General features: G+C 71.6%; 43 protein-coding genes (1 of these 43 only partly in view). 20 read left to right on the top strand and 23 right to left on the bottom strand.

Annotated features, from left to right (window positions below; translation table 11 throughout):
• Positions 1-107: 107 nt before the first annotated feature.
• Positions 108-1,145, bottom strand: a complete 1,038-nt coding sequence (locus ACFVJQ_RS11280) for a LacI family DNA-binding transcriptional regulator (protein ID WP_385510035.1) — start codon at positions 1,143-1,145, stop codon at positions 108-110.
• Between the two features lie 77 nt (positions 1,146-1,222).
• On the bottom strand, positions 1,223-2,182 hold the full coding sequence (locus tag ACFVJQ_RS11275) for a multicopper oxidase domain-containing protein (RefSeq protein WP_385510034.1): 960 nt from the start codon (positions 2,180-2,182) through the stop codon (positions 1,223-1,225).
• A 198-nt stretch (positions 2,183-2,380) separates the two neighbouring features.
• On the opposite strand from ACFVJQ_RS11275, the gene ACFVJQ_RS11270 reads away from it, so the two are divergent.
• Together ACFVJQ_RS11270 and ACFVJQ_RS11265 are read left to right on the top strand one after the other, a co-directional pair.
• Positions 2,381-4,870: a ThuA domain-containing protein gene (locus ACFVJQ_RS11270; protein ID WP_385782808.1), complete on the top strand. Its 2,490-nt coding sequence runs from the start codon at positions 2,381-2,383 to the stop codon at positions 4,868-4,870.
• Between the two features lie 44 nt (positions 4,871-4,914).
• The gene (locus ACFVJQ_RS11265; protein WP_385782843.1) at positions 4,915-7,065 is read left to right on the top strand and encodes an OmpL47-type beta-barrel domain-containing protein; all 2,151 of its coding nucleotides are present in this window, start codon (positions 4,915-4,917) and stop codon (positions 7,063-7,065) included.
• Here the strand turns inward: ACFVJQ_RS11265 and ligD are convergent.
• Positions 7,052-8,077, bottom strand: a complete 1,026-nt coding sequence (gene ligD / locus ACFVJQ_RS11260) for a non-homologous end-joining DNA ligase (RefSeq protein WP_385782805.1) — start codon at positions 8,075-8,077, stop codon at positions 7,052-7,054. The two genes, ACFVJQ_RS11265 and ligD, sit on opposite strands and share 14 nt — an antisense overlap.
• Before the next feature lie 74 nt (positions 8,078-8,151).
• On the opposite strand from ligD, the gene ACFVJQ_RS11255 reads away from it, so the two are divergent.
• Positions 8,152-9,222 (top strand): ATP-dependent DNA ligase, encoded by a 1,071-nt coding sequence (locus ACFVJQ_RS11255; RefSeq protein ID WP_385782840.1) that lies wholly within the window; start codon positions 8,152-8,154, stop codon positions 9,220-9,222.
• A gap of 30 nt (positions 9,223-9,252) precedes the next feature.
• Here the strand turns inward: ACFVJQ_RS11255 and ACFVJQ_RS11250 are convergent, their stop codons facing one another.
• Complete coding sequence (locus ACFVJQ_RS11250) at positions 9,253-10,443, bottom strand: zinc-dependent alcohol dehydrogenase (protein WP_385510029.1); 1,191 nt, start codon at positions 10,441-10,443, stop codon at positions 9,253-9,255.
• Between the two features lie 219 nt (positions 10,444-10,662).
• Here ACFVJQ_RS11250 and ACFVJQ_RS11245 point away from each other — a divergent pair, with 219 nt between their 5' ends.
• A complete protein-coding gene (locus ACFVJQ_RS11245; RefSeq protein WP_385510028.1) occupies positions 10,663-11,670 on the top strand; it encodes a DUF3048 domain-containing protein in 1,008 nt (335 codons plus the stop codon).
• Here ACFVJQ_RS11245 and ACFVJQ_RS11240 read toward each other — a convergent pair whose 3' ends face one another.
• Positions 11,671-12,135 carry a MarR family winged helix-turn-helix transcriptional regulator gene (locus tag ACFVJQ_RS11240; protein WP_385782800.1) on the bottom strand — a complete coding sequence of 155 codons (465 nt, stop codon included), beginning with the start codon at positions 12,133-12,135 and terminating at the stop codon, positions 11,671-11,673.
• A 240-nt stretch (positions 12,136-12,375) separates the two neighbouring features.
• Between ACFVJQ_RS11240 and pcaH the strand changes: the two genes are divergently transcribed.
• Genes pcaH through pcaD form a run of 4 tightly spaced genes read left to right on the top strand, consistent with a single transcriptional unit; the run spans position 12,376 to position 16,240 of the window.
• Positions 12,376-13,149 carry a protocatechuate 3,4-dioxygenase subunit beta gene (pcaH, locus tag ACFVJQ_RS11235; protein WP_385510026.1) on the top strand — a complete coding sequence of 258 codons (774 nt, stop codon included), beginning with the start codon at positions 12,376-12,378 and terminating at the stop codon, positions 13,147-13,149.
• A gap of 6 nt (positions 13,150-13,155) precedes the next feature.
• Positions 13,156-13,761, top strand: coding sequence for a protocatechuate 3,4-dioxygenase subunit alpha (pcaG, locus tag ACFVJQ_RS11230; RefSeq protein ID WP_385510025.1), 606 nt, complete (start codon positions 13,156-13,158; stop codon positions 13,759-13,761).
• Positions 13,758-15,116, top strand: a complete 1,359-nt coding sequence (gene pcaB / locus ACFVJQ_RS11225; RefSeq protein ID WP_385510024.1) for a 3-carboxy-cis,cis-muconate cycloisomerase — start codon at positions 13,758-13,760, stop codon at positions 15,114-15,116. The genes pcaG and pcaB overlap by 4 nt, the downstream gene beginning before the upstream one ends.
• On the top strand, positions 15,113-16,240 hold the full coding sequence (gene pcaD / locus ACFVJQ_RS11220) for a 3-oxoadipate enol-lactonase (protein WP_385510023.1): 1,128 nt from the start codon (positions 15,113-15,115) through the stop codon (positions 16,238-16,240). Before pcaB ends, pcaD begins: the two co-directional genes overlap by 4 nt.
• A 40-nt stretch (positions 16,241-16,280) precedes the next feature.
• On the opposite strand, the gene ACFVJQ_RS11215 is transcribed toward pcaD, so the two are convergent.
• Positions 16,281-18,959, bottom strand: a complete 2,679-nt coding sequence (locus tag ACFVJQ_RS11215; RefSeq protein WP_385510022.1) for an ATP-binding protein — start codon at positions 18,957-18,959, stop codon at positions 16,281-16,283.
• Positions 18,960-19,148: 189 nt separating this feature from the next.
• Here ACFVJQ_RS11215 and ACFVJQ_RS11210 point away from each other — a divergent pair, with 189 nt between their 5' ends.
• The 3 genes from ACFVJQ_RS11210 to ACFVJQ_RS11200 all read left to right on the top strand — a co-directional run bounded on the left by ACFVJQ_RS11210 (position 19,149) and on the right by ACFVJQ_RS11200 (position 22,657).
• Positions 19,149-20,438, top strand: coding sequence for an MFS transporter (locus ACFVJQ_RS11210; RefSeq protein WP_385782795.1), 1,290 nt, complete (start codon positions 19,149-19,151; stop codon positions 20,436-20,438).
• 4 nt (positions 20,439-20,442) lie between these two features.
• Complete coding sequence (locus ACFVJQ_RS11205; protein WP_385782792.1) at positions 20,443-21,600, top strand: anhydro-N-acetylmuramic acid kinase; 1,158 nt, start codon at positions 20,443-20,445, stop codon at positions 21,598-21,600.
• Positions 21,601-21,676: 76 nt separating this feature from the next.
• Positions 21,677-22,657 (top strand): DUF2510 domain-containing protein, encoded by a 981-nt coding sequence (locus tag ACFVJQ_RS11200; RefSeq protein ID WP_385782789.1) that lies wholly within the window; start codon positions 21,677-21,679, stop codon positions 22,655-22,657.
• A gap of 159 nt (positions 22,658-22,816) precedes the next feature.
• Here ACFVJQ_RS11200 and ACFVJQ_RS11195 read toward each other — a convergent pair whose 3' ends face one another.
• Positions 22,817-23,431 (bottom strand): TetR/AcrR family transcriptional regulator, encoded by a 615-nt coding sequence (locus ACFVJQ_RS11195; RefSeq protein WP_385510018.1) that lies wholly within the window; start codon positions 23,429-23,431, stop codon positions 22,817-22,819.
• 191 nt (positions 23,432-23,622) lie between these two features.
• Here ACFVJQ_RS11195 and ACFVJQ_RS11190 point away from each other — a divergent pair, with 191 nt between their 5' ends.
• Both ACFVJQ_RS11190 and ACFVJQ_RS11185 read left to right on the top strand, forming a co-directional pair.
• On the top strand, positions 23,623-24,420 hold the full coding sequence (locus tag ACFVJQ_RS11190; RefSeq protein WP_385510017.1) for a phosphatase PAP2 family protein: 798 nt from the start codon (positions 23,623-23,625) through the stop codon (positions 24,418-24,420).
• Positions 24,417-25,454: a hypothetical protein gene (locus ACFVJQ_RS11185; RefSeq protein ID WP_385782784.1), complete on the top strand. Its 1,038-nt coding sequence runs from the start codon at positions 24,417-24,419 to the stop codon at positions 25,452-25,454. Before ACFVJQ_RS11190 ends, ACFVJQ_RS11185 begins: the two co-directional genes overlap by 4 nt.
• Before the next feature lie 92 nt (positions 25,455-25,546).
• On the opposite strand, the gene ACFVJQ_RS11180 is transcribed toward ACFVJQ_RS11185, so the two are convergent.
• The gene (locus tag ACFVJQ_RS11180) at positions 25,547-27,598 is read right to left on the bottom strand and encodes a phosphocholine-specific phospholipase C (protein WP_385510015.1); all 2,052 of its coding nucleotides are present in this window, start codon (positions 27,596-27,598) and stop codon (positions 25,547-25,549) included.
• Positions 27,599-27,741: 143 nt separating this feature from the next.
• Complete coding sequence (locus tag ACFVJQ_RS11175; RefSeq protein WP_385782781.1) at positions 27,742-28,557, bottom strand: IclR family transcriptional regulator C-terminal domain-containing protein; 816 nt, start codon at positions 28,555-28,557, stop codon at positions 27,742-27,744.
• Between the two features lie 154 nt (positions 28,558-28,711).
• On the opposite strand from ACFVJQ_RS11175, the gene ACFVJQ_RS11170 reads away from it, so the two are divergent.
• The 4 genes from ACFVJQ_RS11170 to ACFVJQ_RS11155 are packed head-to-tail and all read left to right on the top strand — an operon-like array spanning position 28,712 to position 32,053.
• Complete coding sequence (locus tag ACFVJQ_RS11170; protein WP_385510013.1) at positions 28,712-29,683, top strand: ABC transporter substrate-binding protein; 972 nt, start codon at positions 28,712-28,714, stop codon at positions 29,681-29,683.
• Positions 29,680-30,453, top strand: a complete 774-nt coding sequence (locus tag ACFVJQ_RS11165; protein ID WP_385782777.1) for an ABC transporter permease — start codon at positions 29,680-29,682, stop codon at positions 30,451-30,453. The genes ACFVJQ_RS11170 and ACFVJQ_RS11165 overlap by 4 nt, the downstream gene beginning before the upstream one ends.
• On the top strand, positions 30,450-31,229 hold the full coding sequence (locus ACFVJQ_RS11160) for an ABC transporter permease (RefSeq protein WP_385510011.1): 780 nt from the start codon (positions 30,450-30,452) through the stop codon (positions 31,227-31,229). Before ACFVJQ_RS11165 ends, ACFVJQ_RS11160 begins: the two co-directional genes overlap by 4 nt.
• A 20-nt stretch (positions 31,230-31,249) precedes the next feature.
• A complete protein-coding gene (locus ACFVJQ_RS11155) occupies positions 31,250-32,053 on the top strand; it encodes an ABC transporter ATP-binding protein (RefSeq protein ID WP_385782774.1) in 804 nt (267 codons plus the stop codon).
• Here the strand turns inward: ACFVJQ_RS11155 and ACFVJQ_RS11150 are convergent.
• The 13 genes from ACFVJQ_RS11150 to ACFVJQ_RS11090 form a co-directional block, all read right to left on the bottom strand.
• The gene (locus ACFVJQ_RS11150) at positions 32,022-34,190 is read right to left on the bottom strand and encodes a discoidin domain-containing protein (RefSeq protein WP_385510009.1); all 2,169 of its coding nucleotides are present in this window, start codon (positions 34,188-34,190) and stop codon (positions 32,022-32,024) included. The genes ACFVJQ_RS11155 and ACFVJQ_RS11150 overlap by 32 nt on opposite strands.
• A 48-nt stretch (positions 34,191-34,238) precedes the next feature.
• Complete coding sequence (locus ACFVJQ_RS11145) at positions 34,239-35,813, bottom strand: glycoside hydrolase family 13 protein (RefSeq protein ID WP_385510008.1); 1,575 nt, start codon at positions 35,811-35,813, stop codon at positions 34,239-34,241.
• Between the two features lie 32 nt (positions 35,814-35,845).
• Positions 35,846-36,709 carry a carbohydrate ABC transporter permease gene (locus ACFVJQ_RS11140; RefSeq protein ID WP_385510006.1) on the bottom strand — a complete coding sequence of 288 codons (864 nt, stop codon included), beginning with the start codon at positions 36,707-36,709 and terminating at the stop codon, positions 35,846-35,848.
• Positions 36,706-37,662 carry a carbohydrate ABC transporter permease gene (locus tag ACFVJQ_RS11135; protein ID WP_385510005.1) on the bottom strand — a complete coding sequence of 319 codons (957 nt, stop codon included), beginning with the start codon at positions 37,660-37,662 and terminating at the stop codon, positions 36,706-36,708. The genes ACFVJQ_RS11140 and ACFVJQ_RS11135 overlap by 4 nt, the downstream gene beginning before the upstream one ends.
• Before the next feature lie 6 nt (positions 37,663-37,668).
• The gene (locus ACFVJQ_RS11130) at positions 37,669-39,018 is read right to left on the bottom strand and encodes an ABC transporter substrate-binding protein (RefSeq protein WP_385782769.1); all 1,350 of its coding nucleotides are present in this window, start codon (positions 39,016-39,018) and stop codon (positions 37,669-37,671) included.
• Positions 39,019-39,140: 122 nt separating this feature from the next.
• Positions 39,141-40,139 (bottom strand): LacI family DNA-binding transcriptional regulator, encoded by a 999-nt coding sequence (locus ACFVJQ_RS11125; RefSeq protein WP_385510002.1) that lies wholly within the window; start codon positions 40,137-40,139, stop codon positions 39,141-39,143.
• 63 nt (positions 40,140-40,202) lie between these two features.
• Positions 40,203-40,901: a GntR family transcriptional regulator gene (locus tag ACFVJQ_RS11120; RefSeq protein ID WP_385510001.1), complete on the bottom strand. Its 699-nt coding sequence runs from the start codon at positions 40,899-40,901 to the stop codon at positions 40,203-40,205.
• A 52-nt stretch (positions 40,902-40,953) separates the two neighbouring features.
• Positions 40,954-41,955: a proline racemase family protein gene (locus ACFVJQ_RS11115; RefSeq protein WP_385510000.1), complete on the bottom strand. Its 1,002-nt coding sequence runs from the start codon at positions 41,953-41,955 to the stop codon at positions 40,954-40,956.
• Between the two features lie 13 nt (positions 41,956-41,968).
• The gene (locus ACFVJQ_RS11110) at positions 41,969-42,865 is read right to left on the bottom strand and encodes a dihydrodipicolinate synthase family protein (RefSeq protein ID WP_385782764.1); all 897 of its coding nucleotides are present in this window, start codon (positions 42,863-42,865) and stop codon (positions 41,969-41,971) included.
• Positions 42,866-42,926: 61 nt separating this feature from the next.
• Complete coding sequence (locus ACFVJQ_RS11105; RefSeq protein WP_385782761.1) at positions 42,927-44,327, bottom strand: NAD(P)/FAD-dependent oxidoreductase; 1,401 nt, start codon at positions 44,325-44,327, stop codon at positions 42,927-42,929.
• A complete protein-coding gene (locus tag ACFVJQ_RS11100) occupies positions 44,320-44,619 on the bottom strand; it encodes a (2Fe-2S)-binding protein (RefSeq protein WP_385509997.1) in 300 nt (99 codons plus the stop codon). The genes ACFVJQ_RS11105 and ACFVJQ_RS11100 overlap by 8 nt, the downstream gene beginning before the upstream one ends.
• Entirely contained in the window at positions 44,616-45,773 is a 1,158-nt protein-coding gene (locus tag ACFVJQ_RS11095) for an NAD(P)/FAD-dependent oxidoreductase (RefSeq protein ID WP_385509996.1), read from the bottom strand. The genes ACFVJQ_RS11100 and ACFVJQ_RS11095 overlap by 4 nt, the downstream gene beginning before the upstream one ends.
• A 109-nt stretch (positions 45,774-45,882) precedes the next feature.
• A complete protein-coding gene (locus tag ACFVJQ_RS11090; protein ID WP_385782757.1) occupies positions 45,883-46,554 on the bottom strand; it encodes a hypothetical protein in 672 nt (223 codons plus the stop codon).
• Positions 46,555-46,777: 223 nt separating this feature from the next.
• On the opposite strand from ACFVJQ_RS11090, the gene ACFVJQ_RS11085 reads away from it, so the two are divergent.
• The 3 genes from ACFVJQ_RS11085 (at position 46,778) to ACFVJQ_RS11075 (ending at position 48,405) form a co-directional block, all read left to right on the top strand.
• Positions 46,778-47,434 carry a helix-turn-helix domain-containing protein gene (locus ACFVJQ_RS11085; RefSeq protein ID WP_385509994.1) on the top strand — a complete coding sequence of 219 codons (657 nt, stop codon included), beginning with the start codon at positions 46,778-46,780 and terminating at the stop codon, positions 47,432-47,434.
• Between the two features lie 32 nt (positions 47,435-47,466).
• A complete protein-coding gene (locus ACFVJQ_RS11080; protein ID WP_385509993.1) occupies positions 47,467-47,997 on the top strand; it encodes a toxin-antitoxin system, toxin component in 531 nt (176 codons plus the stop codon).
• A gap of 171 nt (positions 47,998-48,168) precedes the next feature.
• Entirely contained in the window at positions 48,169-48,405 is a 237-nt protein-coding gene (locus ACFVJQ_RS11075; RefSeq protein WP_385509992.1) for a hypothetical protein, read from the top strand.
• Between the two features lie 15 nt (positions 48,406-48,420).
• On the opposite strand, the gene ACFVJQ_RS11070 is transcribed toward ACFVJQ_RS11075, so the two are convergent.
• On the bottom strand, positions 48,421-48,950 hold the 3' portion of the coding sequence (locus ACFVJQ_RS11070; RefSeq protein WP_385509991.1) for a 4'-phosphopantetheinyl transferase. 148 nt of this gene lie beyond the right edge of the window; 530 of the gene's 678 nt are visible here — the last part of the coding sequence; its start codon lies off the right edge, out of view — the gene reads right to left on this strand; it ends in the stop codon at positions 48,421-48,423.

Here is a 48,950-nt window from a genome sequence, read left to right as displayed (position 1 = left end):
GAGCAACGCCCAGCGCCTGCCCGGGAGCGTCAGTGCTCACTCATGCACGTCAGAACACACTCCCGCGCAGTCAAACCCGAGCAGTTCCCAACCCCCGGGCAAGCCGGCTACGCGGAGGCCCGGCGTACCAGAGTGGTCGGCAGGACCACGCCGGGCGAGGGGGCTGCGTCGGTGTCGTCGGCGTTGCGGGGGTCCAGGCGGCGCAGCAGGAGGCGGGCCATCAGGCGGCCCATCTCCTCGATGTCCTGACGGATCGTGGTGAGCGGCGGGTCGGTCTGCTCGGCGACGGGCAGCATGTCGTCGAAGCCGATCACGGCGACGTCGTCCGGCACGCGTCGGCCGCGCTCGCGCAGCACCCGCAGGGCGCCCGCGGCGGTGAGATCGTTGGCGGCGAACACGGCGTCCAGGTCGGGGCAGCGGTCGAGGAGTTCGCGCATCGCCCGCTCGCCCCCGGCCGGGGTGAAGTCGCCCTCGACGACGAGCCGCGGGTCGGCCTCGGCCATGACGTCCCGGAACCCGTCGAGCCGGTCCACCGCGGAGGTCTGGTCGAGGGCGCCGGTGATGTGCGCGATGCGCGTACGGCCCAGGCCGACGAGATGGCGTACGGCCGCGCGGGCACCGCCCCGGTTGTCGCTGTCGACGTACACGGCCCGGGGCGTGCCGTCGCTCCAGCCGGGCCGCCCGCCGAACACGGTCGGGACCCCGGCGCCCCGGATCAGGCCGGGCAGCACGTCGTCGAGGTGCAGGGAGAACACCAGCGCCCCGTCGACGTGCCCGCCGGCGAGATAGCGGCCGACGCGTGCATGGTCGTCGCGGCCCTCCGTGAGCAGCAGCACGAGCTGGTTGTCGTGGGCCGTCAGCTCCTTGCTGATTCCGCGGAGTTGCAGCGCGAAGAAAGGGTCGGCGAAGACGCGCGTCTCCGGTTCCGCGATGACGACGGCGACGGCGTCATGGCGTCTGGTCACGAGGCTGCGGGCCGCCTGGTTGGGGACGTACCCGAGTTCCTCGACCGCCCGCCGGACGCGTTCGACGAGGGGTTCGCGGACCCCGTCCCCGCCGTTGACCACCCGCGAGACGGTGGCCCGGGACACCCCGGCGCGTGCGGCCACGGCCTCCAGCGTGGGGCGCGTCACTGCCTCGGTCACTTCGGGACTCCTCACCGGCGACTGCGGATCAGGATAACCGCAGGCCGACGGGGAGGTGAGAGCGCTCTCGGCAACCGTCAGTGCTCGTGCGAGGAGTGGTCCGGTGCGTGTGCCGTATGGCCCGGAATGGTGCCGTCCGGCTTCTTCACCAGGAAGAGGCCGACCATCCCCATGTCGGAGTGGCTCTGCACATGGCAGTGGTACATCCACGCGCCGGCGCCCACCCCTTCCCCCGCGATCACCTGGAAGCCGAAGGAGTCCGCAGGGCCCACGATCTTGTTGTCGATCACCTGGCTCGGGTCGTCGGGGCCGGTCAGCATGCCGGTGCGGTTGTCGGCCCAGCGGTGACCGTGCATGTGGAAGGTGTGGTAGTACTCGCCGTGCGTGATCATCACGAACTCGATGCGGTCTCCCACCGTGGCCTCGAAGTCGGGACCGGTGGGCAGGTTGTTGATCGTCATGTCGTTGAAGACGATCGTGTAGGTGCGGTCCGGAAGGATGTCGCCCTTCCTGCGGACGATCACCGGTCCGTACAGCCCCTTCCGGATGCCGCCCGTCCCGTGCTCCGTGCCCACCACGTGGTCGTGGTAGTGCCAGTAGCCCGCACTGCCCGCCCGCCAGGTGCCGTCCGGCCGACGGCCGGGGGCATGGGTGCGCCAGGTGTAGGTGCGGGTGCCGCCCGGCTCGACGTGACTCCGGCTCAGTTTCGTGCCGTCGCTGGATATCTCGTAGTCCAGGCCGTGTACGTGCAGGCTCGCCGTCACATCCGTCGTGTTCTCGAACTCGATGTGCACCGTGTCGCCCTCGTTGAGCTCGATCAACGGCCCCGGGATCGTTGCCTTGCCCTTTTCGAAGCCGTAACCCAGCTGTCCGTCGGCGAGCTTCTCGGCGTAGATCTTGAGGTGTCTCACCTCGCCGCCCGCCGAGGCCTTTCTGGCCGGTTCGGTGGCCGGTGTCGCCTCCGAGGCCACGGACAACGATGTCGCGACGGCCGCGCCGCCCAGGAGGACCCGCCGGTTGAAGCTACGTCTGTCCATGCCGAACTCCCCAATTCCGGTACGGAGTTCGAGACGGTAGCGGGACCCACGGCGTTTATCCACACCCAGGACAAAGTTCGTTCCGTTGCGGTCATACCTATTGGCGAACCGCGCAAAGAGGTCTAGCTTCCTAGGCGCTGTTGCTGTGACCGACGAGGGGTGGGTGACCACATGCGGTCCACATCGCACCACAGACCCATGGGTTTACGAGAGTTGAGCAGAAAAAGGGCTGGAAGGCGTGCCTGGACGGCCGCCCTGACGGCCGGATTCGTCACTGCGGGCCTGCTCTCCGGCTCCGCAGCGGGCGCACTCCCGGCACCGGATCCGTCCCTGACAACGATGTCCGTCAAGTCGCCGCCCGGCGGCGCGAATGTGCGTGTGCTGATCTTCTACGGGTCCGCGGCACCCGGCGACGAGTCTCCGGTCGTGAACGCCGGTATCGAGGCGATCGAGCGGATCGGTCTGTCCGGTCCCGCCGGACAGCGCTTCAAGGTGGAGGCCACGGACGACGCCTCGGTCTTCACCAACGGGACCAGACTGGGCCGTTACAACACGATCGTGTTCCTCACCGGCGGCGGAGACGTCCTGGACGCGGAGCAGGAGGCCGGCCTGGAGACCTACATGGAGGCGGGCGGCGGGTTCGTCGGCATCCATGACGCGGCCCGCGCGGAGCCGTACTCCGACTGGTTCACCGGTCTGGTCGGCGCCCGCCCGGCCTCCTCCAGCTCAACCTCGGTGCAGCGGGCGACAGTTGAGGTCGGCGACCGGCGGCATCCGGCCACCAAGGACCTTCCGGTGACCTGGAAGCGCCCCGACCAGTGGCCGAACTGGGTGAAGAACCCCTCGGGCGAGGTGCACACGGTGGCGCGGGTGCGCGAGTCGACGTACCAGCCCGGCGCGAGCGCCAACGGGTGGGACCACCCGATCAGCTGGTGCCGCGACTACGACGGCGGACGCTCCTTCTACACCGGCATGGGCGGCACGGTGTCGTCGTACGACGAGACCGACTTCCGGGCGCACCTGCGTGGTGCCCTGCTGTGGACCACCCGCCTCGTGCAGGCCGACTGCAAGGCGACGATCAACGGCAACTACAAGGCGGAGCGGCTGACCAAGCCCAACCAGCCCGGCCAGAACGACCAGATCGGCGAGCCGCACGGACTGGTCACCGCCCCCGACGGCCGCGTCCTGTACATCGGGCGCGGCGGCGCCGACAGCTCGCAGCCCGTGGTCACCGACTGGAACAACCCCGACATCGGCAAGGGCAAGGGCGAGATCCATGTCTACGACCCGAAGACCGGGCAGGTCACCCTGGCGGGCGCGTTGACGGTCTTCGGCAACAAGGGTGGCGGCGACGAGCTGGTCAAGGTCGAGGAGGGCCTGCTCGGTATCGAGCTGGACCCGCGCTTCGAGGAGAACGGCTGGGTGTACCTGCACTACACCCCGCACGCGCAGATCAACCGCGACACGCGGATGGCCGAGCGGCGCGTCTCCCGCTTCACCCTCGACCTCGCCACCAACAAGCTCGACCTGAGCAGCGAGAAGGTGCTGCTCAAGTGGCCGGTGCAGATCCACAGTTGCTGTCATGCGGGCGGCGGGATGGCTTGGGACTCCAAGGGCAACCTCTACATCGCGACCGGCGACAACAACTCCAGCCGCTTCAGCGACGGCTACTCCGGCAACAACCCGGAGCCGGACTACAAGGGCGTGTCCTTCGCCGACGCGCGCCGCACCGCCGGCAACACCAACAACCTCAACGGCAAGATCCTGCGCATCCACCCGGAACCCGACGGGACGTACACGCTCCCCGAGGGCAACCTCTTCACCGGCCGGGAGACCGACGAGGGCGGCGGGAAGACGCGCGGCGAGATCTATGTGATGGGGGTCAGGAACCCGGCCCGCATCTTCGTCGACAAGACGACGGACATCCTGTACGCGGGCTGGGTCGGCCCGGACGCCTCGGCGCCGTCGACGACCTGGGGCCCGGCCAAGTACGACACCTTCGCCGCCATCGCCAAGGCGAGCAACCGGGGCTGGCCGTACTGCATGGGCAACAAGCAGCCCTACCGGGACCGCAATCTGCCGGATCCGTCGAAGCCGCTCGGCTGGTACGACTGCGACCACCCGAAGAACGAGTCCCCGAACAACGACGGTCTGGTCAACCTGCCGCCGGTCACCGGCAACAACATCTGGTACTCGCCCCAGGGCGGCGCCCCGGACTTCCCGCGTGACGCGAACGGCATCCCCTCCTACAAGCAGGAGGAGGCCACCTACCGGCTGCCGTGGCTGAAGGGCGGCGGGCAGGCCGCGATGAACGGGCCGGTGTACCGGTACGACGACGTGTCGGCGACGAGTGACGTCAAGTGGCCGGCGTACTGGGACGGCAAGTGGTTCGTCGGCGACTTCTACGACGCCGACCAGCCGCGCAACGCCGTGCTGATGGATCCGAAGACCCTGGGTGACGGCGGGCTGCCGGTGCACTCGGAGTCGCTGAAGAAGATCGTGCCGGTCGGCAACGACGGCATCAAGAACCTCATGGACTGGAAGTTCGGTCCGGACGGAGCGCTGTACGTCCTCGACTACGGGCGCGGCTTCTTCACCTCGGACGCCAAGTCGGCCCTGTGGCGCGTGACGTACCAGGGCGGCGGGCCCACGCCGGCCGCCGACCAGCTGGCAAGGGGGGCGCAGTGAGACGCCAACGAAGAATCTGGACGGCCCTGCTGGCCGCCGTACTGATGATGCTGGGGCTGCAGTCCACGACGGCGGCCGGACAGCAGGAACAGGCCGCAGCCGACCAGGTCCTCACCTGGACCGCGGGCAACGACATCGACAAGTACACGTCGGCGCCCGCGACGGCGGTGGCCGGCCCGGCGACGATCGTCTTCGAGAACAGCGTGGCCACCGGCAACACCACCGGAATGCCGCACACGCTGACGTTCGTCACCTCCGACCCCGAGTTCAACAGCGATGTCCAGCTGAACATCCTGGCCAACCCCAACGACGACCAGGGCGGCCGCCACACCGCCGAGGTCACGCTCACTCCGGGCCGCTACTTCTACCACTGCACGATCCCCGGCCACGGCCAGATGCAGGGCATCCTCGTGGTGACCGAGGGCAGTGGCGAGGACACCACGGCGCCCGAGGCGTCGGCCCAGGTCAGCGGGGTACAGAACGCGCAGGGTGAGTACGTCGGTTCGGCGAGTGTGACGGTCGGGGCGACCGACGACACCGGCGGATCCGGCGTCGACCGGATCGAGTACGCGACCGGCGACACCGGCGCCTGGCAGCCGTACACCGCCCCGGTCGTCGTCGACCAGGTGGGCAGCCACAAGGTCCGCTACCGGGCGTTCGACAAGGCGGGCAACGTGTCCGCCGAGAAGAGCGTCGAGTTCACGGTCGTCCCCCCGCCGACGGACGACACGACACCGCCTGAGACCTCGGCGACGGTGAGCGGCGAGCAGAACCCCGACGGCACGTACGTCGACATGGCCACGGTCACCGTCACCGCCTCCGACACCGGCTCCGGGGTCAACACCATCGAGTACGCGATCGGCGCGTCCGGCGCCTGGCAGCCGTACACCGGCCCGGTGATGGTGCATCAGACCGGCACGCACACCGTCCGCTACCGCGCCACCGACAAGGCGGGCAACGCGGCGGCGGAGAAGAGCGTGGAGTTCACGGTGGTCGCCGCGCCCGAGGAGGACACCACGCCGCCGGTGACGGGCGCGACCGTGGAGGGCACCCGGAACTCCGACGGGGCGTACGTGGCGAACGCCAAGGTCACCATCAGTGCGACGGACGGGGCGGGTTCGGGTGTCGCGAGCGTCGAGTACTCGCTCGACGGCGGGCCCTATCTCGCCTACACGGCGCCCCTGGTCGTCGACCGTGCGGGCCCGCACACCGTGGCCTACCGGGCGAGCGACAAGGCGGGCAACACCTCCGACGCCCGGACCGTCAGCTTCACGGTCGTGGCGGGCGGGGTGCCCGCGCCGCCCTGCCCCGAGTACGACGAACGGCTGACCGTCATCGTCGGCACGGTCGACTCGGGTGTGCCCAACCGGGTCACGAACAACCGGTGCCGCATCAACGAGCTGATCGAGGACGAGAAGGAGTGGACGTCCCACGCGCTGTTCCTCAAGCATGTGAAGACGGTCCTGGACAAGCTCCTCAAGGAAGGCGTCGTCGACCAGCGCGAGTACAACGCCATCACCAAGGCGGCCCGGCAGTCCGGCATCGGCAGGCCCGGCCAGACCGAGGGCTACCGCACGATCCTCGACGGCACCGCGGACTCCTTCGCCAAGTGGCAGCACGTGGGCGGCGGTTCCTTCGCGCCGAACGCCGACGGGTCGATCACCAGCGGCACCACGAAGGCGGGCCTCGGCATGCTGTGGTTCCCACAGCGCAAGTACGGCGACTTCTCGCTCCGGCTCCAGTGGCGGGACGACGCTCCCGGCACGGGCAACGCCAACTCCGGTGTGTTCGTGCGCTTCCCGTACGTCCATGACCACCCGGAGGAGTCACGGCCGGAGTGGGTCGCCATCAAGTACGGGCACGAGGTGCAGGTGCTCGACCGGCCCGACGGCGACATGTACAAGACGGGGTCCGTCTACGGCTTCGACCGCGTGGGCCTGGCCGGCGCGGGTGTGACGCAGAAGGGCATCTGGAACGACTACGAGATCCGGGTGGTCGACCAGCACTACTCGGTCTACCGCAACGGCGTGCTGATCAACGAGTTCGACAACATCGGCGGCCAGGACTTCGTCCCGCCCCGCGCCGACGACCCCGGCACGGACGGGCGGCGGTTCGCCTCCGGCTACATCGGGCTCCAGGTGCACGGCACGACGGATGTGATCTCGTACCGGGACATCCGGATCAAGGAGTTGTAGGTCCCGCTCTGCGGGCTCTGCTCGGCTGTACCCGCTTGGGCTCCCCCGGCATCTTGGGGTAGTCGGGCGGGTACGGCAGATCGCCGAGCCCGTGATCGCGCTCGTCCCTGTCGGCGAGCTCCAACAGCGCGTCCAGCGAGAAACGGTGGTCGTCCATGTCCGCGTGCACATCGCCGAGTTCGGCGAAGCGCGCGGGCATGGTCGCGAGGTCGAAGTCCCGGGGGTGGGCGTCGCCGACCTCCTCCCAGCGCAGGGGCGCCGAGACGGGGGCGTGCGGGCGGGGGCGTACGGAGTAGGCGGAGGCGATCGTGCGGTCCCGCGCGGCCTGGTTGTAGTCGATGAAGATCTTCTCGCCTCGCTCCTCCTTCCACCACTTGATCGTGACGTACTCCGGCATCCGGCGTTCCATCTCCCGGCCGACCGCGATGGCGGCCCGGCGGACCTGGGTGAAGCTCCAGCGCGGCTCGATGGGGACGAACACGTGCAGGCCGCGACCGCCGGAGGTCTTGGGGAAGCCCTGCAGCCCGCCGAACTCGGCGAGAAGGGCGCGCAGTTCATGGGCGGCGCGGACGGCGTCGTCGTAGTCGGTGCCGGGCTGCGGGTCGAGGTCGATGCGGAGTTCGTCGGGGCTGTCGACGTCGTCGCGGCGCACCGGCCACGGGTGGAAGGTGAGGGTGCCGAACTGGGCGGCCCACAGGACGGCGGCCTCCTCGGTGGGGCACATCTCGTCGGCGCTGCGGCCGCTGGGGAAAGTGATGCGGGCGGTGGGGATCCAGTCGGGCATGTTCTTGGGCGCCCGCTTCTGGAAGAAGGACTCGCCGGTGACGCCGTCCGGGTAGCGCTCCAGGGTGGTGGGGCGGTTGCGCAGGGCGCGCAGGATGCCGGGGCCGACGGCCTGGTAGTAACGGGCGAGGTCCAGCTTGGTGAAGCCGCGCTCCGGGAAGAACACCTTGCCGGGACTGGACAGTCGTACGGTCCGGCCGCCCGCCCGGAGTTCCACCGCTTCGCCCATGCGAGCCACGGTAGGCCCAGCCCGGGTCCCGCGCACACCGGGCGGGGGGTGCCCGCGTGGCGCAGAATCAAACCATGGATCTGCCGGTGATGCCGCCCGTCAAGCCGATGCTCGCCAAGTCCGTGACGAAGATCCCTCCGGGCATGCACTACGAGGCCAAGTGGGACGGGTTCCGGACGATCGTGTTCCGCGACGGGGACGAGGTGGAGCTCGGCAGCCGGACCACCAAGCCGTTGACCAGGTATTTCCCGGAACTGGTGGCCGCTTTGAAGGAGCGGTTGCCGGAACGCTGTGTGCTGGACGGGGAGATCGTGATCACGCGGGAGGGGCGGCTCGACTTCGACGCGCTCACCGAGCGCATCCACCCGGCCGGCTCCCGGGTGCGGATGCTGGCGGAGAAGACACCGGCCTCCTTCGTCGCCTTCGACCTGCTGGCACTGGCCGACCAGTCGCTCCTCGACATGCCCCTGGGTGACCGGCGTGCGCTGCTGGTCATGGCGCTGTCCGGGGTGCGGGCCCCGGTGCACGTGGCGCCGGCGACCACCGACATCGAGGTGGCGCGGCAGTGGTTCCAGCAGTACGAGGGGGCGGGCCTGGACGGAGTGGTCGCCAAGCCGCTCACGCTGCGCTATCTCCAGGACGAGCGGGTCATGTACAAGGTCAAGCATGAGCGCACGGCGGACGTCGTCGTCGCCGGGTACCGCCTGCACAAGAGCGGCCCGGTCGTCGGGTCCCTGCTGCTCGGTCTGTACGACGACCGGGGCACGCTCCAGCATGTGGGCGTGTCCGCGGCGTTCTCCATGGAGCGGCGCGCCGAACTGGTGGAGGAGCTGGAGCCGCTGCGCATGGACGACGTCTCGGGGCATCCGTGGGCGGCCTGGGCGGAGGAGGCGGCGCACGAGTCGGCGCGGCTGCCGGGCGCGCCGAGCCGCTGGTCGGTCAAGAAGGACCTGTCCTGGGTGCCGCTCAGGCCGGAGCGGGTGTGCGAGGTGGCGTACGACCACTTGGAGAACGGGGTGCGTTTCCGGCACACCGCCCGCTTCCGCCGCTGGCGCCCGGACCGGACACCGGAGAGCTGCACCTACGCCCAGCTGGAGGAGCCGGTGCGCTACGACCTCGCGGAGATCTTCGCGCCCCAGGCCTGAGCCGCCCCGGGCCTGAGCCCCAGGCCTGAGTCAGGGCCTCATCAGCACCTTCACGGCACCGTCCCGCTTGTGCTGGAACATCTCGTACGCCCGCGGCGCCTCGTCGAGCGGCAGCCGGTGGGTGGCGAAGTCGTCGACGCCGAGCGGGTCCTCGTCGGTCAGATAGGGCAGGATCTCGTCGCTCCAGCGGCGTACGTTGGCCTGGCCCATCCGGATCTGGAGCTGCTTGTCGAACATGGTGAGCATCGGCAGCGGGTCGGCGGTGCCGCCGTACACGCCGACGAGGGACAGGGTGCCGCCGCGGCGCACCAGCTCGATGGCGGTGTGCAGGGCGGCGAGCCGGTCGACGCTGAAGCGTTCGGCGAGCGGGCCGCTCAGTTTCCGGGGCAGCATCGTGGAGGCCTGCTGGGCGAGCCGGGCGGCGAGGCTGCCGTGCGCCTCGGTGCCGACCGCGTCGATCACGGCGTCGGGGCCGCGGCCGTCGGTCTCGTCGCGGATCGCGGCGACGAGTTCCTTCTCGCTGTCGAAGACCCTGAGGTCGTACGTCTCCACGCCGTGCGCCCGCGCCCGCCGCAGCCGGTCGCTGACCAGGTCCACCCCGAACACCCGCCCGGCGCCACGGACCTGGGCGACCCGGCAGGCCATGTCCCCGATCGGCCCGAGCCCGAGCACCGCGACGCTGCCGCCCTGGGAGAGGTCCGCGTAGGAGACCGCCTGCCAGGCGGTGGGCAGGACGTCGGAGAGGTAGAGGAACCGGTCGTCGGGCGGGCCTTCCGGCACCTTGATCGGGCCGTACTGGGCCTGCGGGACCCGCAGGTACTCGGCCTGGCCGCCCGGTACCGCACCGTACAGACGGGTGTAGCCGAACAGGGCGGCGCCCATGCCCTCGCCGGACACCTGGGTGGTCTCGCACTGGGTGGGCAGCGAGTTGAGGCACATCCAGCAACTGCCGCAGGCGATCTGGAACGGCACGACGACCCGGTCGCCCGCCGCCAGGTCCGGTACGCCGGGCCCGACCTCCTCGACGATGCCCATGGGCTCGTGGCCGAGGATGTCACCCGGCGTCATGAACGGTGTGAGCACCTCGTACAGATGCAGGTCGGAGCCGCACAGCCCGGTCGAGGTGATGCGAATGACGGCATCGGTCGGCTCCTCGATCCGCGGATCGGGCACGTTCTCCACCCGGACGTCCCGCTTGCCCTGCCATGTCACAGCCCTCATCGCCCCGCGCTCCCTCCGTCGCCTCCACGGTTGCCCGTCCTGCGGTGCCGCCCGGGTACCCGGGCCGCCCGTGTCGAACCGTGCGCTGCCCTGCCTGGGCCGATCGGCGGACTCACCGCGCGTCGTTGGCACATTTCGTGCCGCCGGGTGACCGGATCTGCTCAGGTATGGCGAGCGGTGAGCCGATAAGCGCACAATCAGGGACGCGGGAGTGGGTGGGTGGCGACGGTGGGCGTGGGACGCAGGGCGCGGGTGCGGCGCGCCGCCAGGACGTCGGTGCTGCTGGCCGCGGCGATGACGGCCGTCCTGACAGCAGGCTGCACGAACGGCGGCGGACCACCGCCCGACGACCGGCCGCCGCCCGTGCCGGAGCCGGAGCCGGCGCCGAGCCCGGAGGACAGTGACATCGGTGATGTCGGTTCGGTGCTCGCCGTGAAGATCGACAACGCGGGCAGGGCGCGGCCGCACACCGGCCTGGGCGAAGCGGACATCGTGTACGTCGAACAGGTCGAGGGCGGGCTGAGCCGGCTGATGGCGGTGTACGCGACCAGGCTGCCGGAGACCGTCGGGCCGGTGCGCAGCGCCCGCGAGAGCGATCTGGACCTGCTGCGCCAGTTCGACCGGCCCACGCTCGCCTTCTCCGGCGCACAGCGCAAGCTGCTGCCGCTAATCGACCGGGCGCCGCTGCGCGCCGAGCCGCCCGACCGCACGCCCGGCGCCTACTACCGCGCCAAGGAAAGGCCCGCCCCGCACAACCTGTATCTGCGCCCGCTGCGACTGCTGCCCTCGGCTCCGGGTCCGGACGCTCTCGCCCCGGGCTTCACCTACGGCGCCCCGCCGGCCGGCGGCACGGCGGAGACGACCCGGACGGTGCGCTACCCGGCGGCCCGCTTCACCTTCACCTGGTCCGAGAACCACGACCGCTATCTGGTCGCGATGGACGGGACGGCCATGGTGACGGCCGACGGCGCGCGGGTGGCTCCCGCGACGGTCGTCGTGCAGTACGTGCGGCTGCGCCCGTCCGAGTACTTCGACTCCCGGGGCAACAACACGCCGTACACCGAGACCGTCGGCTCGGGGAAGGCGACGGTGCTGCGCGACGGGAGGGCGTACGACGTGCACTGGAAGCGCGCGTCGGCCGACGACGACACCCGGTTCACGACCGAGCGGGGCGCGCCGGTGAACTTCGCCACGGGCCAGGTGTGGGTGGTGCTGGCGAAGGCCTGATCAGGGCTGGGCGACGAGGGGTTCCACGGGGTTGCGGAGCCCCTCGGCCGCGTCCGAGACCCGGCGGAGGAGATCGAGGAACTGGGTCTGCTCGGCAGCGGAGAGCGGAGCCAGGAAGACCTGGTTCATCCGGGCCGTGCGCACCGACAGCTTGCGATGGGTGCGCAGGCCGTCCTCGGTCAGGCGCAGCAGGAAGCGGCGGCCGTCCTGCGGGTCGCGGACCTTGTCCAGCAGCCCCCGGCGGCCGAGCCGGCTGATCACCTCGGCGATGGTGGACCGGTCGAGCCCCACCCGCTCCCCCACCGTGCGCTGGTCCAGGCCCGGCTCGTCGACGAGGGCGTTGAGGACGGCGAACTGCGGCGAGGTGATCTCCTCGGAGACCATCGTGTTCCACAGCAGGTGGTGCGCCTGCTGCAGCCGCCGGGCCAAGTGCCCGGGGTGATTGGCGAGGTCCACCGCGGCCATGTCCGCTCCTCGTGGTCGATTCGATCAGTGCACTGACGATATCGCGCCATGGTGCGCCTGTCTTCAGCAGACCGGTCATCGAACGGAGCGCCACCTCAGGTCTTGACGTCGGCGGACACGAGTGACAACGTGAAGGAAAGTTCACTCAATTGCTCAGTGTACTGAGCAACGGGGATCGGAAGAGATGGGGCTCGTCGATCACCGTCAGGACCGCTGCCAAGCTCGAACAGTAGGAACCTCATGGCTCTCACCCAGCACGACATCGACCAGGAGATCGCGGCCGAGCACGCCGCGTACGAGAAGCGGGTCGCCGACGGCGGTCCCGTCGAGCACCATCCGCGCCGCGACTACGCCCCGTACCGCTCCTCGCTGCTGCGGCATCCCAAGCAGCCGTTGGTCGCGATAGACGTGGCCAGGGATCCGGAGCTGGTGGAGCTGGCCTCCCCCGCCTTCGGCGAGCGGGACATCACCGAGATCGACAACGACCTGACGCGGCAGCACACCGGCGAGCCGATCGGCGAGCGCATCACCGTCTCCGGCCGGCTGCTGGACCGGGGCGGTCGCCCGATCCGGGGCCAGCTGATCGAGATCTGGCAGGCCAACTCCGCGGGCCGGTACGCCCACCAGCGCGAGCAGCACGACGCCCCGCTGGACCCCAACTTCACGGGCGTCGGCCGCACGCTGACCGACGACAGCGGGTTCTACACGTTCACCACCGTCCAGCCGGGCCCTTACCCGTGGCGCCAGCACCTCAACGCCTGGCGGCCGGCCCACATCCACTTCTCGCTGTTCGGTACGGCGTTCACCCAGCGGCTCGTGACGCAGATGTACTTTCCGAACGACCCGCTGTTCCCGTACGACCCGATCATCCAGTCGGTGACGGACGACGCGGCCCGGCAGCGGCTGGTCGCGACGTACGACCACAGCCTGTCGGTCCCGGAGTTCTCGATGGGCTACCACTGGGACATCGTGCTCGACGGGCCGAACGCCACCTGGCTCGAGGAAGGGCGCTGACCTGCCATGACGAAGATCGACACGAGCCGCCCGGAGACCGTGCTCCCCACTCCGTCGCACACGGTGGGCCCCTTCTACGGCCACGCCCTGCCCTTCCCCGGCGGCGGCGACATCGCCCCGGTCGGCCACCCGGACACCATCGCCCTGCAGGGTTACGTGCTCGACGGCGAGGGCAAGCCGCTGCCGGACGCGTTCGTGGAGCTGTGGGGCCCCGACCCGGACGGCAACCTGCCGCAGGTCGACGGATCGATGCGGCGCGACCCGGCCGGCGGCGGCTTCCTGGGCCGCAACGGCCTGGAGTTCACCGGCTGGGGCCGCATCCAGACCGACGCCAACGGCCACTGGACCGCTCGCACGCTGCGGCCCGGGGCACGCGGGCAGAACGCGCCGTACCTCAGCGTGTGTGTCTTCGCGCGCGGGCTGCTCGTTCACCTGTTCACCCGGATCTACCTGCCGGGCGACGAGGCCGCGCTCGCCGCGGACCCGCTGCTGTCCCAGCTGGCCGAGGCGCGCCGCGACACGCTGATCGCCCGCGCGGACGGCGACGGCACCTACCGTTTCGACATCCGCCTTCAGGGCGAAGGCGAGACGGTCTTCCTGGAGTTCCGGTGACTCCCCCACCCTTCGGGCGGGAGGTGCCCCCAGCCGTTCCCGAACCCGGCCTGCTCGCCCCCGGGTGGGCAGGCTCCCCTGTCGCGTCCGCGACGAGCGACACCGCATACCTCCAGGCGCTGCTCGAGGCGGAGGCCGCCCTGACCCGCGCACAGGCCTCGCTGGGACTGGCCCCGACCGAGGCCGCCACGGCCGTGACCGAGGCGGCCCACGCCGACCGCTTCGACGTACGGTCACTGGCGGAGCGCGCCCGCGGGGGCGGCAACCCGGTCATCCCGCTGGTCGCCGACCTGACGAAGGCGGCCGGTGCGGAGTACGGGCCGTATGTCCATCGGGGTGCGACCAGCCAGGACATCATGGACACGGCGACGATGCTGGTCTCGACGCGCGCCCTGGACCTCGTCCTGGCCGATCTCGCCCGCGTGGCGCGGGCGCTGGCCCGGCTGGCCGCCGAGCACCGCGACACCGCGATGCCCGGACGCACCCTCACCCAGCACGCCGTCCCGACGACGTTCGGGCTGAAGGCGGCCGGCTGGCGGTCGCTGGTCCTGGACGCACGGGACCGGGTGGCGGCCGTCAGGGACGGGCTGCCCGCTCAACTCGGCGGGGCGGCCGGGACGTTGGCGGCGTTCGGCGCGTACGGGGCGAGCGAGCCGACCGCCCTGCCGGCGGCGTACGCCCGTGAACTCGGCCTGCGGCCACCGGTCCTGCCCTGGCACACCCTGCGCACGCCGATCGCCGACCTCGCCGGATGTCTGGCCTTCGCGGCCGGGGCGCTCGGCAGGATCGCCGTGGATGTGCTCACCCTGTCCCGCACCGAGATCGCCGAGGTCACGGAGGGCGGTGGCGGGGGTTCGTCGGCGATGCCGCACAAGGCCAATCCCGTACGGTCCACCCTGATCGCCGCCGCAGCGCGGCGCGCACCGCAGCTCGCGGCCACGCTCTACGGGGCGCTGGCCGCCGAGGACGAGCGGCCGGCCGGGGCCTGGCACGCGGAGTGGGAGCCGTTGCGGGATCTGCTGCGGCTGACCGGCGGGGCCGCACGCGACGCCGCCGAACTGGCCGAGGGGCTGCGGGTCCACCCGGACGTCATGCGGGAGCATCTGGACCTCACGCACGGACTGATCGTCTCGGAGCGGCTGTCCGCCGAACTGGCTCCGCTGCTGGGGCGGGCCCGAGCGAAGGAGCTGCTCACGCGGCTCGCCGGGCGCACGTACACCGAAGGGCGGTCGCTCGCTGAACTCCTCGCCAAGGAGCTGGAGTTGAAGGGCATCGACCTGCGCGAGCTCACCGACCCCACCCGCTACACCGGCTCCGCCGGCGCCCTCACCGACCTTGCTCTGGAGCGACGTTGACCGGGAAACTCCTCAACCACCGGTCCGAGGGCGCCGCTTCGGCTCCCCCACTGCTGCTCGGGCCGTCGCTGGGCACCTCCCACGCCCTGTGGGACAAGGTCGCGCCCGAGCTGTCCGTCACCCACCGGGTGGTCCGCTGGGACCTGCCGGGACACGGAGGTTCGGCGGCAGAGCTCATCGGGCCCGGCGCCACCGTCGGTGACCTCGCCGACCTGGTGCTCGCGCTCGCCGACTCGCTCGGTGTCGAGCGGTTCGCGTACGCCGGTGTGTCGCTGGGCGGTGCGGTGGGCCTGCAGCTGGCGGTGCATCACCCGGAGCGGGTGTCGTCCCTGGCCGTGATCTGTTCGTCGGCCCACTTCAACGGTGCGCAGCCGTGGGAGGAGCGGGCCGCGCTGGTGCGCCGCGAGGGACTGGCCTCGCTCGCCGAGGGCGCGGACGCCCGCTGGTTCACCCCTGGGTTCACCGTGCCCCGGCTGGTCCAGGACCACCGGGACGCCGACCCGGCGGCGTACGCGGCCTGCTGTGACGCGCTCGCCGCATTCGACCTGCGGGACCGGCTCGCGCAGATCTCCGCGCCCACGCTGCTGATCGCCGGGCGGGAGGATCCGGCGACGCCGCCCGCGCATCTGCGGGAGATCGCGGACGCCGTGCCGGGGGCCGCGCTCGTGGAGATCCCGGGGGCCTCGCATCTCGCGCCCGCGCAATGCCCCGAGGCGGTTCTGACCGCCCTGCGGGCGCACTTCGACGGTGCCGCCCGGCGCGGCATGGAGGTCCGCCGGGAGGTGCTCGGCGACGCGCACGTCGACCGGGCGCAGGCACGGCAGACCCCTTTCACGGCCCGCTTCCAGGACTTCATCTCGCGCTACGCCTGGGGCGAGATCTGGACCGACCCGACGCTCTCCCGCCGCGAGCGCAGCATGATCACGCTGACCGCGCTGGTCGCGCACGGCCACTACGAGGAGCTGGCCATGCATGTGCGGGCGGCCCGCCGGGGCGGGCTCACGCCCGAGGAGATCGGGGCCGTGCTGCTGCAGACGGCGGTGTACTGCGGGGTGCCGGCGGCGAACTCGGCGTTCGCGACGGCCCAGCGGGTGCTGGCGGAGGAGGACGGCACACCAGGCTGATGTTGACGAGCGCGCCGCCGCCACCCTTCCCGCGCCGTCGCTACCCCTCCAGCTCCGCCAGCCCCTGCCGCGCCTGCATCGCCAGGCCGTCCGCCCCGCACGAGCGGGCCAGCGTCAGACCCCGGTTGAGCTCGGACGTGGAGCGGGCGGCGAGGCCGTACTCGATGCGGGCGGCGGCGTGTTCGTACTGGCAGGGCGAGGCCTCCAGGTAGGTGACGGCCTGTGCGGCGAGCCGTACCTTGCGCTGGCCGGTCTCCAGGGCGGCGGCGCAGCGCAGGGCCTCGCCGATGGCGGTGTCGGTGCCGAACCGCTCGGCCTGACGGCGGGCGTCGGCGGCGAGCCGCCCGGCGCGGGCCGGGTCCTCGGTGGCGAGGGCGAGGGCGAGGTCGACGGTCCAGGGGGCCAGCACCGGGTTGTGGCCGCCACGGGCGGCCGCCGCCTTCTCGGCCGCCTCCAGTTCGTTGACGCCGTCCTCGGTGCGGCCCACGGCGAGCAGCAGCCGGCCGCGCACGGAGCGGGTGTCGGGCAGCACGATGGTCGACGGGTAGGGCGGGGCGAAGCCGTATGTCTCGGCCGTCGTCCAGGCCTCCTCGACATGGCCGCGGGCCAGCAGGGTGTCGACGAGTCCGCAGGTCGCCGACCAGTACAGGGGCAGTCCGCGCCCGACCCGTTCGGCCAGCCGCAGCGACTCGCGCAGCACGGTCTCGGCGTCCTGCAGGCGGCCCTGGCGGCGGAAGGCGAGACCCAGGAAGGCGTTGGCCAGGGCGAGGTGGCCGCCGCTCCAGCCGGCCGTGGTGTAGGTGCGCAGGGCCTCGGCGAAGAGGTTCTCTGCGCGGTCGAGCCGGTCGGCGTAGGCGTAGGAACTGCCCAGCATCATCAGCAGTTCGACGCCCCACTGGGTGTCGGTCCAGCCGAGGCCGGGTGCGAGACGGCCGTTGACGAGGGCGCGGTCGCACAGCTCGACGACCTCCTCGGCGTTCTCGCCATGGGTCATGGCGTCGAAGCCGCGCAGGATGAGCAGGGCGCGTTCGGAGTTGTCCCGGCCGGTGCAGGTGCGGGCCAGCTCGGCGAGGCGCTGGGAGCGGCCGGGGGTGGCGGCCTCGCCCGCGTAGATGCCCTCCCACATGTACTGCACGGCCCGCAGCCGCATCCGGGCGGGTCCCTCCTCGTGCCGGGCGGCCTCGGCCTCCACGGTGCGGACGGCCTGTTCCAGCTGGTCGTTGTGGAGCAGGGCCTGGGAGAGGCGGAAGACGGCGTCGACGCGGGCGGGGCCGTCGAGGCCGGGCATGGCGAGCGCGGTCCGGAGGTGGCCGATGGTGGTGGCGGGCGCGGTCAGCAGGCCGGCGCAGCCCAGTTCGTAGAGCACGCGCGCGTGGACCTCGGGCCGGGGCGGCTCCTTGAGGGCGCGTTCGAGGCAGCGGCGGGCCGCGTCGGGGGCGCCGACGGCGAGGTGCTCGCGGGCGGCCTCGCGCAGCTGGTCGACGAGTTCGGCGTCGTCGTCCGGGTGGACCTGGAGGAGGTGGCGGGAGGCGGCCGCGGCGCCGAGTCCGGAGTCGGTGACGATCTGGGCGGCGATGCCGTGCATGGCGGTGCGCAGGGCGTCCGGGATGGAGTTGTAGACGGCGGTGGCGATCAGCGGATGGACGAACTCCAGGTCGCCGCCGCCGGGCCGGGTGTTCGCCGGGTCGGGGGCGGTGAGGATGCGGGCGCTGCGCAGCAGTTCGGCGCAGCGCACCGCGTCGTCGTGGCCCATGGTGGCGAGTTGGGCGACCAGGTCGACGGAGATGCCGGTGCCGAGGATGGCGGCCGCCCAGGCGAACCGGGTGGCGTCGATGCCGAGCCCCTCCAGGCGGGCGACCAGGCCGCCGCCGCGGGCCGAGCGGTTCAGGGCGCGCAGTTCGCCGGCCGAGGGCTCGGTCGGCTCCAGCTCGCTGTCCTGCACCTTGGCGAGGAGTTCGACGGTCTCGTAGGGGTTGCCTCCGGTGACGGCCCAGACCTCGCGGCAGAACGGGGCGTCGGCGTGCTCGCCGACGGTGGCGCGGGTGAGTCCGGCGGTGGCGTCCGGGGTCAGGGCGCTCAGCGTGGTCTCGGGACGGCCCGCGGCGGCGGCCACCGCGTCCAGGTGGCGGGCGCTCTCACCGCTGACCTCGCCCGGCCGACGGGCCACCACGACCAGCACGGACAGGTCGTGCAGCCGCTCGGCGAACGCGGCCAGCCACTGCAGGGTCTCCTGGTCGGCCCAGTGGGCGTCGTCGATCAGCAGCACCAGCGGCCACTCCCGCTTGGCCAGCCGGCGCACGGCGGCGACCAGTCCGTCGCACACACCCTGCGGGTCGGCCTGCCGCCCGCCGGGGTCCGCTATGCCGAGTGCGGGGCCGGCGATGTCGTACCAGTCGCCGAGGTACTCGCGGGCCTCCTCGGGCAGCAGCGACACGAGGGCGGGCTGGAGCAGTTGGCGTACGACGTTGAAGGGGACGGACCGGAGGGTCTCACCGCCGCGGGCCGACCACACCGTGCAGCCGCGTTCCTCGGCGATGCGGCGGGTCTCGGCGAGCAGCGCGGTCTTCCCGAGTCCGGCCTCGCCCCGGAACATCAGCAGGCCGCCCGAGGACGAGCGGTCGGCGCACAGCGTGTCGACCGCCCGGGCGACGGCGGCGACTTCGTCGTCGCGCTCCCACAGGGATCCCGAGGCGGCCGCCGTCGGCCCTACCTCCGTCATCCCGCTACCTCCCCAAGTCGCCCGAACGACGTACAGGCCCGAGCGTAGCCGCCCCGTTGTCCGAACGGTGGCCGGTCGGGCGACCTGTTGCCGTGTCGGGTGACACCGAGTGCCGCCGGCGCGGACGGTCGATGCGAAGGTTCCGTGTCCGGCTCCCCTGTGCGTCACCGACCGTCAATACTCTTGGGAATGAAGGCGACTTTCCAGGATCAGGGCACGGTTCGGTCCCGGCGGGCCCTGGTCGCGGGATCGGTGGGCAACTTCATCGAGTGGTACGAGTTCGGCGTCTACGGCTACTTCGCCACGATCATCGCGGCGCGCTTCTTCACCCCCGAGGGCGGCAGCGAGGTCGAGGCGCTGGTGAAGACGTACGCATCGTTCGCGCTGGCGTTCTTCTTCCGGCCCGTCGGCGCGGCGCTGTTCGGGCGGCTGGGTGACCGGATCGGCCGCCGCCCGGTGCTGATCCTGGTGATCGGGCTGATGACGGGCGCGACGACACTGATCGGTGTGCTGCCGACGTATGAGACGGTCGGCGCTCTGGCGCCCTGGCTGCTCACCTTCCTGAGGGTGCTTCAGGGGCTCTCTGCGGGCGGGGAGTTCGGTGGGGCGGTGGCGGTGATGACGGAGTTCGCTCCGCCGGGGCGGCGGGGGCTGTACGGGTCCTGGCAGTCGTTCACGGTGGCACTGGGGCTGCTGGGCGGTGCGGGAGCGGCGGCACTGCTGGCCACCGTGCTGACGGAGGATCAGCTGGGCGACTGGGGCTGGCGGCTGCCGTTTCTGCTGACGCTGCCGCTGGGGCTGGGTGCGCTGTGGCTCAGGCTCCGGTTGGACGAGACGCCGGCCTTCCGCCACGAGCGCGAGGTGGCGCCGGAGAGTCCGCCCGTGCGTGAGGTCGTGCGGGCGATCGCGCTCGGTGCGGGGCGGATCATGGGCTGGGCGGCGGCCGGGTACACCTTCCTGGTCGTGCTGCCGTCCTACCTGCAGAGCACGCTGGACGCGAGTTTCCAGCAGGCGCTGATCGCCACGGTGCTGGCCAATCTCGGCTTCGCGGTGACGATCGTCCCGGCGGGGCTGCTCAGCGACCGGGTGGGGCGGCGGGCCGTGATGCTGACGGGTGCGCTGCTCGTGGTGGTCCTCGCGGTTCCGCTGCTGAACCTTCTTCAGGACCCCGGCGGGTCGAACGCGGTGAAGGGCGCGGCGGTGTTCGGTGCGGGCGCGGTCGTGGGACTGATGGCGGGTCCCGGACCGGCGATGCTGTCGGAGATGTTCCCGACGACCGTGCGCTACACCGGCCTGGGACTCGCCTACGCCCTGTCCAATGCCGTGTTCTCGGGCTGTGCCGGGCTCATCATCACGGAGACGATCGAACGGACCGGAAACGTGGACATCCCCGCGTACTACGCGGCGGCCACCTGCGCGGTGAGCGTGCTGGCCCTCGCCACGGTTCCGGTGAAGGGCGTTACTGGGAAAGCGAGTTGACCGGATGCGGGTGATCGGGCTGATGTCCGGCACGTCGTACGACGCCATCGACGCGGCGGCGGCCGAGCTGAGCCTCGTCGGTGACAGCCTCGCACTGAAGCCGCTCGGCATGGTGAGCGAGGCGTACGACGACGAGCTGCGGGCGGCGCTCGCGGCGGCGCTGCCGCCGGGGTCCGTCTCGATGGCCGAGGTGTGCCGGCTCGACACGCGGATCGGGCAGGCCTTCGCGGCGGCGGCCGTCCGGGCCGACCGTGAACTGTGCGAGGGGCGGGCCGAGTTGGTCGCCTCGCACGGGCAGACCGTCTTCCACTGGGTGGACGAGGGCCGGGTGCACGGCACGTTGCAGCTCGGGCAGCCCGCGTGGATCGCCGAGGCCACCGGCCTGCCCGTGGTCGCCGACTTCCGGCCCCGGGACATCGCCGCCGGCGGCCAGGGGGCACCGCTGGTCAGCCTGGTCGACCTGCTGTGGCTGCGCGGCCGGCCGGGCACGCCGGTCGCCCTGAACCTCGGCGGGATCGCCAACCTCACCGCGCCCGACGGCACCGCCTTCGACACGGGGCCGGGGTGTGCGCTGATCGACGCGGCGGCGCACGGGTTCAGCGGCGGGCGGCTGGCGTACGACGTGGACGGTGCCCTGGCCGCCCGCGGCCGGGTCCGTCCGGTGCTGCTCGACCGGCTGCTGGCGGAGCCGTACTACGCGCTGCCCGCGCCCAAGACGACCGGCAAGGAGCTGTTCCACGTCGGCTATCTGCACACGGCGCTGGCCGGCGTCGGAACGCTGCCTGCCGAGGACGTGATCGCGACGCTCACCGAGCTCACCGCCCGCACGGTCGCCGACGCCGTGCGCGCCGTGGAGGCCACGGAGGTGATCGCGTCCGGCGGCGGAACCCGGAACCCGGTGCTGATGGGCATGCTCGGCGATCATCTGCCGGGCGTGCCGGTGCGCGCCTCCGACGAGCTCGGGCTGCCCTCGGACGCCAAGGAGGCGTACGCGTTCGCGGTGCTGGGGTTCCTGACGGCGCACGGTCTGCCCGGCACGGTGCCGACGAGCACGGGTGCCCGGCATCCGAGCGTGCTGGGGTCGGTGACGCCGGGCCGGGACGGGCTACGGCTGCCGTCGGCGGCGGCCGGGGAGGGGCCGGTGCGGCTGGTGCTGGAATGACCCGGGGTCGACCCGTGCGGCATGGGGAGGCGATCCCTCTCATCCGCCTTTCACCGACGCCTCATACGGTGGGGGCATGACGCAGGAGACTCCCCCCGGGTGGTATCCCGACCCCGGGCAGACAAGTGACGGTCCCGCCACCGAGCGCTGGTGGGACGGCAGGGCATGGACGGACCGGACCCGTCCCGCGGGGTCCGCCGCCGCCTGGGGTCCCCCGGCGGGGCCGCCCGCCGCCGACGCGTACCCGACGCAACCCGGATATCCGGGGTATCCCGGGTACCCCGCCCAGCCGCCCGCCGCCCCGCGGCGCGGTCTGCGCACGGGCATAGCGGTCACGGTCGCCGCCGTGGTCCTGGCGAGCATAGGCGTCGGCGTGTACGCGCTGACGAAGGACGACGGCGGCGGCGCGAGCCGCGCCGACTCTCAGCAGGGGCCGGGCGGATCCGGGCCGTCCGACGGCCCGAGCGGCGGACCCTTCGGCGACGGTCAGTCGCCCGGGCCGGATGAGTCCCGGGCGCCGGAGGTCGAGGGGGGCGGCACGGTGTCCGACGTGGTCAACGGGATCAGTCTCCCGGTGCCGGAGGGCTGGACCGGCCAGGCCTTCAGCGTGGGCGCGCAGCTGACCTCCGACGACACCTACGAGTGCCCGGGCGACACGTCCAAGTCCTGCACGAAGGGCGGCGCGTACTCGGCGCCCGCCGAGGTGCTGGGCACCGAGGGCAGCACGCCGGAGGAGGTCGCGAAGGCGGACATCGCCGCGAACGCCGAGGAGTCCTACGGTGGCACCACGTACGGCGAGATCACCTCGCACGAGGTACTGGCGTCCAAGGCGGTGACCGTGGCCGGGCAGAAGGGCTATCTGGTCCGCTGGAAGGCCATCACCAGCAAGGGCGCCGACGGCTACGTCGAGTCGCTCGCCTTCCCCTCGCCCGCCGACTCCGGCCGGCTGGTCGTGGTCCGGTTCGGGGTGGACGCCGACCAGAAGGTGTCCGTCATCGACGAGATCACCAAGGGCATCGAGGAGTCGTCGGGCGGCGGCAACGGGCAGAACGTCTGACGCGCCCGCCCACCGGGGCACGACACCGATCGGCCGGGTGGGGCGCCTCTCCGCTCAAGAGGAACCCCACCCGGCCGGGGGGTGCGCGCCGCCCCCGTCCCCACGGTGCGGCGCAGGCAGGCCGGTCGTCCAGTCATCCCGTGGACGGCGGCCTGGGTCTCAGGTGAGGCCGAGTGCGGGCAGCACGGCGGCCTCCAGGAACCGGAGCAGATAGTCCCCGTCGGCGTCCTCGCCGTCCAGGACCGGCCGGACGCGCAGGACGCCGAACATCTGCGCCGGTACGTACTCCAGCGCCGGATGGTCGGCGGGGACTTCCCCGCGCTCCACCCCACGCCGCAGCATCTCCCTGATCGCGGCGATCTCCGGTTCGACCAGCGCCTCACGCAGCGCCTGCTGGAGTTCCCGGTCCTCCACCACGGCGTGGCCGAGTGCCTGCATCAGCCGGCTGTCCTTGCCCGACCTCTCGCCCGCGGCCCGCGCGGCCTGGCGCAGGTCCTCCGCCAGCGAGCCGGTGTCGATACCGGCGAAGCGCGGGCAGGCGTTCGAGCGCAGGGCCGCCGCCACGAACTGGGGTTTGGTCTTCCACTGCCGGTACAGCGTGGACTTGCTGCACCGGGTGCTGGCGGCGACGCCGTCCATGGTGACGGCGTCGTAGCCGCACTCGCGGATCTGCTCGAGCACGGCGTCGAAGAACTCCTGCTCACGCTCGCGCGTCAGCTTGGAGCGGCGCGAGGCGCCGACCGTCTCCGGTCGGTCCGCGGCCTGCGACGTCATCGGTTGGTCTCCTCGCTCGCGTCCGGCGGCCCAACGGGGCCCGCTCTCCAGTGTGTCGCACGTTATCGATACGCCAGTGTACCGGTACTCAGTCGTATCGGTACACTGGCGTATCGGTACGGCATCGTATCGATGACTTCGTCGTACCACCCGAACCACACATGCACCACCGTCAGTGAAAGGGCCGGGGGATGAATGCCCGCACCGAGCCTGCCGAAGCGGAGACCGACGCGATAGCGCGGCCGCCGATCGTCCGTGAGCTGCTGCTCGTCGCAGGGCTCTTCGCCATCTACAAGTCGGGCCGGCTGCTGGCGACGGGCCACACCGGCGAGGCCTTCCGCAACGCGGATCACGTCTGGGACCTGGAACGGGCCGTCCGTCTGCCCGGGGAGGGCGCGGTGCAGTCCGCGCTGCTGCACGGTGACACCCTGGTGCACCTCGCGAACACCTACTACGCGACGGTCCACTTCCCGGCCACCGCAGCCTTCCTGGTCTGGCTGTACGTGCGGCGCCCGGGGCACTACGTCTGGGCGCGCCGAGCGCTCGCCGCGGTCACCGCCGCCGCGCTGGTGCTGCATCTGACGTTCCCGCTCGCGCCGCCGCGGATGCTCGCGGAGGCGGGGCTCGTGGACACGGGGCAGGTGTACGGGCCGTCGGTGTACGGCTCTCCGGAGACCGACCAGTTGTCGAACCAGTTCGCGGCGATGCCCTCGCTGCACTTCGGCTGGGCGCTGATGCTGGCGATCGGGCTGATCGTCGCCACCCGGTCGCGATGGCGGTGGCTGTGGCTGCTGCATCCGCTGCTGACCCTGCTGGTGATCGTCGGGACGGCGAACCACTACTGGCTCGACGCGATCGCCGCGGCCGTGCTGCTGGGCGGTGCGCTCGCGGTGATCCGTCCGCCGCTCCGCACGACCGTCACGGTCCGGCCTGCCGCCGACGACCGCGTACCCGCCAAGGAGCCGGTGCTCGTGGCGGCGGGCCGATGAGCGCCACCGTGGTCGCCGTCGTCCTTTCCCTTTTCTCCGCCGTCGCCTACGCGGCCGCCGCCGTCGCCCAGGAACGGCTGGCCGCCCGGAGCTCCGGCTCGGGTCTGCTGCGGCTGCTCGGCAGCGGGGCGTGGTGGCTGTCGGTGGGGCTGAACGCCTCGGGCGCGCTGCTGCACATCGTCGCCCTCACCTACGGTCCGCTGACCGTGGTGCAGCCGCTGGGCGCGCTCACCCTGGTCGCGGCGGTGCCGGTGGGTGCCCGGTTGGCGGGGCGGAAGGTCAGCGCGGTCGAGTGGCGGGGCACCGCGTTCACCCTCGTCGGGCTGGCCGCGCTGCTCGTCACGGCGTCCGGGCCCGCGCCCGACGACACGCTCAGTGTGCCCGAGGCGCTCGCGGTGGCTGGTACGGCGGCGGTGCTGGTCGGCGCGCTGGCCCGGCCGGGCAGCCGGAACGGCCTGCGGCACGCGACCGCGTCCGGCGTCGCTTCCGGCGTCGGCTCGGCGCTCACCCAGACCGTCACGGTGGCCGCGACCGACGACTCCGGCCCCCTGCTCAGCGCGCAGGTCATCGGGGTGGCCGTACTGGTCGCCGCCTTCGCGGTGGGCGGCCTGCTCCTGTCGCAACTCGCCTACCGGGCCGGCCTCGGCGCCCCGCTCGCCGTGGTGACCCTGTCGAACCCGGTGGCCGCCGCACTCATCGGCCTCTCCCTGCTGGGCGAACGACTACGGGGAGGCCCAGCGGGCATCCTCGCCGCGGCGACGGGCGCGGCCCTGGCGGCGCGGGGAGTGGTACTGCTGTCACGGGCGGCCCAACCCGTCAGCCCGCGGGCGGCCCAACCCGCCAGTCCGCGGGCAGTCGTGCCGCCCGGGGCGGCACGGGTGGGCGCGGGCGGCACCCCGCCAGCGCCGGGCAGCGCGACCCACCACCCCCAGCCACGACGCCGGTCGCGGCCCAGGAACCCGGCAGCGCAGCAGGCCGGGTGGCCACGCGAGCCGGGGGCGAGGAAGCCGCACACCAGCCGGACCCCCTGGTGACCGCCCTCCTCGCACCCGGCCTGGGCACAGCGTTGGCACCCCGGACCCCACACACCGGCCCAGGACACCTCACCCCCCTCTGACCCCAGCGCCTACTCCGTGACGATCGCCGGATCGCTCACGCCAGGACGCCCGTTCTCGACATGCCCGGCGAAGTGCCGCACGAAGGCCGGGTCGGCATCGGAGGTGACGGTGAGGTCGTACCACCGCCGGCTCGCCGCCAGGTCGACGGTCTGCCGCACCGTCGCGCCGCCGCGCACACGGACGGTCCGGGCCCGCCCCCGGTAGCCGTCGGCCACCTTCAGCTGCACCGTGCCGGACCCCCTGTTGGTGAAGGTCAGCTCGATGTCGTCGCCCCTGTGCCGGGCGGTGACCTCCGGGCCGGCCACCTTGTTCGGGCCCTTGAAGACGCGCAGGAAGCCGTTGGGGCCGTGCACGGTCAGGTCGTACGAGCCGCCGGAGTACGCCGAGTTCCAGGTGTCGGAGATGCTCTTGCCGGCCTCGGTGGTGTACGTCCACGGCCCGTCGGTGCGGTTGCCGGAGGTGACGAGGAAGGCGGCGCCGGCCTTCGCGCCGGAGGCGAAGGTGAGCGTGAACGTCCCGGCGGCCACGTCCGCGGAACCGTCCACCAGCGGGGCGTACTTCAGCGGGCGGGCCGGGCGCAGGCCCCGCTCCTGCCGGGGCATGTCCGGGTCGGCCGGCGGTGTCGGCCGGTAGTCGGGGTGCCGCTCGCGGTCCGGCGGCTCGTAGCCGTCGGTGTCGGGCAGCGCGGCCGGCCTGGTGTCCTTGCGGGAGAAGTCGAACGCCGACGTCAGGTCGCCGCAGATCGCGCGCCGCCACGGCGAGATGTTCGGCTCCTCGACCCCGAAGCGGCGCTCCATGAACCGGACGATCGAGGTGTGGTCGAGGGTCTCGGAGCAGACGTAGCCGCCCTTGCTCCACGGCGAGACGACCAGCATCGGCACGCGCGGGCCGAGGCCGTACGGACCGGCCGGGCGCTTGCTGTCGCCCGGGTAGAGGTCGAGGGAGACGTCGACCGTGGACTTGCCCTGCGCGGCGGACTTCGGCGGGAGCGGCGGCACCAGGTGGTCGAAGAAGCCGTCGTTCTCGTCGTAGGTGATGAACAGGGCCGTCTTCGCCCAGACCGCCGGGTTGGAGGTGAGCGCGTCCAGGACCTGGGCGATGTACCAGGCGCCGTAGTTCGAGGGCCAGTTGGAGTGCTCGGAGAAGGCCTCGGGGGCGGCGATCCAGGAGATCTGCGGCAGCTTGCCGGCCTGGACGTCGGCGCGCAGCCGGTCGAAGTAGCCGTCGCCGTTCTTGACGTCGGTGCCGGTGCGGGCCTTGTCGTACCAGGGCGAACCGGGCTCGGCGTTCCGGTACTTGTTGAAGTACAGCAGCGAGTTGTCGCCGTAGTTGCCGCGGTAGGCGTCCTCGATCCAGCCCCAGGAGCCGGCCGCGTCGAGGCCGTCGCCGATGTCCTGGTAGATCTTCCAGGAGATCCCGGCCTGCTCCAGGCGTTCGGGGTACGTCGTCCAGTCGTAGCCGAGTTCGTCGTTGCCGAGGACCGGGCCGCCGCCCCGGCCGTCGTTGCCCGTGTGACCCGACCACATGTAGTAGCGGTTCGGGTCGGTGGAGCCGATGAACGAGCAGTGGTAGGCGTCGCAGACCGTGAAGGTGTCGGCGAGGGCGTAGTGGAAGGGGATGTCCTCGCGGGTCAGGTAGGCCATGGTCGTGGTGCCCTTCGCGGGCAGCCACTGGTCGTACTTGCCTGCGTTGTAGGCCTGCTGGCCGTCCGTCCAGCCGTGCGGCAGGCCCTCGAGGAACTGCATTCCGAGGTCGTCGGCGGTCGGGTGGAAGGGCAGCACTTCCCTGCCGTCCTGGGCCTGGTGCCACACCGACCTGCCGTTGTCCAGCGTCACCGGGTGCGGGTCGCCGAAGCCGCGGACGCCCCTCAGCTTGCCGAAGTAGTGGTCGAAAGAACGGTTCTCCTGCATCAGGACGACGATGTGCTCGACGTCCTCGATCGTCCCCGAACGGTGGTTGGCCGGGAGCGCGGCGGCGCGCTCGATGCTGCTCGCCAGGGCGGTGAAGGCCGTGGTGGCTCCCGCGATCTGGAGGAATCTGCGCCGGTTGACTTCGGGCATGGGTGAGGGACCTCTCGTCCTGACGGAGTTCGACCGGCCGGGTGATGACGGAATGCGCGCGGAAGGAGTGTTCCAAGAGCACCGAACGTCAGGGAAGGGTCCGATGGCGCTGCTGTGAAAGTCGCGCGTACACGGGGTGCTCCTCAGCCACTCGGCGCGGTACCGGACGAAACGGCTCGTGCCGCCTCGGTGCCGCGCAGGTCCGCCTCGATCCGCGCCACGGTCGCGAGCAGGTGCGGGAGCAGTTCGCGGCGGACGGAGGCGACGGAGGCACGGCCTGCGTGGACGGCGAGGTTGACGGCGGCTACGACCGCGCCGTGCCGGTCGCGCACCGGCGCCGCGACCGAGCGGAGCCCCTCTTCCAGTTCCTGGTCGACGAGCGCGTAGCCCTGCCGCCGTACCCGGCCGAGTTCGGCGCGCAGGGCGTCGGGTGAGGTGATCGTGCGACCGGTCAGGGGGCGCAGTTCGGCGCGGGTGAGCCGGGCGTCGATCTGCTCGTCCGCCAGGTGCGCGACGATCGCCCGGCCCACCGAGGTGACGAGCGCCGGGAAGCGGGTCCCGACGGTGATCGTCTCGGACATGATCCGGCGGGCCGGCACCCGCGCCACATACACCACGTCGTCGCCGTCGAGCACGCACAGCGAGGACGACTCCCGCAGTTCCGCGACGAGTTGCTCCAGGTGAGGCGCGGCGATCTGCGGCAGCGTGAAACCGGCGAGGTAGGCGTAGCCGAGTTCCAGCACACGCGGGGTGAGGCGGAACAGTCGGCCGTCGAAGCGGACGTAGCCGAGGTCGACGAGGGTGAGCAGCAGCCGGCGGGCGGCGGCACGGGTGAGTCCGCAGGCACGGGCCACCTCGCTGAGGGTGCGCGCGGGGTGCTCGGCGTCGAAGGAACGGATGACCGCGAGGCCACGCTCGAAGGACCTCACGAAGTGCGGGGCGCGAACATCGGCGGGCATCTTCGCCTCCAGTCAACGGCTGTCAACAACCCTGCCGGTCAAGAGTGTTGACCCGGCGGTCGGGCAGTTCTACTTTCCCGCTGAGCACGAAATGAGCACCACTGTGCGCTGTGCGCACACCTGTCGGAACACCGTTGTCTGTACAGGAGGAGCCATGCGTCGTCCACTCGCCGGTCTGGCCGTCGGTGCTCTGTTGCTCGTCACGGCGGCCTGTGGCTCGTCCGACGGCTCCGGTGAATCGGGCAAGGGCACGTCGTCCGACGGCACGACCACCGTCAAGGTGGGGCTCATCCCCATCGTCGACGTCGCCCCTCTCTACCTCGGTCAGGAGAAGGGCGTCTTCGACAAGCACGGCCTGAAACTGGAGATGACCACCGCGCAGGGCGGCGCGGCGATCGTGCCGGGTGTGGTCAGCGGACAGTTCCAGTTCGGCTTCTCCAACGTGACTTCGCTACTGATCGCCCAGTCCACCAACGTGCCCGTCAAGGCCGTCGCCAACGGCAACGCGTCAACCGGCGAGCCGGGCAAGGACGCCTGGGCGATCACGGTCAAGGAGGACAGCCCGATCAAGTCCCCGAAAGACCTTCAGGGCAAGAAGGTCGCCATCAACACGCTGAAGAACATCAACGAGACCGCGGTGCGCGCATCGGTGCGCAAGGCGGGTGGCGACCCCGACAAGGTGGAGTTCGTCGAGCTCGCCTTCGACCAGATGCCCGCCGCTCTCGACGGCGGGCGGATCCACGCCGCCATGGTGGTCGAGCCCGCGCTCGCCACCGTCAAGAGCCAGGGTGGCCGGGAGATCGCCTCGCCCATGGTCGATGTCGCCCCGGACCTCACCGTCGCCATGTACTTCACCTCCACGCAGTACGCGCAGCAGAACCCGGACGTGGTGAAGAAGTTCCAGGAGGCCATGGCGGAGTCCCTCGCCTACGCCGACTCCCACCCGGACGAGGTCCGCGAGATCATCACCACGTACACGAAGATCCCCGCACCGGTGCTGGAGCAGGTGACCCTGCCGAAGTGGCCGGCCGAGGCGAACCGCTCCTCCATCGAGGCGTTGCAGAAGCTCGGGGAAGAGGACGGCCTGTTCGACTCGCCGCCGGATCTGGACCAGCTGCTGCCGTGAGGGGCGTGAACCTCGCACTCGGTGCGGCCGGGCTCGCGGCCTTCCTCGCCCTGGGCGAGGCGGTGCCGCGTCTCGGCCTGGTCAAGGACGACCACTTCCCGCCCACCACCCGTATCGCCGACGCCCTCGGCCGGGAGGTCACGGACGGCGCCTTCTGGACGGCGCTCGGCGACACCCTCACCGGCTGGGCGCTGGGCCTGGCGGTCGCGGTCGGCGCGGGAGTCGCGGTCGGGCTGGTCGTGTCGGTCGTGCCGTACCTGCGCGAGGCGACGGCGTCGACGATCGAGTTCCTGCGCCCCATCCCGTCCGTCGCGCTGATCCCCCTGGCCGTGCTGCTGTACGGAACGGAACTGCGTTCGGTGCTCCTGCTGGTCGTGTACGCGGCGTTCTGGCAGGTGCTGATCCAGGTTCTGTACGGCGTCCAGGACGTGGACCCGGTCGCCGACGAGACGGCACGGTCGTACGGCCTGGGCACCTGGGCGCGGATCCGCCATGTGCTGTGGCCGACCGCGCTGCCGTACGTCATGACCGGCGTGCGGCTGGCGGCGGCCGTCGCGCTGATCCTCGCCGTGACCGCCGAACTCGTCATCGGCGCACCTGGGCTGGGCGCCCGTATCGCGGTCGCGCAGACCTCGCAGGCGGTGCCCGAGATGTACGCGCTGATCGTGGTCACCGGAGTGCTGGGGCTGTTGATCAACGTGGGCGCGCGGACAGTGGAACGGCGGACGCTGGCCTGGCACCAGTCGGTGCGCGGGGAGGTGGCGGTGTGAGACACGTACTGCTGCGGCTCGTTCTGGTGCTCGCCCTGCCCATGGTGCTGATCGTGGTGTGGTGGGTGGCGTCCGACGGCAGTACGAACGTGTACTGGCCGCCCCTGCGCACGATCCTGGAGTCGTTCCCCGAGGTGTGGACCGGCGAGCGGCTGCGGACGGACGTACTGCCCAGTGTGCTGCGGCTGGCGGGCGGCTGTGCGGCGGCCGCCGTGGTGGGCGTGGCGCTCGGCACGGTCATCGGCTCCTACCGCCGGGTGCGGGCGGTGTGCGAGCCGGTCCTGGAGTTTCTGCGGGCCGTGCCGCCACCCGTGCTCGTCCCGGTCATCATGCTGTTCGCCGGCATCGGCGACACGATGAAGGTGACCGTGATCGCGAGCGGCTGCGTGTGGCCGATCCTCCTCAACACCGTCGAGGGCGTCAGGGCGGTGGACCCGGTGATGGCGGAGACGGCCCGTTCCTACGGCATCACGGGCGTGGCCCGCCTGCGCAGTGTCGTCCTGCGGTCGGCGAGCCCGCAGATCTTCGCGGGGCTGCGCCAGGCGCTGTCCATCGGCATCATCCTCATGGTCATCAGCGAGATGTTCGCCGCGAGCAACGGACTGGGGTTCACCATCGTCCAGTTCCAGCGCGGTTTCGCGATTCCCGACATGTGGACCGGGATCCTGCTGCTGGGTCTGCTCGGCTTTGTGCTGTCGGTCGTCTTCCAGCTGGTCGAGCGGCGGGCGCTCGGCTGGTACCACGGGCTGCGCGCCGCCACGAGGCGGTCGCCGTGAACCTCGGGAAAGGGCGGTCCATGCTGGACGTACGCGGCCTGAAGAAGGTGTACGAGGGTTCGGGGCGGCGGGTCGAGGCGCTGCGCGACCTGACGTTCACCGTCGATGCGGGGGAACTGGTCTGTCTCGTCGGCCCGTCGGGCTGCGGCAAGACGACCCTGCTGAAGTGCGTAGGAGGGCTCCTCGCTCCGACGGCGGGCGAGGTACGGCTGGCCGGGCGGCCGGTGAACGGGCCGCCGCCCGGGATGGCGTTCGTGTTCCAGGAGTACGGGCGGAGCCTGTTCCCCTGGATGCGGGTCGGCGAGAACGTCGGACTTCCCTTGAAACAGAAGGACCTGAGCAAGACGCGACGCCGGGAACTGGTCACGGACGCCCTCGCCTCGGTCGGGCTCGCGGACGTTGCCGGGGCGTATCCCTGGCAGCTGTCCGGCGGTATGCAGCAGCGGGTGGCCATCGCCCGCGCGCTGGCGTACGAGCCGGATGTGCTGCTGATGGACGAACCGTTCGCGGCAGTGGACGCGCAGACGCGGGCCGACCTGGAGGATCTCGTACGACGGCTGTGGCGGGAGCGCGGGATCACGATCCTGTTCGTCACCCACGACATCGACGAGGCCGTGTACCTCGGGGAACGGGTGGTCGTGCTGTCGGCCTCCCCCACCGTCGTACAGGAGCAGCTGAAGGTCGATCTGCCCGCGAAACGCGACCAGTTGCACACCCGGGTGGCCCCGCGCTTCGCCGAGCTGCGGACCCATGTGTACGAGCAGATCCAGGCGGCGAAGCGCGGGAGTCCGGTCATGAAGTCGGATACGCCTCCACCTCGCTGAACTGGCCGGCGGGCCAGCCGGTGTTGGCGGTGACGTGCAGCCTCAGGTAGCGCAGGTTCGTACCGCTCGGCAGGGATACGGTGACCGTGTTGCCGGTCGCCGGGTCGAAGCGGTGGCCCTGCGAGGCGACCACCGTCGAGTACGTCGAGCCGTCGGTGCTGCCCTGCACGGAGAACGTCTGGGTGCGGGCCTGCCACGCCGAGGACGGCGGCAGCTTGAGCACCAGCCGGCGGACGGCCTCGGTCGAGCCGAGGTCCACCGTCAGGGACTGCGGGAAGGCGTTGTTGGCGGACTCCCAGTAGCTGTTCGCGTCGCCGTCGACCGCCTTGCCGGGCGTGTAGATGTCCTGGGAGCCGGTTGCGGTGGCCGGGCGGCCCTTGGCGAGGTTGCGAGTGGGGTCGGGATCGGGGTTGCCCTGGTCCGGTTGCGGCCAGGTCGAGCAGTCCGACCAGGTGCTGCTCCAGCCGGAGTTGCCGCCGCCGTCGGTGAGCGTAAAGGTGCCCGAGCCGGTCGGGTAGGGGCAGTTGTAGACGCCGGCGGCGCCGACGCCGGTGGCGGTGACGTTGCGGAAGGTGGCGGCGCCCTGGCTCTCGGCCTGGACGACGACCGTGCCCGTGTTGCGGACGGTCGCACCGTCGACGGTGATGTTCTTCGCCGCGTACCCGCGCCCGCTGCCGGAGACGAACTCGAAGGCGCTGTACGGGCTGTCGGAAACCGTCGTGTTGGTGATCCGCACCTGGGCCTCGATGGCGCTGTCGTAGGAGTCGACGCGCAGCGCGCCCATCGGGTGGTTCCAGTTGGGGTTCATCGCGCCCGTACGGACGAGGGTGTTGCCGTCGACCGTGATCGTGCCGGCCAGCGGGTGGAACGGGTCGAGGAACTTCTGGTTGGAGATCGCGATGCCGCTGCCGAGGGCGTTGGTGTCGGAGACCAGGTTGTCCTTGACGGTGATGTCGGTGCCGCCGTAGATCGCGATACCGTTGGCGAGGTTCGGCTGGGTGATCGTGTTGTTCTCGAAGCTGCTGCCCTGGTTCGGTGCGTACAGCGACCACATGGCGAGCGCATCGTCGCCCTGGTTGCGCAGGAAGTTGTTGCGGACCTTGACGCCGCGGGCGTTGCCGTTGAGGTTGAGGCCGTCGGCCGTCATGTCGAGGAAACGGTTGTTCTCGACGACGAGGTTGTCGTTGGTGCCCATCAGCCACAGGCCGACCTTGAGGTGCTGGAGCCACATCCCAGAGACGGAACTCCCCGGGCCGAGGGACCCGTTGACGAAGTTGTCGGGGTTGGAGTCGACCCGCTCGGTGACCTCGCCGATGACCGCGAAGTCCCTGATGTGGACGCTGCCGGAGGAGCTGGGCTGGTCGATGAAGCGTGAGGTGCGCACGATGGAGTGCCAGTGACCGGCGCCCTGGAGGGTGACGTTCTGTACGCCGCTCAGGGACGACGTCAGGCGGTACTCGCCCGGCGGGATCCACACCACCCCGCCCTGCGCCGCGGCGATGGCGTCCCGGAACGCCTGCGTGGAGTCGCCCTGGCCGCTGGGGTCGGCGCCCTTGGAGGTGACGGACACCGAGCCGGCGGGCTGCGTGGCGGGCGCGGCCGCCTGCTCGAAGTCGGCCACGTCGACGGTGACCTGGGTGTTCGTCGCCTGGAAGGCGACCTTGTCGCCCGGCTGCACGTTCTGACCGAGCAACAGCCGGGCGTTGTCGTAGAAGTGATGGGTCTTCGCGCCGGGGATCCAGCCGGTGTCGACGTACGAGTACTTGGAGGTGACGGCGAGCGTCTTCGCGAGCTTGGTTCCGTTGACATACACGTCGAGCGTGCCGGACTGGCCGTCGGGGACGCTGTAGGCGACGTTCACGGCGTTGGCCGCGCGGGGCACGGTGAACTCGACACGCTGCCCCGCGGCGAGGCGGACGGCCTGCCGGCCGGAGGCCTCGGAGGCGAGGGTGCCCTGGATGTGGTCGGGGCCGATCTTCGAGCCGGTGGTGGGCGCGGACTCGGCCTCGACGGAGGTGAAGGGCAGGATGGCGCCCGCGGCGGCCTGGGCGGTGGGTGCGCTCAGGGTGACGAGCATGCCGGCGGCCAGGGCGACCGTGACACCGATGGCCGGCGATCTGAGGCTGTGCCTGTGCATGTGCTGATCCCTTCGTGGTGGGGGTGTTCGGGATAGCGCGTCGCGGTGTCAGGAACGCAGCCACACCGCGGTGTCCTTCGGCAGTCGGCCCTGGTCGTCCAACGGGCCGCTGCCGAGCAGGAGTTCTGTGTGCGCAGGTAGGTCGGTGGCCCGGTCGGCGAGGTTCACCACGCAGGTCACGCCCTCCGCGCGGGTGAAGGCGAGGACCCCCTCGGGGGCGGACAGCCAGGTGAGGGGGCCGTCGCCGAAGACCGGGCGGATGCGGATCGCCCGGCGGTAGAGGCTGAGCATCGAGCCCGGGTCCTGCGCCTGACGGTCGGCGGCGTACGCGGGCCAGTCGGCGGGCTGCGGCAGCCAGGGCTCGCCGCCGAACCCCGCATGAGGGGCCTCGGCAACCCACGGCAGCGGCACGCGGCAGCCGTCGCGGCCCGGGTCGGTGCCGCCGGAGCGGAAGTGCATCGGGTCCTCGATGCGGTCCCGGGGGATGTCCGCCTCGGGCAGGCCGAGCTCTTCGCCCTGGTAGAGGTAGACCGCGCCGGGCAGTGCCAGGGAGAGCAGGGCGGCGGCGCGGGCGCGGCGGGTGCCGAGTTCGAGGTCGGTGGGGGTGCCGAAGGCCTTGGTGGCGAAGGCGAAGGCGGTGTCCTCACGGCCGTAGCGGGTGACGGTACGGGTCACGTCGTGGTTGCACAGCACCCAGGTGGCGGGCGCACCGACCGGAGCGTGCTCGGCGAGTGTCTCGTCGATCGACGTACGGAGGCGGTCGGGGTCCCACGGGCAGGACAGGAAGGAGAAGTTGAAGGCGGTGTGGAGTTCGTCGGGGCGCAGATAGCGGGCGAAGCGTTCGGTGTCGGGGAGCCAGACCTCGCCGACGAAGACGCCGCCGTGCTCGTCGGCGATCCGACGCCAGGAACGGTAGATGTCGTGGAGTTCGTCGCGGTCCACGTAGGGGTGCGGGTCGCGGCCCTCGACGAAGTCCGGCAGACGGGGGTCCTTGACGAGGAGGGCGGCCGAGTCGATACGGACGCCGGCGACCCCGCGCTCGAACCAGAAGCGCAGGATGTCCTCGTGTTCCTGGCGGACCGCCGGGTGCGCCCAGTTGAGGTCGGGCTGCTCGGGGGCGAACAGGTGGAGGTACCAGTCGCCGTCGGGGAGCCGGGTCCAGGCGGGTCCGCCGAACTGGGACCGCCAGTCGTTCGGCGGCAGTTCACCGCGCCCGGCGCGAAAGTGGAACAGGTCCCGTTCCGGGCCGCCCTCGAGCGCCGCCCGGAACCACGGGTGCTGGTCCGAGACATGGTTCGGCACGATGTCGACGATCGTGCGGATGCCCAGCTCGCGGGCCTCGGCGATGAGCTTCTCGGCCTCAGCGAGGGTGCCGAAGGCCGGGTCGATGGCACGGTAGTCGGCGACGTCGTAGCCGCCGTCCTTCATCGGCGAGGGATACCAGGGGTTGAACCACAGGGCGTTCACGCCGAGTTCGGCCAGGTACGGCAGTCGGGCGCGGACGCCCGTGAGATCGCCGGTGCCGTCGCCGTCGCCGTCCGCGAAGCTGCGGACGTACACCTGGTAGATGACGGCGGAGCGCCACCAGTCGGCCTGCGTGAGGGCATGCGTGGGCTGTCCCACTGTGCCTGCCTTTCTGTGTGAGGGGTGCGGTGTCAGCCCTTGGTGCTGCCCGCGCTGATTCCGGCGATGATGTGCCGCTGGAAGATCAGGAACATGGCGACCATCGGGATGCTGGCGATGACCATCGCGGCGATGAGCACGGTCAGCTGGATGTTCTGCGACAGCTGCACCAGCGCCACGCTGATCGGCTGCTTGTCGGTGTCGGAGAAGACCATCAGCGGCCACAGGAAGTCCTGCCAGACCGCGACCAGCGCGAAGATCGACACGACGCCGAGCACCGGCCGTGACATGGGCAGCACGATCGACCACAGGATGCGCAGCTTTCCGGCGCCGTCGATCTCGGCGGCCTCCAGCACATCGCGTGGGATCTGGTCGAAGAACCGCTTGAGCAGATAGAGGTTGAAGGCGTTCGCGACAGCCGGCAGCCAGATGGCCAGGGGGTCGTTGAGCAGGCCCAGGTCGGCGACCGTGAGGTACTTCGGTACGACCAGGGCCTGGGCCGGGACCATGAGCGTGGCGAGGATGCCCCCGAGGATCACCTTGCCGAAGAGGGGCCTGAGTTTCGACAGGGCGTATGCGGCGGCCGTGCAGAACACCAGTTGGAACAGCCAGGCGCCGGCCGCCTGGACGACCGTGTTCCACAGGTGGGTCGGCAGCTGCATCAGATCCCAGGCGTCGGTGTAGCCGCTGAGGTGCCACTGCTCGGGCACCAGGGTGGGCGGGGTGCGTGCCACCTCGTCCGGTGACTTCAGCGCGCCGGTCACCATCCAGTAGACCGGGAAGAGGAAGGCGAGTACGAAGAGGACGACGACGCCGGTGAAGACGGTCCAGTAGACCGCCCTGCCGCGCGGGCGAGCCAGGGAGGCCGGGGAGACGAGGGTGCGGGCACTGCTCATGCGTCCTCCCCTTCGGAGCGGGTGAGCCGCAGGTACACGGCGGAGAAGGCGCCCAGGAACAGCAGGAGCAGGACGCTGAGCGCGCAGGCACCCCCGAAGTCGTTGTAGAGGAAGGCGTACTTGTAGATCAGGTACAGGACGGTGACCGTCGCGTTCTCCGGGCCGCCGCCGGTGATGACGAACGGTTCGGTGAAGACCTGCATCGTGGCGATAATCTGAAGGAGCATCAGCATCAGGATGACGAACCTGGTCTGCGGGATCGTCACGTGCCGGATGCGCTGCAGCAGGTTCGCGCCGTCCAGTTCGGCCGCCTCGTACAGCTCGCCGGGGATGGACTGGAGGGCGGCCAGGTAGATCAGAACGGTGCCGCCCATGTTGGCCCAGGTGGCGACGATGACGAGGGAGACGAGGGCGGTGTCGGCGCCGTTGGACCAGTTCGAGGCGGGCAGGTCGAGGAAGCGCAGCACCTCGTTGGCGAGGCCCGTCCCGGGGTCGTAGAACCACTTCCACAGCAGGGCGCTGACCACCGGCGGGATCATCACCGGCAGATAGACCACGACCCTGAAGAACGCCTTGGCGTGCCGGAGTTCGTTGAGGACGAGGGCCAGTACGAAGGGGATCGCGAAGCCGATCAGCAGGGCGAGCAGGGTGAAGGTGAAGGTGTTGCGCCAGGCGGCCGCGAACTCCGGGTCGTCGAAGACGCGGGTGAAGTTGTCGGTGCCGACCCATTCGGCCGGTGCGCCCGGCGTGTACTTCTGGAAGGCGATCACCACCGCGCGGATCGCCGGGTACCAGGAGAACAGGGCGAAGCAGACGAGTCCGCCGAGCAGGAAGGCGTACGCGCGGGTCTGATCGGCCAGGCGGCGCCGCCCCCCGTCCCCTGCCGGGAGCGGCGCCCGGACCGGGCGGACCGCGACCTTCTCGACGGTCCGCCGCTGAGCCGTCCTGGTCATCGTCCGTCAGCCCCGGCCCAGGATGCCGTCGATCTTGCCGGAGGCGTCCTCGAGGAGCTGGTCGATGTCGGCGTCCTCCTTGGTCAGGACGGCGGAGACGACACCGTCGAGGACGGAGTAGATCTGCTGGGCGCTCGGCGGCTCGATCTTCATCTCGAGGTCCTGGTTGCCGTCGAGGAAGGCCTGGTAGTTCTCCACGGGCACATTGGCGTTGGCCTGCTTGACCTGCTGGTCCTTCTCGTCGGCGGCGCCGGTGAACAGCCGCGGCTCGGGCAGGCCCACGGGTGCGTCGTTCTTCTTCGCGCGGGCGTAGTCGCCGAGGAATCCGTCGCCGGGAGTGAGGAACATGTGGTCGAGCCACTTGAGGCCGGCCCGGATCTGCTCGGGCGTGGCCTTCTTGTTGAACATGTAGCCGTCGCCGCCGACGAGAGTGGCCTCGCCGCCCGGCATCGGGGCGATGGCGATGTCCTCGTAGTCGGCGCCCTTCTCCTTGACCAGGATCGGGATGTTGTCGGGTGCGGCGAGGTACATGCCGAGCTTGCCGGACCCCATCATCTGCTGGACGTCGTTGATGACGAGCAGTTGTTTGCTGCCCATCGACTCGTCCGTCCAGCGCATGTCGTGCAGGGTCTGCAGGACCGCCCGGCCCTCGAGGGTGTCGACGGTGGCCTTCTTGCCGTCGGCGCTGACGACGTCACCGCCCTGGGAGTACAGCTCGGCGGTGAAGTGCCAGCCGCCCTGGTTCTGGGCGCTGTAGTCGGCGTAGCCGACGGTGCCGTCGCCGAGGGCGGCGATCTTCCTGGCGGCTTCCCGCACCTCGTCCCAGGTCGCAGGGGGCTGGGCGGGGTCGAGGCCGGCCTTCTCGAAGAGTGCGCGGTTGTAGATCAGGCCCATCGAGTAGCCGGTGCGCGGGATGCCGTAGATCTTTCCGTCGACGGTGTAGATGTCGCGCAGCTGCTGCTGGATGGTCTCGTAGCTCTTCAGCTCCTTGACGTACGGGGTGAGGTCGGCCGCCTGGTTGATGTCGACGACATGCCTGGCATCGGTGAAGTACGTATAGAAGACGTCCTCCATCTGACCGCCGGCGAGCTTGGCGTCGAACGTCTTGGGGTCCTGGCAGGGGAACGCGTCGTGCGGGACGACGTCGATGTCCGGGTTCTGCTTCTCGAAGGCGGCGATGTCCTCCTCGAAGAACTGCCGGTCGACCTTGGCGCTCTTGGGCGGCATGCAGTTGACCGTGATGCGGGTCTTCCCGCTCGCCGAGTCGTCCTTGTCGTCGGCCCCGCAGGCGGTCAGGGCGAGGGACGAACAGGCCATGAGCGTGAGGAGGGTACGGCGGAACCCGGTGCTACTCATCGGTGGACCCCTTTGGGCAGGAGCGGTGGGCGCCGCACACTCAAGCACCGCCGACATCGTCACGCAAGATGTCGCGCAGAATCTGAAATTATTGAACAGCCCTGTGGAATGTCCGCGGGATCTCAGTCGCGAGGGGCTTGTGCCGTGGAACCCCGCACCACCAGTTCCGGTTCGAACAGCAGCTCTTCGGCCGCCACGGAGCTGCCGCCGATCTGCGCATTGAGCAGTTCGACGACCGCCCTGCCCATCGACTCGATGGGCTGGCGGACGGTGGTCAGCGGTGGTTCCGTGCAGTTCATCAGCGCGGAGTCGTCGTAGCCGACGACCGAGATCTGTGACGGGACGTCAAGTGCCCTGCGCCGGGCGGCCCGTACGACACCGAGCGCGAGCGGGTCGCTGGCGCAGATGAACCCGGTGACCCCGCGGTCGATCAGCCGGGAGGCCGCCGCGTGACCGCCCTCGATGGAGAAGATGGCCCGTGCCACGCGCTCGTCCGGCAGATCCCCGGCGACGGCGCGCGCGGCGGCCAGCTTGCGCGCCGACGGCACATGGTCCCCGGGTCCGAGGACCAGCCCGATCCGCTCGTGACCGAGGGAGGCCAGATGCCGCCAGGCCTGTTCGACGGCGACCGCGTCGTCGCAGGAGACGCCCGGGAAGCCGAGGTGCTCGATGGCCGCGTTGACGAGGACGACCGGGATGTTGCGGTCGGCGAGCAGCCGGTAGTGGTCGTGCGGGGCGTCGGCCTGGGCGTACAGGCCGCCGGCGAAGACGACCCCGGAGACCTGCTGTTGCAGCAGCAGCGCGACATAGTCGGCCTCGGAGACGCCGCCCTTGGTCTGGGTGCACAGCACGGGCGTCAGGCCCAGCTGGGCGAGCGCCCCGCCGATCACCTCGGCGAACGCCGGGAAGATCGGGTTCTGCAGCTCGGGCAGGACCAGGCCGACGAGCCGGGCGCGCTCACCGCGCAGCTGGGTGGGCCGCTCGTAGCCGAGGACGTCCAGGGCGGACAGCACCGCCTGCCGGGTGGCTTCGGAGACTCCGGGCTTTCCGTTGAGCACCCGGCTGACCGTGGCCTCGCTGACCCCGACCTTCTTCGCCACTTCCGCAAGTCGTCGCGTCATGTGCGCAAGAATAGCGCAAGAACCGCAAGTGGCTTGCGTACCGCACCGTCCCGGTGCGGCCGGTCAGCTCCCCGGCGCCGCCCACTGCCCCCGCACGTGACCGAGGTGCCGGGTCATCACCTCGCGGACGGCCGGCTCGTCGCGCGCCAGCAGGGCGTCGAGGAGTTCAAGGTGCTCCTCGGCGGAGGCGAGCAGGCGTCCCGCCGCCACGAGGGCGGTGAGGCCGTACAGCCGGGAGCGCCCCCGCAGGTCGCCGACGACCTCGACGAGGTGGGCGTTGCCCGCGAGGGCGAGCAGCCCCAGATGGAACCGGGTGTCGGCCTCGACGTAGGCGATGAGGTCCCCGGCCGCGGCGGCGGTGACGATCTCCTGTGCGGCCGGGCGCAGCGCCTCGAGCGAGACCGGGTCCGCGGTCCTGGCCAGGTCCACGACCGTGGGGATCTCGATGAGCCGGCGGATGTGGGTGTACTCGTCGAGCTGTTTCTCGGAGACCGCGGTGACCCGGAAGCCCTTGTTGGGGACGGTGTCGACGAGGCCCTCCTTGGCCAGGTCCAGCAGCGCCTCGCGCACGGGGGTCGCGGAGACGCCGAAGCGGGCGGCCAGTGCCGGCGCGGAGTACACCTCGCCGGGGCGCAGTTCCCCGGCGATCAGCGCGGCCCGCAGCGCGTCGGCGACCCGCTCCCGGTAGCTGCTCTTCCTGCCGCCGAGGGCCGGCAGGGCGGGGGCAGCGGCGGAGGGGGTGCTGGTGCGCCGGGCGGGCATGGGGGCGTCTCCTTGTGCGGGCAGGGGTGTCGGGCGGACGGGGCGCGGACGGTCAGAGGACGAAGCCGGCCGGGAAGGGGTCGGTGGGGTCGAGCAGGTACTGCGCGGTGCCGGTGATCCAGGCGCGGCCGGTGAAGCTCGGCAGGACGGCAGGGACACCGGCCACCTCGGTCGTGCCGAGCAGCCGTCCGGTGAATCGCGTTCCGATGAAGGACTCGTTCACGAACTCGGTGTGCAGGGGCAGTTCGCCGCGCGCGTGCAACTGTGCCATGCGCGCGCTGGTGCCCGTACCGCAGGGCGAGCGGTCGAACCAGCCGGGGTGGATCACCATCGCGTGCCGTGAGTGGCGGGCGGTGGCACCGGGGGCGTACAGGTGGACGTGGTGGCAGCCGCGGATGGACGGGTCCTCGGGGTGTACCGGTTCCGCCTCGGCGTTGACGGCGTCCATGAGGGCGAGGCCGGCCTTGAGGATGTCGTCCTTGCGGGAGCGGTCGAAGGGCAGGCCGAACTGCTCCAGCGGGAGGATGGCGTAGAAGTTGCCGCCGTAGGCGAGGTCGTACGTCACCGTCCGCCCGTCGGGGAGCGTGGCCTTGCGGTCGAGGCCGACGCTGAAGGACGGGACGTTGGTGAGGGTCACCGCCTGCGCGGCGCCGTCCTTGACCGCGACCTCGGCGACGACGAGCCCCGCGGGGGTGTCCAGGCGGATGGTGGTGACGGGCTCGACGACCTCGACCATGCCGGTCTCGACGAGGACGGTGGCCACGCCGATCGTGCCGTGCCCGCACATCGGCAGATAGCCGGAGACCTCGATGTAGACCACGCCCCAGTCGCAGTCCGGGCGGGTCGGCGGCTGGAGGATCGCGCCGCTCATCGCGGAGTGGCCACGCGGCTCGTTCATCAGCAACTGCTTGATGTCGTCGCGGTGTTCGCGGAAGTACAGCCGGCGCTCGTTCATCGTGGCGCCGGGGATCGTGCCGATCCCGCCGGTGATCACCCGGGTGGGCATGCCCTCGGTGTGCGAGTCGACGGCGTGCAGGACGAGTGTGCTGCGCATGGGACGGGCTCCTTCAGGCGAGCCCGGCCGCCACGGCCTTCTCCGTGGCGGCTCGGACGACGGCTTCCTGCTCGGGCAGCAGCGGGACACGGGGCGGACGGCAGCGGCCGCCGTGGCGGCCCACCACATCCATGGACAGCTTGATCGCCTGCACGAACTCGACCCTGGAGTCCCAGCGCAGCAGCGGGTGCAGCTGCGCGTAGAGCGACCTGGCCGTCGCGAGGTCCCCGTCGACGGCGGCGCGGTACAGCTCGACGGTCGACCTCGGCAGCGCGTTGGGGTAGCCGGCCACCCAGCCCTTCGCGCCTGCGATCGCGAGCTCCAGCAGGACGTCGTCGGCGCCGATCAACAGGTCCAGGTCGGGGGCGAGTTCGGCGATCCGGTAGGCGCGGCGCACATCGCCGGAGAACTCCTTGACGGCGTGGATGTGGCCCTCGCCGTGCAGCCGTGCGAGGAGTTCGGGTACGAGGTCGACCTTGGTGTCGATCGGGTTGTTGTACGCCACGACCGGCAGGCCGGCCTTCGCGACCTCGGCGTAGTGCGCCACGACGGACCGCTCGTCGGCGCGGTAGGCGTTGGGCGGCAGCAGCATCACGGCGGCGCAGCCCGCCTCGCGCGCCTGCTCGGCCCAGCGCCGGGCCTCCGCCGAGCCGTACGCGGCGACCCCGGGCATCACCCGGTCGCCGCCGATCGCGGCCACGGCCGTCTCCACGACCTTGGCGCGTTCCTCGGGCGTGAGCACCTGGTACTCGCCGAGGGAGCCGTTGGGGACGACGCCGTCGCAGCCGTTCTCGATCAGCCAGGCGCAGTGCTCGGCGTATGCGTCGTGGTCGACGGAGAGGTCGTCGGTCAGCGGGAGCGCGGTGGCGACGAGGACGCCGCGCCAGGGTCGGTTCTCGGTGACGGTCATCTGCGGTGTGGTCCCTCTCCATACGGTGTGACATTGCACTGTCGGCGGCCGTGGGGCCCGATCAGTCGTCGTCCGGTTCGCCCGCGTGTGCCAGCACGCCGAGCGGTACCGGCCGGGCGAACGGCCTGCGCCCCGCCGTCTCCGGGCACCCGGCGAGCCCGGCGACCGCGGGCCCGCACATCCGGCCCTGGCACCAGCCCATCCCGGCCCGCGTCAGCAGCTTCACGGTCCGCAGGTCACCGGCGCCCAGCTCCCGCACGGCCACACGGATCGCCTGCGCGGTGACCTCCTCGCACCGGCACACGACGGTGTTGTCGGTGACCTGTTCGGCCCAGTGCGCGGGCGGCGCGTACCCGGTGTCGAGGGCGGCGAAGAACGCCCACAGACGGGTACGGGACCTCGCCGCCGCGGCCCAGGTGCCCGGGTCGGGTGCGGTGCCGTGCAGGCGGGCGGCAGCGGAGCAGCCGGCGATGTGGCCCTCGGCGAGGGCGAGCGCCGAGCCGCCGATGCCGGTGGTCTCGCCGGCCGCCCAGACGTCGGGGACGTCGGTGCGCTGTTCGTCGTCGACGTGCACGCCGGCCCCGTCGAGGCGGCAGCCGAGGGTCTCGGCGAGGTCGGTGTGCGGCAGCATGCCGTGGCCGACGGCGAGGGTGTCGCAGGGGATACGGCGTTCACTGCCCGGCCGGATCCGGCCGTCGGCGTCCAGGGCGGCGACGGTGACCGCCGTCAGCCGGTCGGTGCCGTGGGCCTCGACGACGGTGTGCCGGACGAGAGTGCGTACCCGATGCCGGAGCAACCGGGCCGCGAATCCGATCCCTTCGGCGACCTTCTCCGGCTGTGCCGCCAGCGCCCGGGCCTGCCGCAGGAACGCCGCGGGGTCGGCGGACTCGACGAGCGCGGCCACCTCGACACCGGCCGCGGCGAGACCGGTCGCCACCGGGAGCAGCAACGGGCCGGTTCCGGCGACCACGGCGGTGCGTCCGGGCACGGCAAGGGTGCCCTTGAGCATGGCCTGGGCCCCGCCGGCGGTGACGACGCCGGGCAGGGTCCAGCCGGGGAAGGGCAGGACCCTCTCGTATCCACCGGTGGCGAGGAGGACGGCGTCGGACCGGACGGTGGCGGGTTCCTCCTGCTCGGGGCCGAGCAGCGCGTGCACGGTGCAGTCGCCGGACGGCCCGCGTTCCACGCACCACACATGATGGTCCGTCAGGTGCCTGACGTGGCCCGCCTCGACGTGCCCGGCGAGGGCGTCCCGCAGCCGCTGCCAGGTCCGCCAGTGGTGGTGCAGGGCCTGCGCGCGGCGGGCGCCGAGCCCGGCGGCGGGCTGCCGGTAGAACTGCCCGCCCGCCTCGGTCGCCGCGTCCACCAACGTGACCCGGACCCCGCGCGCCGCCGCGGCGACGGTGGCGGCGAGCCCCGCCGGGCCTGCGCCGATCACCGCAAGGTGCGGTCGCTCAGTCATCGTGGCCCGTCCCCTCCTGCGTACGGATCGCATCGCCCGGCCGCACCGGCACCAGGCAGGCCCGCTGGTTCGGGCGGCCGTTGACGGTCACCAGGCAGTCGAAGCAGACGCCGATCCCGCAGAAGATCCCGCGCGGCCGGCCCGCGCCCCGGGTGGCGCGCCACGAGGTGACGCCGGCCGACCAGAGCGCGGCGGCGACCGTCTGGCCGGGCAGTGCCTCGATCACGCGGCCGTCCAGGGTGACCGTGAAGGCCGGTCCCGGTTGCGCGCGCGCCAGCTCCAGCGGGTTCACGGGCCCTCCTCGGGTGCGGGAAAGCGGTCGGGGCGCAGCGGCGTCAGGTCGAGATCGGGGGTCTTCGCGGTGAGCACCTGCGCGATCAGGTGACCGGTGCCGGTGGCGAGCCCGATGCCCGCGCCCTCGTGGCCGCAGGCGTGGTGCAGGCCGGGGACCCGGGGGTCGGGGCCGATGGCGGGCAGGTGGTCGGGCAGATACGGGCGGAAGCCGAGGTAGGCGCGCAGGGCGCGAACCCGCTCCAGGAACGGGAACAGCCGGGTCGCGCCCGCCGCCAGGGCCCGGACGACGGGCAGCGAGAAGGTCCGGTCGAAGCCGACGCGTTCGCGGCTCGCGCCGATCAGTACCGGCCCGGCGGCGGTGCCCTCCACGACCGGCGAGGTCTGGAGCTGCGCCGAGTCGCTGGCCACGTCGGCCACGTAGTCGGCGGCGTACACCTTGTGGCGGACCAGGCGCGGGAGCGGTTCGGTGACGAGGACGAAGCCGCGGCGCGGGAGGACGGGCAGGAACGTGCCCGCGAGCGCGGCGAGTTCCGCGCCCCAGGTGCCGGCCGCGTTGACCACCGCCGGGGCGTGCACATCGCCCCGGTCGGTACGGACTCCGCGGACGGTGCCGTCCGGGGTGCGCAGTACGTCCGTCACGTTCCGGCCGGTGAAGAGGCGGGCGCCGGATGCCCGCAGCAGTTCGGCGGCGGCCAGGGCGGGCATGACCTGGGAGTCCTGGGGGTAGTGCACGCCGCCCGGAAGGCCCGGGGCGAGGTGGGGTTCGAGGTCGTACAGCGTGTCGGCCGCAACCGGCTGCGCGATGACTCCTGCGGCGCGCTGCCCGGTGGCGAAGCGCTCCAGTGCGGTGAGCCCGTCGGGGGTCGACGCCACCACGACGCCGCCCTTGGCCTCGTACTCGACGGACTTCCCGAACTCCTGCGCGAGGTCGGCCCACAACCGGCTCGACAGCAGCGCGAGGTCCAGCTCGGGGCCCGGCTCCTTGTCGGAGACGAGGACGTTGCCCTCGCCGGCGCCGGTGGTGCCGCCGGCCACCGGACCGCGGTCGACCACGACGACGTCCAGGCCGGCCCGGGCCGCGTACAGGGCGCACGCGGCGCCCACCATTCCGGCCCCGACGACCACGACATCGCAGGTGAGTTGGTTGCCCACAGCAGTAATATGTCACACAGCACAGATCGGCGGAACACCTCGCGCACGGCGGATGCAGACAAACCCCGACCGTGGCGCCGCCGGCGACCTGAACGCCGACGGTGCCCGGTCAGGCCTCGGGGGCGGGCACCACGCTGAGGTGGCTCGCCGTGCGGCGCTCGCGCGGCCGGCGGCGCGGCACGGGAGCCGGCCGGCGCACTTCGCGCAGCACCATGGTCAGCCGGGTGTATCCCATGTCCTGCAGGGTCCTCGGGGTCTCGCCGACGATGCGGCACTCGGTGGCGCCCCAGCGCGGGTCGGGGTGCAGCAGCGGGCGGACCGCCCCGTCGTGCTCGACGGCGGCCTCACCGACGGACCGGATCCAGTGCGGCAGGCCCTGCCGGAAGGCGGCCTCCATGATCGGGTCCTGCGCGATCTCCCGGCGGATCGCCTGCAGTCCGTGGTCGTGCCCGTGCCGCTCCACGGCGGCCGCGAAGTGGGCCAGCATCGGCAGGAACCAGCGGGACTCGTGCTCGCCGAGGACGGCGGGCGCTTCGGGGTGGAACAGCACGAACCTGAGGAAGTTGTCGCCCGGCATCGCCGTCGGATGCGGACCGATCTCGCGGAAGAGGCTCTGGAACGCGCTGTTGGCCAGGACGACGTCCCAGCAGTGGTCGACGACGACGGACGGAAACGGGACGGCCTCGAGCAACGTGGCGTAGTCCTGGAGATACGACCGCACCTCGGAACGCTCGGGGACGGACCGCAGCGCGGACCGCTGCCCTCCTGCCTGATGTGCCATCGGGAGGTCACCCCTCTTGCCTATGCGGCCTTCACGCGGCGTCCCGATCCTGCTGCCCCGGCGCTTGCGATGTCAACTATCGTGGCATTTCATGCCCGTTGACGGCTGAAATTGGCCACAGTTGTGGCGAGACCTGGATGTGAGTTCGAAGCACCCGCTAATCTCCGGGAAGTTCACGGCAACCACTGACCACAAGCCTGTGAGAGACGTAGGAGACCTGTCGGTGACGGATGGCTACGAGGTTCCGGGCGCCACGGCGACGGCCACCCTGCCGGCCGTGATCGCCCGCGTCACCGCGCTCGCCGACCGGCTCGGCGTACCGCACGCGGAGGTCTTCGACACGGCCCGGCTGTCCGTGGCCTCCGGTGTCCCCGAGCCCGTCGTCAAGGACCTGCTGAGCGGGCGCCCGGCAGGCGAGCCGGACGTGCAGGCCCGGTTCCTTCAGCGCCTGGACCTGCTGCGCCGCACCCGGCTGAAACCCAACGGGCGCAGGTACACCCAGCAGGAGATCGCCGACGGCGCGGGCATGTCGCGGCAGCAGGCCGGCGCCCTCATCAACGGCGACCGGCGGCCGACCATGGAGCACTGCGACGCCATCCAGCGCTTCTTCCGGGTGCACGCCGGATTCCTCACGGCCGAGGACCCGGAGGCGCTCGCGGGCACGCTCCAGCGCACCGAGCAGGAGCTGCTGCAGAAGCTCGCCGACCGGGAGCGGGAGGCGGCCGCTGCCGCCGACGACCCGCTGGAGCGGCTGTTGCAGGACCACGGCGTCCGCGGCATCGCCTGGCGGGCCGCCCAACTGCCCACCGACCAGCACCGTGACAAGGTCGCCGAGTGGCTGGACATGCTCCTGGAGAGCGTGCAGCGGCCCGAGTCGTGATCCGGGGGTTACCTGTGGGCATCGGTAGGGAAATGCGCCGGCTGTGCGGCGAGCTGGTCGCGGAGCTCACGCTGCCCGCGCCGGCCAGGCCCGCCGACCTGTACGCCGCCCTCTGCGACGCGATGAGCAGACGCCGCGGCCGCCCCGTCCACTTCCGTACGGCCGCCTTCCCGCCCGGCACGGCCAGCGGGCTGTGGCTCGACATGGCCGACCAGGACCTCGTGGTCATCGAGGAACGCACCGCGCCCGACCACCAGTTGGTGATCCTCGGGCACGAGCTGTGGCACATGAAGCGGGGGCACTGCAGCCATCACGTCGAGGGCGCCGCGGTCGCGGCCCGTTTACTCGACGACGACGCCGATCTCCAGGCGACGGTCCTGAAGGTCGCCGCGCGCACCCGGTTCGACCTCGCCGACGAGAAGGAGGCGGAGAGCTTCGGGCTGCTGCTCGCCAGCAAGTGCCGTACGTGGCTTGCCGGTTCGGCGCTGCGCGGTCCGGTGCAGCGGGATCATCTCGCCGGGCGGATCGAGGCGTCGCTGGGGTATCTGGGCCCGCAGGGCTGAGGCCGCCGAGCGTCCTTCGATGACGTTCCGCCTCCGCTGAGCGGGCGAACCGAGGGGCGGCAGAGCCGGATTGTCAGTGGTGGACGGCAAGCTGGAGGGGCGCCACCGGTGAGCGGGGCGTACGTGCCCTCCGGGCGCGTGAGGCCACGACGAGGCGGGGAGAGCCGACCGATGCCCACAGCCGTACTGACCGACCGCGAGCGCATGGCCGTGCAGGCCTATCTTCGACTGCTGCACACGGTACGGGCGGCGTTCGACACCGCGGCCGGCCCACCGGACGCCCGTATGCCACCCGTCGTCCCGCCCGCCGTCCTCGCCGAGGCGGAACAGGCGCTGGCGGCCGCGGGCCTGACCGGCAACGAGGAGGAGTTCTTCCGCCTGCTGCAGAGCTGGTGCCCGAAGCCCTGACGGTTCCGGCCGCCGTCAGATGTGCGGCACCACCACCGCCGTCGCCACCAGACCCCGTTGGACGGTCCAGCGTCCCTCGAAGCCGCCGAGGCGTTCGCCGCCGACGACAGGGCCCGGTACGAGCAGTGCGGCGCGGAAACGGCCGTGCGTCCGCCCGTGCGGGTCGATGACGAGGTCGATGTCGGCCTCCGAGAAGTCCAGCCACTTCCGGGTGAGCGGGAACCACGCCTTGTAGACCGACTCCTTGGCGCTGAACAGGAGCCGGTCCCACGGGAGCGCGGGGTGCTCCGCGGCCAGGCGGCGCAGCCGGTCCTGCTCGCCCGGCAGGGCGACGGACTCCAGGACTCCCTCCGGGAGCGGTGCGTGGGGTTCGGCGTCGATACCGAGGGAGGCCAGGTCGGTGGCGCGGACCAGGGCGGCGGCGCCGTAGCCGTCGCAGTGGGTCATGCTGCCGATCAGGCCGTCCGGCCAGCGCGGAGCGCCGCGTTCCCCGGGCAGGACGGCCTGCGGCGGCACGCCGAGCTTCTCCATGGCGCGGCGGGCGC

Origin of the sequence: Streptomyces sp. NPDC127197 (assembly GCF_042672405.1) — a bacterium.
GTDB lineage: Bacteria > Actinomycetota > Actinomycetes > Streptomycetales > Streptomycetaceae > Streptomyces > Streptomyces flavusporus.
The sequence above is the reverse complement of the archived record's forward strand: the minus strand, read 5'-3'. Positions and strand labels throughout refer to the sequence as shown.

Excerpts from the sequence above, each read along its gene's own strand:
- ACFVJQ_RS11275 (WP_385510034.1), bottom strand. The coding sequence starts at position 2,182 with ATGGACAGACGTAGCTTCAACCGGCGGGTCCTCCTGGGCGGCGCGGCC.
- ACFVJQ_RS11270 (WP_385782808.1), top strand. The coding sequence starts at position 2,381 with ATGGGTTTACGAGAGTTGAGCAGAAAAAGGGCTGGAAGGCGTGCCTGG.
- ACFVJQ_RS11265 (WP_385782843.1), top strand. The coding sequence starts at position 4,915 with ATGATGCTGGGGCTGCAGTCCACGACGGCGGCCGGACAGCAGGAACAG.
- ligD (WP_385782805.1), bottom strand. The coding sequence starts at position 8,077 with ATGGGCGAAGCGGTGGAACTCCGGGCGGGCGGCCGGACCGTACGACTG.
- ACFVJQ_RS11255 (WP_385782840.1), top strand. The coding sequence starts at position 8,152 with ATGGATCTGCCGGTGATGCCGCCCGTCAAGCCGATGCTCGCCAAGTCC.
- ACFVJQ_RS11250 (WP_385510029.1), bottom strand. The coding sequence starts at position 10,443 with ATGAGGGCTGTGACATGGCAGGGCAAGCGGGACGTCCGGGTGGAGAAC.
- ACFVJQ_RS11240 (WP_385782800.1), bottom strand. The coding sequence starts at position 12,135 with ATGGCCGCGGTGGACCTCGCCAATCACCCCGGGCACTTGGCCCGGCGG.
- pcaH (WP_385510026.1), top strand. The coding sequence starts at position 12,376 with ATGGCTCTCACCCAGCACGACATCGACCAGGAGATCGCGGCCGAGCAC.
- pcaG (WP_385510025.1), top strand. The coding sequence starts at position 13,156 with ATGACGAAGATCGACACGAGCCGCCCGGAGACCGTGCTCCCCACTCCG.
- ACFVJQ_RS11215 (WP_385510022.1), bottom strand. The coding sequence starts at position 18,959 with ATGACGGAGGTAGGGCCGACGGCGGCCGCCTCGGGATCCCTGTGGGAG.
- ACFVJQ_RS11210 (WP_385782795.1), top strand. The coding sequence starts at position 19,149 with ATGAAGGCGACTTTCCAGGATCAGGGCACGGTTCGGTCCCGGCGGGCC.
- ACFVJQ_RS11205 (WP_385782792.1), top strand. The coding sequence starts at position 20,443 with ATGCGGGTGATCGGGCTGATGTCCGGCACGTCGTACGACGCCATCGAC.
- ACFVJQ_RS11200 (WP_385782789.1), top strand. The coding sequence starts at position 21,677 with ATGACGCAGGAGACTCCCCCCGGGTGGTATCCCGACCCCGGGCAGACA.
- ACFVJQ_RS11195 (WP_385510018.1), bottom strand. The coding sequence starts at position 23,431 with ATGACGTCGCAGGCCGCGGACCGACCGGAGACGGTCGGCGCCTCGCGC.
- ACFVJQ_RS11190 (WP_385510017.1), top strand. The coding sequence starts at position 23,623 with ATGAATGCCCGCACCGAGCCTGCCGAAGCGGAGACCGACGCGATAGCG.
- ACFVJQ_RS11185 (WP_385782784.1), top strand. The coding sequence starts at position 24,417 with ATGAGCGCCACCGTGGTCGCCGTCGTCCTTTCCCTTTTCTCCGCCGTC.
- ACFVJQ_RS11180 (WP_385510015.1), bottom strand. The coding sequence starts at position 27,598 with ATGCCCGAAGTCAACCGGCGCAGATTCCTCCAGATCGCGGGAGCCACC.
- ACFVJQ_RS11175 (WP_385782781.1), bottom strand. The coding sequence starts at position 28,557 with ATGCCCGCCGATGTTCGCGCCCCGCACTTCGTGAGGTCCTTCGAGCGT.
- ACFVJQ_RS11170 (WP_385510013.1), top strand. The coding sequence starts at position 28,712 with ATGCGTCGTCCACTCGCCGGTCTGGCCGTCGGTGCTCTGTTGCTCGTC.
- ACFVJQ_RS11155 (WP_385782774.1), top strand. The coding sequence starts at position 31,250 with ATGCTGGACGTACGCGGCCTGAAGAAGGTGTACGAGGGTTCGGGGCGG.
- ACFVJQ_RS11150 (WP_385510009.1), bottom strand. The coding sequence starts at position 34,190 with ATGCACAGGCACAGCCTCAGATCGCCGGCCATCGGTGTCACGGTCGCC.
- ACFVJQ_RS11140 (WP_385510006.1), bottom strand. The coding sequence starts at position 36,709 with ATGAGCAGTGCCCGCACCCTCGTCTCCCCGGCCTCCCTGGCTCGCCCG.
- ACFVJQ_RS11135 (WP_385510005.1), bottom strand. The coding sequence starts at position 37,662 with ATGACCAGGACGGCTCAGCGGCGGACCGTCGAGAAGGTCGCGGTCCGC.
- ACFVJQ_RS11130 (WP_385782769.1), bottom strand. The coding sequence starts at position 39,018 with ATGAGTAGCACCGGGTTCCGCCGTACCCTCCTCACGCTCATGGCCTGT.
- ACFVJQ_RS11125 (WP_385510002.1), bottom strand. The coding sequence starts at position 40,139 with ATGACGCGACGACTTGCGGAAGTGGCGAAGAAGGTCGGGGTCAGCGAG.
- ACFVJQ_RS11120 (WP_385510001.1), bottom strand. The coding sequence starts at position 40,901 with ATGCCCGCCCGGCGCACCAGCACCCCCTCCGCCGCTGCCCCCGCCCTG.
- ACFVJQ_RS11115 (WP_385510000.1), bottom strand. The coding sequence starts at position 41,955 with ATGCGCAGCACACTCGTCCTGCACGCCGTCGACTCGCACACCGAGGGC.
- ACFVJQ_RS11110 (WP_385782764.1), bottom strand. The coding sequence starts at position 42,865 with ATGACCGTCACCGAGAACCGACCCTGGCGCGGCGTCCTCGTCGCCACC.
- ACFVJQ_RS11105 (WP_385782761.1), bottom strand. The coding sequence starts at position 44,327 with ATGACTGAGCGACCGCACCTTGCGGTGATCGGCGCAGGCCCGGCGGGG.
- ACFVJQ_RS11090 (WP_385782757.1), bottom strand. The coding sequence starts at position 46,554 with ATGGCACATCAGGCAGGAGGGCAGCGGTCCGCGCTGCGGTCCGTCCCC.
- ACFVJQ_RS11080 (WP_385509993.1), top strand. The coding sequence starts at position 47,467 with ATGCGCCGGCTGTGCGGCGAGCTGGTCGCGGAGCTCACGCTGCCCGCG.
- ACFVJQ_RS11075 (WP_385509992.1), top strand. The coding sequence starts at position 48,169 with ATGCCCACAGCCGTACTGACCGACCGCGAGCGCATGGCCGTGCAGGCC.